Annotated in this window: 52 protein-coding genes, 1 tRNA gene and 1 riboswitch (2 of these 54 only partly in view); of the genes, 15 read left to right on the top strand and 38 right to left on the bottom strand. The window is 64.7% G+C overall.

From position 1 onward, the window contains the following. Positions 1–46: the start of a DUF2848 domain-containing protein gene (locus tag AC1DJW_RS12195; RefSeq protein ID WP_284753155.1), read on the bottom strand. The gene continues 641 nt to the left of window position 1, outside the view; only the first 46 of its 687 coding nucleotides appear in the window; it begins with the start codon at positions 44–46; the stop codon falls past the left edge of the window. 147 nt (positions 47–193) lie between these two features. On the opposite strand from AC1DJW_RS12195, the gene AC1DJW_RS12190 reads away from it, so the two are divergent. Beyond that, positions 194–1,585 carry an MFS transporter gene (locus AC1DJW_RS12190; RefSeq protein WP_390281260.1) on the top strand — a complete coding sequence of 464 codons (1,392 nt, stop codon included), beginning with the start codon at positions 194–196 and terminating at the stop codon, positions 1,583–1,585. Positions 1,586–1,643: 58 nt separating this feature from the next. Here AC1DJW_RS12190 and AC1DJW_RS12185 read toward each other — a convergent pair whose 3' ends face one another. Continuing rightward, on the bottom strand, positions 1,644–2,300 hold the full coding sequence (locus tag AC1DJW_RS12185; protein ID WP_284753157.1) for a GntR family transcriptional regulator: 657 nt from the start codon (positions 2,298–2,300) through the stop codon (positions 1,644–1,646). A gap of 32 nt (positions 2,301–2,332) precedes the next feature. Between AC1DJW_RS12185 and AC1DJW_RS12180 the strand changes: the two genes are divergently transcribed. After that, on the top strand, positions 2,333–3,127 hold the full coding sequence (locus tag AC1DJW_RS12180; RefSeq protein WP_476901519.1) for a carbon-nitrogen hydrolase family protein: 795 nt from the start codon (positions 2,333–2,335) through the stop codon (positions 3,125–3,127). Here the strand turns inward: AC1DJW_RS12180 and AC1DJW_RS12175 are convergent. The 3 genes from AC1DJW_RS12175 to AC1DJW_RS12165 form a co-directional block, all read right to left on the bottom strand. Further along, positions 3,124–3,666, bottom strand: a complete 543-nt coding sequence (locus tag AC1DJW_RS12175) for a DUF2087 domain-containing protein (RefSeq protein ID WP_476901518.1) — start codon at positions 3,664–3,666, stop codon at positions 3,124–3,126. The two genes, AC1DJW_RS12180 and AC1DJW_RS12175, sit on opposite strands and share 4 nt — an antisense overlap. Before the next feature lie 136 nt (positions 3,667–3,802). Further along, complete coding sequence (locus AC1DJW_RS12170; protein WP_476901517.1) at positions 3,803–6,256, bottom strand: glycoside hydrolase family 32 protein; 2,454 nt, start codon at positions 6,254–6,256, stop codon at positions 3,803–3,805. A 221-nt stretch (positions 6,257–6,477) separates the two neighbouring features. After that, the gene (locus AC1DJW_RS12165) at positions 6,478–7,605 is read right to left on the bottom strand and encodes an acyltransferase family protein (RefSeq protein WP_476901516.1); all 1,128 of its coding nucleotides are present in this window, start codon (positions 7,603–7,605) and stop codon (positions 6,478–6,480) included. 320 nt (positions 7,606–7,925) lie between these two features. Here AC1DJW_RS12165 and AC1DJW_RS12160 point away from each other — a divergent pair, with 320 nt between their 5' ends. Next, on the top strand, positions 7,926–8,249 hold the full coding sequence (locus AC1DJW_RS12160) for a hypothetical protein (protein WP_476901515.1): 324 nt from the start codon (positions 7,926–7,928) through the stop codon (positions 8,247–8,249). A 19-nt stretch (positions 8,250–8,268) separates the two neighbouring features. On the opposite strand, the gene AC1DJW_RS12155 is transcribed toward AC1DJW_RS12160, so the two are convergent. Next, positions 8,269–8,826 carry a dihydrofolate reductase family protein gene (locus AC1DJW_RS12155; protein ID WP_476901514.1) on the bottom strand — a complete coding sequence of 186 codons (558 nt, stop codon included), beginning with the start codon at positions 8,824–8,826 and terminating at the stop codon, positions 8,269–8,271. A gap of 273 nt (positions 8,827–9,099) precedes the next feature. Here AC1DJW_RS12155 and AC1DJW_RS12150 point away from each other — a divergent pair, with 273 nt between their 5' ends. After that, positions 9,100–9,939: a DUF998 domain-containing protein gene (locus AC1DJW_RS12150; protein WP_476901513.1), complete on the top strand. Its 840-nt coding sequence runs from the start codon at positions 9,100–9,102 to the stop codon at positions 9,937–9,939. Positions 9,940–10,029: 90 nt separating this feature from the next. On the opposite strand, the gene AC1DJW_RS12145 is transcribed toward AC1DJW_RS12150, so the two are convergent. Then, positions 10,030–10,119 (bottom strand) — tRNA-Ser (locus AC1DJW_RS12145). Between the two features lie 149 nt (positions 10,120–10,268). On the opposite strand from AC1DJW_RS12145, the gene AC1DJW_RS12140 reads away from it, so the two are divergent. The 3 genes from AC1DJW_RS12140 to AC1DJW_RS12130 are packed head-to-tail and all read left to right on the top strand — an operon-like array spanning position 10,269 to position 12,958. Then, the gene (locus tag AC1DJW_RS12140; protein ID WP_476901512.1) at positions 10,269–11,300 is read left to right on the top strand and encodes a dehydrogenase; all 1,032 of its coding nucleotides are present in this window, start codon (positions 10,269–10,271) and stop codon (positions 11,298–11,300) included. Between the two features lie 2 nt (positions 11,301–11,302). Continuing rightward, entirely contained in the window at positions 11,303–11,698 is a 396-nt protein-coding gene (locus tag AC1DJW_RS12135; RefSeq protein WP_476901511.1) for a 6-pyruvoyl trahydropterin synthase family protein, read from the top strand. Positions 11,699–11,746: 48 nt separating this feature from the next. Beyond that, entirely contained in the window at positions 11,747–12,958 is a 1,212-nt protein-coding gene (locus tag AC1DJW_RS12130) for a DNA glycosylase AlkZ-like family protein (RefSeq protein ID WP_476901510.1), read from the top strand. A 29-nt stretch (positions 12,959–12,987) separates the two neighbouring features. Here AC1DJW_RS12130 and AC1DJW_RS12125 read toward each other — a convergent pair whose 3' ends face one another. The 3 genes from AC1DJW_RS12125 to tadA all read right to left on the bottom strand — a co-directional run bounded on the left by AC1DJW_RS12125 (position 12,988) and on the right by tadA (position 14,253). Further along, positions 12,988–13,266: an acylphosphatase gene (locus AC1DJW_RS12125; RefSeq protein ID WP_284753509.1), complete on the bottom strand. Its 279-nt coding sequence runs from the start codon at positions 13,264–13,266 to the stop codon at positions 12,988–12,990. After that, a complete protein-coding gene (locus AC1DJW_RS12120; protein ID WP_476901509.1) occupies positions 13,263–13,649 on the bottom strand; it encodes a VOC family protein in 387 nt (128 codons plus the stop codon). The genes AC1DJW_RS12125 and AC1DJW_RS12120 overlap by 4 nt, the downstream gene beginning before the upstream one ends. A 94-nt stretch (positions 13,650–13,743) precedes the next feature. Beyond that, a complete protein-coding gene (tadA, locus tag AC1DJW_RS12115) occupies positions 13,744–14,253 on the bottom strand; it encodes a tRNA adenosine(34) deaminase TadA (RefSeq protein WP_236815026.1) in 510 nt (169 codons plus the stop codon). A gap of 23 nt (positions 14,254–14,276) precedes the next feature. Between tadA and upp the strand changes: the two genes are divergently transcribed. After that, on the top strand, positions 14,277–14,912 hold the full coding sequence (upp, locus tag AC1DJW_RS12110) for a uracil phosphoribosyltransferase (protein WP_236815028.1): 636 nt from the start codon (positions 14,277–14,279) through the stop codon (positions 14,910–14,912). Positions 14,913–14,928: 16 nt separating this feature from the next. Here the strand turns inward: upp and AC1DJW_RS12105 are convergent, their stop codons facing one another. Then, positions 14,929–15,636 (bottom strand): TetR/AcrR family transcriptional regulator, encoded by a 708-nt coding sequence (locus tag AC1DJW_RS12105; RefSeq protein WP_476901508.1) that lies wholly within the window; start codon positions 15,634–15,636, stop codon positions 14,929–14,931. A gap of 101 nt (positions 15,637–15,737) precedes the next feature. Between AC1DJW_RS12105 and AC1DJW_RS12100 the strand changes: the two genes are divergently transcribed. From AC1DJW_RS12100 to AC1DJW_RS12090, 3 genes are all read left to right on the top strand, one after another. After that, on the top strand, positions 15,738–17,216 hold the full coding sequence (locus AC1DJW_RS12100; protein WP_476901507.1) for an MFS transporter: 1,479 nt from the start codon (positions 15,738–15,740) through the stop codon (positions 17,214–17,216). A 61-nt stretch (positions 17,217–17,277) separates the two neighbouring features. Next, entirely contained in the window at positions 17,278–17,655 is a 378-nt protein-coding gene (locus tag AC1DJW_RS12095; protein WP_284753500.1) for a VOC family protein, read from the top strand. A 54-nt stretch (positions 17,656–17,709) separates the two neighbouring features. Then, positions 17,710–18,387, top strand: coding sequence for an HAD-IA family hydrolase (locus tag AC1DJW_RS12090; RefSeq protein WP_476901506.1), 678 nt, complete (start codon positions 17,710–17,712; stop codon positions 18,385–18,387). Here the strand turns inward: AC1DJW_RS12090 and AC1DJW_RS12085 are convergent. From AC1DJW_RS12085 to AC1DJW_RS12025, 13 genes are all read right to left on the bottom strand, one after another. Beyond that, the gene (locus AC1DJW_RS12085) at positions 18,322–19,389 is read right to left on the bottom strand and encodes a LacI family DNA-binding transcriptional regulator (RefSeq protein ID WP_476901505.1); all 1,068 of its coding nucleotides are present in this window, start codon (positions 19,387–19,389) and stop codon (positions 18,322–18,324) included. The two genes, AC1DJW_RS12090 and AC1DJW_RS12085, sit on opposite strands and share 66 nt — an antisense overlap. Next, positions 19,386–20,663, bottom strand: coding sequence for a neutral/alkaline non-lysosomal ceramidase N-terminal domain-containing protein (locus AC1DJW_RS12080; RefSeq protein ID WP_476901504.1), 1,278 nt, complete (start codon positions 20,661–20,663; stop codon positions 19,386–19,388). Before AC1DJW_RS12080 ends, AC1DJW_RS12085 begins: the two co-directional genes overlap by 4 nt. Further along, entirely contained in the window at positions 20,660–21,823 is a 1,164-nt protein-coding gene (locus tag AC1DJW_RS12075; RefSeq protein WP_476901503.1) for an N-acetylglucosamine-6-phosphate deacetylase, read from the bottom strand. Before AC1DJW_RS12075 ends, AC1DJW_RS12080 begins: the two co-directional genes overlap by 4 nt. Continuing rightward, the gene (locus AC1DJW_RS12070) at positions 21,820–22,584 is read right to left on the bottom strand and encodes a sugar isomerase domain-containing protein (RefSeq protein ID WP_390281218.1); all 765 of its coding nucleotides are present in this window, start codon (positions 22,582–22,584) and stop codon (positions 21,820–21,822) included. Before AC1DJW_RS12070 ends, AC1DJW_RS12075 begins: the two co-directional genes overlap by 4 nt. Further along, positions 22,581–23,330, bottom strand: coding sequence for a 6-phosphogluconolactonase (locus AC1DJW_RS12065; RefSeq protein WP_459341490.1), 750 nt, complete (start codon positions 23,328–23,330; stop codon positions 22,581–22,583). Before AC1DJW_RS12065 ends, AC1DJW_RS12070 begins: the two co-directional genes overlap by 4 nt. Beyond that, positions 23,327–24,592, bottom strand: coding sequence for an AGE family epimerase/isomerase (locus tag AC1DJW_RS12060; RefSeq protein ID WP_476901502.1), 1,266 nt, complete (start codon positions 24,590–24,592; stop codon positions 23,327–23,329). The genes AC1DJW_RS12065 and AC1DJW_RS12060 overlap by 4 nt, the downstream gene beginning before the upstream one ends. After that, positions 24,589–26,121, bottom strand: a complete 1,533-nt coding sequence (locus AC1DJW_RS12055; RefSeq protein WP_476901501.1) for a sodium:solute symporter family protein — start codon at positions 26,119–26,121, stop codon at positions 24,589–24,591. Before AC1DJW_RS12055 ends, AC1DJW_RS12060 begins: the two co-directional genes overlap by 4 nt. 242 nt (positions 26,122–26,363) lie before the next feature. Next, positions 26,364–28,433: an ArnT family glycosyltransferase gene (locus tag AC1DJW_RS12050; protein ID WP_476901500.1), complete on the bottom strand. Its 2,070-nt coding sequence runs from the start codon at positions 28,431–28,433 to the stop codon at positions 26,364–26,366. A gap of 6 nt (positions 28,434–28,439) precedes the next feature. Continuing rightward, positions 28,440–30,500, bottom strand: coding sequence for a glycosyltransferase family 39 protein (locus AC1DJW_RS12045; RefSeq protein WP_476901499.1), 2,061 nt, complete (start codon positions 30,498–30,500; stop codon positions 28,440–28,442). Next, complete coding sequence (locus tag AC1DJW_RS12040; RefSeq protein WP_476901498.1) at positions 30,497–31,903, bottom strand: bifunctional glycosyltransferase family 2/GtrA family protein; 1,407 nt, start codon at positions 31,901–31,903, stop codon at positions 30,497–30,499. Before AC1DJW_RS12040 ends, AC1DJW_RS12045 begins: the two co-directional genes overlap by 4 nt. A 163-nt stretch (positions 31,904–32,066) precedes the next feature. Then, a complete protein-coding gene (locus AC1DJW_RS12035) occupies positions 32,067–32,804 on the bottom strand; it encodes an aggregation-promoting factor C-terminal-like domain-containing protein (RefSeq protein ID WP_390281204.1) in 738 nt (245 codons plus the stop codon). 2 nt (positions 32,805–32,806) lie between these two features. Next, positions 32,807–32,980, bottom strand: a riboswitch (cyclic di-AMP (ydaO/yuaA leader). A 165-nt stretch (positions 32,981–33,145) separates the two neighbouring features. Continuing rightward, entirely contained in the window at positions 33,146–34,624 is a 1,479-nt protein-coding gene (locus AC1DJW_RS12030; RefSeq protein WP_284753478.1) for a sensor histidine kinase, read from the bottom strand. A 12-nt stretch (positions 34,625–34,636) separates the two neighbouring features. After that, a complete protein-coding gene (locus AC1DJW_RS12025; RefSeq protein ID WP_078106594.1) occupies positions 34,637–35,377 on the bottom strand; it encodes a response regulator transcription factor in 741 nt (246 codons plus the stop codon). A gap of 215 nt (positions 35,378–35,592) precedes the next feature. Between AC1DJW_RS12025 and AC1DJW_RS12020 the strand changes: the two genes are divergently transcribed. The 3 genes from AC1DJW_RS12020 (at position 35,593) to AC1DJW_RS12010 (ending at position 38,705) form a co-directional block, all read left to right on the top strand. After that, positions 35,593–36,375, top strand: coding sequence for a hypothetical protein (locus AC1DJW_RS12020; protein WP_476901497.1), 783 nt, complete (start codon positions 35,593–35,595; stop codon positions 36,373–36,375). Positions 36,376–37,093: 718 nt separating this feature from the next. Then, a complete protein-coding gene (locus AC1DJW_RS12015; protein ID WP_390281198.1) occupies positions 37,094–37,963 on the top strand; it encodes a winged helix-turn-helix domain-containing protein in 870 nt (289 codons plus the stop codon). Positions 37,964–38,174: 211 nt separating this feature from the next. Next, positions 38,175–38,705 carry a SixA phosphatase family protein gene (locus AC1DJW_RS12010; RefSeq protein ID WP_390281196.1) on the top strand — a complete coding sequence of 177 codons (531 nt, stop codon included), beginning with the start codon at positions 38,175–38,177 and terminating at the stop codon, positions 38,703–38,705. A gap of 82 nt (positions 38,706–38,787) precedes the next feature. Here AC1DJW_RS12010 and AC1DJW_RS12005 read toward each other — a convergent pair whose 3' ends face one another. Beyond that, entirely contained in the window at positions 38,788–39,747 is a 960-nt protein-coding gene (locus tag AC1DJW_RS12005) for a LysR family transcriptional regulator (RefSeq protein ID WP_476901496.1), read from the bottom strand. A gap of 72 nt (positions 39,748–39,819) precedes the next feature. Between AC1DJW_RS12005 and AC1DJW_RS12000 the strand changes: the two genes are divergently transcribed. Beyond that, complete coding sequence (locus AC1DJW_RS12000) at positions 39,820–40,761, top strand: EamA family transporter (RefSeq protein WP_284753469.1); 942 nt, start codon at positions 39,820–39,822, stop codon at positions 40,759–40,761. Here AC1DJW_RS12000 and AC1DJW_RS11995 read toward each other — a convergent pair. The 13 genes from AC1DJW_RS11995 to AC1DJW_RS11935 form a co-directional block, all read right to left on the bottom strand. After that, positions 40,734–41,339 carry a hypothetical protein gene (locus AC1DJW_RS11995; protein ID WP_476901495.1) on the bottom strand — a complete coding sequence of 202 codons (606 nt, stop codon included), beginning with the start codon at positions 41,337–41,339 and terminating at the stop codon, positions 40,734–40,736. The genes AC1DJW_RS12000 and AC1DJW_RS11995 overlap by 28 nt on opposite strands. A gap of 72 nt (positions 41,340–41,411) precedes the next feature. Beyond that, positions 41,412–42,035: a TetR/AcrR family transcriptional regulator gene (locus AC1DJW_RS11990; RefSeq protein WP_390281190.1), complete on the bottom strand. Its 624-nt coding sequence runs from the start codon at positions 42,033–42,035 to the stop codon at positions 41,412–41,414. Then, the gene (locus AC1DJW_RS11985; RefSeq protein WP_476901494.1) at positions 42,032–44,068 is read right to left on the bottom strand and encodes a YhgE/Pip family protein; all 2,037 of its coding nucleotides are present in this window, start codon (positions 44,066–44,068) and stop codon (positions 42,032–42,034) included. The genes AC1DJW_RS11990 and AC1DJW_RS11985 overlap by 4 nt, the downstream gene beginning before the upstream one ends. Then, positions 44,065–44,793: an ABC transporter ATP-binding protein gene (locus AC1DJW_RS11980; protein ID WP_390281186.1), complete on the bottom strand. Its 729-nt coding sequence runs from the start codon at positions 44,791–44,793 to the stop codon at positions 44,065–44,067. The genes AC1DJW_RS11985 and AC1DJW_RS11980 overlap by 4 nt, the downstream gene beginning before the upstream one ends. 101 nt (positions 44,794–44,894) lie before the next feature. After that, positions 44,895–45,677: an alpha/beta fold hydrolase gene (locus AC1DJW_RS11975; protein WP_459341503.1), complete on the bottom strand. Its 783-nt coding sequence runs from the start codon at positions 45,675–45,677 to the stop codon at positions 44,895–44,897. Between the two features lie 47 nt (positions 45,678–45,724). Continuing rightward, positions 45,725–47,185 (bottom strand): dihydrolipoyl dehydrogenase family protein, encoded by a 1,461-nt coding sequence (locus tag AC1DJW_RS11970; protein ID WP_476901493.1) that lies wholly within the window; start codon positions 47,183–47,185, stop codon positions 45,725–45,727. 61 nt (positions 47,186–47,246) lie between these two features. After that, entirely contained in the window at positions 47,247–47,933 is a 687-nt protein-coding gene (locus tag AC1DJW_RS11965) for an N-acetylmannosamine-6-phosphate 2-epimerase (RefSeq protein ID WP_476901492.1), read from the bottom strand. Positions 47,934–47,971: 38 nt separating this feature from the next. After that, positions 47,972–48,931 carry an ROK family protein gene (locus AC1DJW_RS11960; protein ID WP_476901491.1) on the bottom strand — a complete coding sequence of 320 codons (960 nt, stop codon included), beginning with the start codon at positions 48,929–48,931 and terminating at the stop codon, positions 47,972–47,974. Positions 48,932–49,549: 618 nt separating this feature from the next. After that, positions 49,550–50,467: a dihydrodipicolinate synthase family protein gene (locus tag AC1DJW_RS11955; RefSeq protein WP_476901490.1), complete on the bottom strand. Its 918-nt coding sequence runs from the start codon at positions 50,465–50,467 to the stop codon at positions 49,550–49,552. A 35-nt stretch (positions 50,468–50,502) separates the two neighbouring features. After that, a complete protein-coding gene (locus AC1DJW_RS11950) occupies positions 50,503–51,309 on the bottom strand; it encodes an ABC transporter ATP-binding protein (protein ID WP_284753455.1) in 807 nt (268 codons plus the stop codon). Further along, positions 51,306–53,444: a dipeptide/oligopeptide/nickel ABC transporter permease/ATP-binding protein gene (locus AC1DJW_RS11945; protein WP_476901489.1), complete on the bottom strand. Its 2,139-nt coding sequence runs from the start codon at positions 53,442–53,444 to the stop codon at positions 51,306–51,308. Before AC1DJW_RS11945 ends, AC1DJW_RS11950 begins: the two co-directional genes overlap by 4 nt. A 2-nt stretch (positions 53,445–53,446) precedes the next feature. Then, positions 53,447–54,403, bottom strand: a complete 957-nt coding sequence (locus AC1DJW_RS11940; RefSeq protein WP_390281171.1) for an ABC transporter permease — start codon at positions 54,401–54,403, stop codon at positions 53,447–53,449. A 100-nt stretch (positions 54,404–54,503) separates the two neighbouring features. After that, positions 54,504–56,021 carry the 3' portion of an ABC transporter substrate-binding protein gene (locus AC1DJW_RS11935; RefSeq protein WP_459341510.1) on the bottom strand. 123 nt of this gene lie beyond the right edge of the window, so the window shows 1,518 of its 1,641 coding nt (coding positions 124–1,641); its start codon lies beyond the right edge, outside the window; the stop codon is at positions 54,504–54,506.

The following is a 56,021-nucleotide window of genomic DNA, read 5'->3' as shown; positions in this document are numbered from 1 at the left end:
CATTCCGCTTGGTGCCATCGGGAAGTTCAAAGCTCAGAGTCGTCATTTTCTGTCCATCCTTTGCGTGTCCTGCTGGAGAAATTTTTCAAATCGGAAACCGGAAACAGTCGCCAATGTACATCCAGTATGCGTAATGTATACATTTAACGCCAGTGTGGCAGGCGTCACCGTAAACTTCTCGTGGAGGAAACCCATGGCCAACGTTCCAGTTCCGGCTTCCGGCGCAGCGCCGCGTCCCGGAAAGCCGATGCATCCCAAAGGCCTGTACAAGGCCTTTGCGGCAAGCCTCACCGGCACCGCGCTCGAGTGGTACGACTTTGCCGTCTACTCCGCCGCGGCCGCCGTCGTATTCCCCATCGTCTTTTTCCCGTCATCGGATCCCTTGACCGGGACCATCCTGGCGTTCTCCACCTACGCGGTGGGCTATGTCTCCCGTCCTGTGGGCGGCATCATTTTCGGCCGGCTCGGTGACCGCATCGGCCGCAAGAAGGTCCTCGTGACGACGCTGATGATCATCGGCGTCGCCACTGTGCTGATCGGGGTGCTGCCTGGCTACGGCAGCATCGGCATCTCGGCCCCGATCATCCTGGTGTTGCTGCGCTTCGCCCAAGGCGTGGGCGTCGGCGGCGAATGGGGCGGGGCAGTGCTGCTCTCCAGCGAATACGGCGATCCCCATCGGCGTGGCTTCTGGGCCTCCGCGGCCCAAGTCGGACCGCCGGCCGGCAACCTCATGGCCAACGGCATCTTGGCCGTCCTGACCGTTACGCTCAGCGAAGCGCAGTTCATCAGCTTCGGCTGGCGCATCGCCTTCCTGGTCTCGGCCGTGCTGGTGGGCTTCGGTCTCTGGATTCGGCTGAAGCTTGAAGATACCCCGATCTTCAAGGCCATTGAGGCCCATGGTGAACAGCCCAACGCCCCTGTCCGCGAAGTTTTCAGCAAGGAACTCCGGCCGCTCGTCGCTGCCACGCTGTGCCGGGTTGGCCCGGACGTGCTGTATGCCCTGTTTACCGTCTTCACCCTGAGCTACGGCATCCAGGTCCTCGGCTACGACCGCAGCCAGGTCCTCACCGCCGTGTTGATCGGCTCCGCGTTCCAGCTGTTCATGATCCCGCTGGCCGGTGCCGTATCCGATCGCTTCAACCGGCGCCTCGTCTACGGCATCGCGGCAGTGGTGGGAGCCGCCTGGACTTTCGTCTTCTTCGGAATCCTGGGCGGGCACAGCGAGCCGCTGCTGATCGCGGGAATTGTCCTGGGACTCATGGCGCACTCCTTCATGTACGGACCGCAGGCCGCCTTCATCGTGGAACAGTTCTCTCCGCGACTTCGGTCCACCGGGAGTTCGCTGGCTTACACCTTCGCCGGCGTGATCGGGGGCGCCATCGCACCCTTGATGTTCACGCTGCTGCTGTCCCAGTTCGGCACCTGGATTCCGGTTGCCATCTATGTGGCCGTGGCCGCCGTCGTCACCGCAGTGGGGTTGGCGCTCGGCCGGGACTCCAACACCGTGGAGGACGAGGACTATCGCCTGCTGCTGGAAGGATCTGCGGCGGCAAGCCGACAGTCCACCGTCGCGGAAACGCGCTGACTCTCACGTCATGCCTTCGAAAATCCTGACAAGCTGCGCTGGGCGGGCAGAAGATTCCTCAGGTGCGGAGCAGGATGTCCCGGGTCACCGCGAGGTGATGGTCGATGGCCTTCTGGGCCTTCGCCGCGTCGCCGGACATCAGGGCGTCGAGAATGTCCTGGTGCTCGGCGCACACCTGCTCGCGCCGGCCTCCGGTACGGAACAGCGCGGAGACGCCTACCAGAATCTGCCGGACGTGGAGCTTGCTGTACGTCCGGGAGATGAGCTCGTTGCCCGCCGCGTCGATGAGCTGCTGGTGGAACAGGGTGTCCAGGCGGATAAACTCGCGGGCCGCTTCCGGGCTCAGTTCCTCGGGAAGCTTCGCCTGCTGGTCAAGGGTTTCCTGCATCGTCCGGGCGGGAACCCGGCCTTGCTCGATGACCAGCTGGGCGGCGTGGCTTTCAAGGATCCCGCGCAGCTCCATCAATTCGGACATTTCCCGGCCGGTCACCGGAGGAACGTAAGCTCCGCGTTGGGGAATCAGTTCAACCAAGCCGTCCGAGACGAGCAGCAGGAGCGCCTCACGCACCGGCGTTCGCGATACGCCGATTTCCGCGGCCAGTTCCTGCTCGTTCAGGAACTTCCCCTGGACCTCGGGGTCGATCAGGATATTTTCACGCAGGTACGCGTACGCCTTCTCGCGGCCGGACGCCGCAGTCCCCGAACTTTTTCGCATACATCATGTATACAACAATCTGGAGTAAATTCATGCGTTTAGCCGTGGCACAAATCATCACGGGAGCCGATGTGGCCGCCAACCTGGAACTGATCCGAGAATACGCCACCCGCGCCAAAGCCGCCGGAGCCGAACTCGTGGTCTTTCCCGAAGCAGCGATGCGCGCCTTCGGCAATAGCCTGGCCGATATCGCCGAACCGCTGGACGGACCATGGGCCGAAGCGGTCCGCGGCCTTGCGCGGGAGCTGAACATCGCCGTCGTGGTGGGAATGTTCACTCCCGGCGCGGGCGGTCGGGTCCGGAACACCCTTTTGGTCACCGGCCCAGGGGTGGACACGTCCTACGACAAGATCCACCTCTTCGACGCCTTCGGCTTCGCGGAATCCGATTCGGTCGACGCCGGGACGTCCCCCGTAACCTTCGAACTCAACGGCACCGTGTTTGGCCTTTCCACCTGCTACGACGTGCGCTTTCCCGCCCTCTTCACAGCGAACGCCCGGGCAGGAGCGCAGGTCAACATTGTCTGCGCCTCGTGGGGCGCCGGAGAAGGCAAAGCCGGGCAGTGGGACTTGCTGGTGCGGGCCCGCGCAGTGGACAGCACCACCTTCGTGGTGGCGTGCGGCCAAGGCAACCCGGCCAGTGTCGGCCTGCCCACCACCGGCACCGCGCCCACGGGAATAGGGCGCAGTGCCGTGATCTCGCCACTGGGTGCCGTGATGGTGGCCCTCGGGGAAATGCCTGAACTCGCCGTCGTCGACATCGATCCGTCTGTTGTGGAAGAAGTCCGGGGCAAGCTTCCGGTCCTGGCGAATGCCCGGGATCTTTAGCGGCCGCCGTCGCCGTCTTCTTTGAGGGCCAGCCAGTAGGCCGAGCCGTCGGACGTTCGGCTCACGAAACCGGAGTCCACCAGGTACCGCCTGAGCATTGGCACGTCTCCAGTGAACCGGGCGATACGTTCGTTGAGCTCTCGTTCCGCCACCCGCTCACCGCTGTCCAGGACGCGTGTGGCCACCCAATCGAGAAGCTTGAGTCGGTCTGCTTCCCGCGCGGGATAGCGATCGATACGCCCGTCCGCGGTCAAGAAGCGCTCGACGCCGGAGGGGCTGGGCGCCGACGAGAGGCTCGCCAGCGCGTCCCGGAAGGCATGCTCGCGGATGCGGTAGCGGACACTGCCTTCGGTCTCGACCGTTTCGACCAGCCCCGCCTGGTTCAGGAGCGTGAGCGCCCGTTCGAGTTTTGCCGGCGAGAGCGAGCTGCCCGGGGTTCCGCCAACGCTGATCTCAGCGAAGACTTTCCGGGCTTGCGCGTTTGCCAGCGCCGCGAGGAGGCGCCGCGCATCCGGCGTCGTCGATGAGTCGCTCCCCATGGGCCCAGCATAGGCACAAATGGGCGCCCCGTCCTGACCTTCTTTCGTTTCGGAAAGCGCTTACGACACGGCGAGTCGTGTCATTTCAGGGCTTTCGCGCGGCAAAGAAGGTCAGGACGGACAGGCCACGTTCGACTCAGGCGGCCGGGATGTCTTCGAAGATGACTTGGTCCAGCAGGACATGGCCCCAGCTTCCCGTGCCGTTATCGACCACCTGAAGCTGTGCGCTCTGACCAATCAGATCGGAGACGTTCCACGACGTCCAGGCGAGGCGTTCGCTGTTCTGGCCCGTCGCGGTGCGGACCACTTGCCCGTTGACCACAAGATTCACCGTGGTCTGATTGTCCGGTTCACCGCCAACCGCGTTCGGCACGCTGCTGAACACGATCTGGTCCACCATGATGTGGCCCCAGGATCCGCTTGCGTGGTCGATGACCTGGATTTGGGCCTTCTGCCCCACGAGCGTGTGGACGTCCCAGTTCACGTTCGACATCGTCGATGAGTTCTGGCCCGTTGCCGTACGGACTACCTGCCCGTTGACGAGGAGGTTCACCGCAGCGGCACCCGACTGGCCCCAGGGGTGGTTTCCTCCCGCGATGAGGAAGTCGATGTAGTCCCGCGTGATCGTGAACGTCGGCGATGTGATCGCGCCCGTGGCCCCATCACCTCCTCCGACGTACGTGTCGAGGACCTTGGAGCCGAGCTGGTTGGGGAGGGATTCCGCCGTCGGGCCTTGGCCGGCGTAACTGCCTGACGCCGTCCAGCCGGCACCCCACGTCGCGCCCTCGAAGTCGGCAAAGACGTCCGACGGCCGTGGGTTGTTCCCGCCTCCCTCGAGGAAGTTGACGTACGAGTGGCCGATGGTGAACGACGGCGAGGTCAGCGTTCCGGTCGACGCGTCGCCGCCGTTGAAACTGTTGACGAGCTTGTTCCCGAGGTAGCCCGTGACGGGCTGTTGGTTGGGGAGAGCCCCGCTGGCGGGCCCGGAACCGAAGGCCGCTCCCGCCGTCGTCCATGAACCATAGGTGCTGCCCTCGAAGTCTGCGTACGGCGCCGCGGGGTTCGCCTGTTCGGTGATGTTGGCGAATTCCGTGATCGAGAGGTTGGCGAAGTTTGCGCTGCCGCCGATCGTGTAGAGGGAGATCCCGGTGTCCGACGACGTGAAGAAGTCCTGGTTCGAGAGTGCGATCCGGCCGTCGTCGGCGAAGACCTCCACGCTGCCGTGGTCCACGAGAATCCGGAGGTGCACGGAGGTCGTGCCCGAGGCGAGCGGCGCCTGGGACTGCTGGTACGTGCCGAAGGAATACGGCACTTGGTCCTGCGCGGAGCGATCGACGTAGAGGTTGCCCCCGTAGACGCCGATGTTCGTATGCCGGCTGCCGTCCTTGTTCTCACCGACGGAGATACCGACGTTGTTGAGGGTGGTCCAGCTGACGTCCGCATCGAGCTCGTAGGCGGAGCCGTGGTAGTCGAGGGTTGTCCGTCCGTTGACCGTGGCGTTGGCGGGCTTCACGGTTTTAGTGGCGTAGTTGGCAAGATTCGGGGTCGGCTGGGATAGGAGGCTGTAGACACCGCTGCCCTCGGACTTGAGGCTGAGCTGGCGCACCACGGACATCTGGCCGTTGTAGTTGTCCGTGGAGTCCGTCGGTACGGTGTGCGGCGCGTAGTGCCAGTTGTTCATCCAGCCGATCGCGTAACGGGAGGTATCGGGATTCGCGGCGTCCGGCCAGGTCACCGAGGCGTACCAGTCCGAGCCCCAGTCGAGCCACTGCGGGTCCGTCTGGTCCGCGACGAACGCCGAGCCGTTCCACGTTCCGGTCCAGTACGCGTAGGTGTCCGGCTTGCCGCTATAGTCGCCCTGCATGCTCCCGGCCATGATCCAATGCCAGCTGCCGTCGTTGGCCTTCATTTGGAAGATGTCCGGGCACTCAACACCGCCGATGTTCGGGGTGGTGTAGCTGAAGTCAGTTTGGTGCGTCCAGGTCTTGATGTCCGGCGAGGTGTAGAACGTGATTTTCTGCTGACGGCCGATCGCGGCTACCCAATTCGAGTGCGCTGCGTCCCAAACGATCTTCGGGTCGCGGAACCAATCCGAGGCGTCCGGGTTGGCGATGACCGGCGCGCCGTACTGCGTGAAGGTTGTCCCGCCGTCGGTCGAGTACCAGAGGTATTGCGACTGCTGGAACGGGTCACCGTCAGTGGGCTGCGTGGCGAGCGCGACGACGGCGCCCGCGCCGAAGCCCGCGGTGTTGTTGGTGTCGACCACTGAGGAGCCGGTCCAGACGGGGAAATTGCTTTGGAGGGGGAGGGCGTCGCCTTGGTCGTTGAACACCACAGTGTCCGACGACGTCGCGTGTCGCCACCCGCCGGGGCCGTTGTCCTGGTTGCTGTGAAGGTAATACAGGTTGTACTTGCCGTTGAGATAGATGGGCCGCTGAGGGTCGCTCAGCCATCCTGACGGCGGGGTCATGTGGTACACGGCCCGCATTGGCGGTGCGGTCGCACTGCCGACGGCTCCTGCGCCGGGGATGTCCCCGGTAACTATGGTGGTCGTGAAAAACATCGTGAGTGCGGCGAAGAGGGCGAGCATGCTCGCCCTCTTCGACAGCCTCCTTGCTGAGCGGGCCATAAAATCTCCGGGTCTCGGTGAGGACTACTCGATCGCCGATAGCTCTGCATCGAGCCTCTGCACACGGCGTTGTTGAGCAGGCGGGGGAGCTTGTGGTGGAGCTAAGGATTTCTGATTAAACGCTTAATCACGGAAAGAGTAACTGGTGATGAGTTTGTGATCAAGCGTTTAAGCGGATTATTTTAGTTGGCCACACGGGCGGTGAGGCGGCTCATGAGGGCGCGCCGGATCCGCTGGGCTGGTTGTTCGACCGCCACGCAGCTCAGGAAACCGAGGGGCCAGGACGCCATGAGAGCGAGCGCAGCAAACCCGAGCACGGGAAAATGTGATGGCACGTGGGCTGCGGCGAGGAGCTGTTGGATCGGCCATCCGTAGATGTAGATCCCGTAGGAGATGTCGTAGCGGGACCCGATGGCGGACGCGCTGCCGATTGAACCGATCGACAGGATGAGATACGCAAACGGCAGTGGGGCGAGGGCTGTACCGTAGCCCGTGGCGAGGGCGCCCCAGACGGCGAGTGCGGCGAGAATGCCTGGCGCCGCACCGACGCGGACTCTGTGCCTCTGGGTGGCAAGGAGGGATCCCGCCATGAAGATCGCGAGCAACGGGAGGACGAACTCGGTGCGGTTCGGCCCGAAGCCGCCTGCGAGGAGCTTTCCGAAGACCGCTCCCGTGGATGCGGCAAAAAGCAGGAATATTGCAGTGGCCGTGCCTCGCCTGCTCTCCGGAATCCTACGGAGCAGGAACACGATCACGGCGATGATGACGTAGCAGAACCCCTCCCAGGTGAGAGTCCATAGGGGGCCGTTCCAGTCAAAGCGGTCGTTGTTGCCCCAGAGGGACGTCCCGATGGCGGGTGTGTCCATAACGCCGATGCTGAGTGCCAGGGCCGCGCCGAGGAAGGTCAACGCTCCGCGCGGGTCGTAGGTCCCGTGCGTCAGGAGGGCGCCAAGCGGTGCGGCCACGAAGGCAACAGCAAGCGCGGCGACCACGAGGGCAGGATAGATGCGGGCGAGTCGGGCTGCGGCGTACTCCAGCACTGTGTCCGAGCGTTCTGCGCTGACGGTAATGAGATAGCCGGAGATGGCGAAGAAGCCCATGACGCCTGCGGTGCCAAGCTTGATCCCGTAAAGCGAGGGTTCCGGGCCGTAGCCGCCTAGCCACCAGGAGTGGGAGACGATCACGGCTGCTGCGAAGACCAAGCGCACGGCGTTCAGCGAGTTTCGTCCGGAGCCCAGTGCGCGACCCAGGGTGCGGGTGCCGAGTATGGCCAGGCCCGGACGGTCCACGGCTGTCGTTGGGGTCTTCATGGGCTGGTCATTTCTATTTCATGCCCAGGACTGTTCGGGTGATCTTCTTGAGTGTGACCTGGCTAACATTCTTGACTGAATCTACACGAGTAGATCTGAGGAGGTCAAGCAACTTTACCTTCGTCCCGGTTCTCGTGCGAAACAATGAGTAGATGGGGGAACTGTCAAGGCTTTCGCTTAGGGGACGCCCATCCCGGACCTTTGGGCTGGGCGTGGTTTGTGCAGTCCTGACTCTAGGTGCGGCGTCGGGATGTGCATCACCTCAAGGCCAACCGCCTTGCTTGCCTCCAAAATTTTCCGTAAATCCCGAGGTCGCAAAGGTGGGTGACGAGCTAACCATCAGCGCCCCCGACGCCCAGTGCAATCCGCGCTACGGTGCCAATGCTCTCGTCGAACTCAAAGTTACGGACGCTGCTGGTATCAAACTCGTCGACAAGACGGCGCCAATGAGTGACAAGGGCGGCTTCACTTTCACGTTTGTCCTCCCGAAAGGTGCCGCCCCAGGAGAGGCAAAGGTAGTCGCCATGCCTCACAACATCGACTGGTGTGATGACACGGGACACAACAACCGCGTGAGCGGCAACGCCACTTTGCAGCGCGCTTCCTGTGCTGTCCCAGAGAAATCGTTCAACGTAACACCCTAGTCGCGCGCGACAGCCACCCTCAATCAGCCCGTCGATAGTGCAAGGCGACCGCGCCGTTGCTGAGCGGCTGCGCCGCGATCAGGTCGAGGCGTCGGGTGCTAGGCAGTCCGCCCTGGTACAGGGTGGGACCGTGGCCGGCAATCCTGGGATGAACAAGGAACTTGTACTCGTCAATCAGATTCAGTTGGTCCAGCCCTGTCGCAAGTTTGCCGCTGCCGACGAGCACCCCGCCGGGAGTCGCATCCTTGAGATCCTGCACCGCCGTGCGCAGGGCGCCGACGACGTGGTGGCTGTTGGTCCACGGGAAGTCGCTTCGCGTCGACGACACAACGTACTTCGGCTTGGCCTCCAGCTTGAGCGCCCACTCGCGCATCGCAGGCGGCGCGTCCTCGTCGCCGCGGGCGACCGCTGGCCAGTAGCTCTCCATCATCTCGTAGGTGGTGCGGCCCCAGAGCATTGCGCCCCCCTCGTCCATGAGGCGGGTGAAGTAGGCGTGCGTCTCGTCGTCGGCGATGCCTTCCTGGTGGTCAACGCAACCATCCAGGGTGACGTTGATGCTGAACGTTTGGAGACCCATACGATGATTCTAGGCCGCCCACTTAACGACGCCTCAACTATCACCGCCTTGCCACGGAGGGTATTCGCTGGACTAGTTAACGGGTAGCACGGCGGGCTCTCCTCTACTCAATTCCGTGCAAGGATGCGCAGGTCTCCATTCGAGTAGCGGAACCTCTAGTATTTTGTCCAGTCGAGCGCCTTAATCCTTGCTATGAACAAGGTGAACAGCTGGATCGAGCTACTCGGCGGCTGGTGTTTGGGGCGGCGTCCAAGGACGTCGGATACTCGGCACATGATCGGATCATGGGCGGCAAAAGCGATGCTTAGCTTCATCGTATTTGAGTGGGTCGTTCAGCTTGGGTGGAAAGGCAATGGAACCTACAGCTACGCATCGAACTACGTCAGCGACCTCGGCGCGGTACATTGCGACGACATCGGCAACCCTGCCCGCTACGTGTGTTCTCCGTCCTTCGCTGCGATGGATCTGGCTCTTATCTTCATCGGCGTGAACGTCGTGGTAGCGGCCTGTCTCATCACTTCACCGGTGCTCTGGATTGCAGCACATGCCGGCGACCTTGATGACGCGTACAAGGCGTTACGCCGGGACAAAACTGACGGCAAGATTCGAATGCAGCCCACCGGTTTTGCCAAAGCAACGACAACCATCATTCGTTGGTCGCTCGCCGTTACCGGGCTGGCTATTTTCGCCATCGGCGTCTTCCCCGAAGACTATCCAAATGCAGGCCACACTATTGGCATCCACGACCCCGCCGTCGTCATTCTGTCGTTGGGCATCTTCGTAACGCTCGTCTCGATCGGCGTGCTCTGGTTCAGGCGGACCGACGCAAGCCTTTGGTTTTTCGGACTGGCCATCGTCGCTGGCGTATCGGGATTGTTGATGCTGCTCACCGGCGGTAAAACAGAATTCTCAGGCATTTTTGAGCGTGGCGTCATCTACGCGTTCATTGCTGGCCTGGCCATCCTTGGCTTCATGGTCAGCTCCGCGGCCCATCATGAGCGCGTTGGCCACCTTCAGCCGCGACCAGCCACAAGGCCGCTATGGGGGCCTCGCCAGGCCGGGCGGCTTGTCGCACCGTTCAGGCGGCGTCATGCGACCGTACTCGAGATTTAGCAGTCGACCATGCTGCGGGAACCCGCACCAAATTTGCACCACCACGCCCCGAGAATGCAGAAAACCCCTGGCTAACCAGGGGTTTTCATTTGGCGGTGACGGTGGGATTTGAACCCACGTTGGCTTTTACACCAAACAACATTTCGAGTGTTGCACCTTCGGCCGCTCGGACACGTCACCAACTGAAATAGGGTACCGGAGTGGAGGCCTGTTCCCCAAAACGGCCCCGCCTGGCCGGCCGCGGACGACGGCCCGGCCTTCCCAAGCACAGCCCTCCTAAGTGCCGTCCCTTCCGCAATCGCAGCCGCAGGGCTAGATTCGCAAGCACCATGACTCTCCCGCAGCAGCCGGCACCCCAGCGAGCACAAACGCACCGACAGACGGCCCTGGCCTACTGGACCGTGGGCCCCTGCCAAGGTGAGCTCCGGAGCGAAGACCTTCCGGCGCCGGCCCAGGGTGAGGTTCTGGTCCGTGCCTTGTACTCGGGAATCAGCAGGGGCACAGAGCTCGTGGTCCATGAAGCGCACGTGCCTCCGCGGATTGCGAAGAAGATGCGGGCACCCCATCAAACCGGGGATTTTCCCGCGCCGGTCAAGTTCGGTTATCTGTCGGTCGGCGTCGTTGAAGAGGGCCCCGAAGACTGGATCGGCCAGAGCGTCTTCTGCCTGCACCCGCATCAGGACCGCTACGTCGTCCCGCTCACCTCACTTACGCGAATCCCCGACGGCGTGCCGGCCCGCCGGGCTGTGCTCACCGGCATCGTGGAGATCGCCCTGAATGCCCTGTGGGAGGCCGGCCCCCGCCTCGGTGACAGGATCGCCGTCGTCGGCGCCGGACTCGTGGGCGGCATGACCGCAGCGCTCCTCCGCGGCTTTCCGCTGGAACGCCTGCAACTGGTGGAGACGGATCCGGGAAAGCGCGGGTTCGTGGAATCCCTGGGCGTGGAGTTCGTGCATCCGGACGACGCGCAGCAGGATTGCGACATCGTGTTCCACTGCTCGGCGACGGATGAAGGACTGGCCCGCAGCCTGCAGTTAGTGGGGGACGAGGGCGAGATCATCGAGATGTCCTGGTACGGGAACCGGGCTGTTTCCCTCCCGCTGGGGGAGGACTTCCACGCCCGGCGCCTCTCCATCCGTGCGAGCCAGGTGGGAGTGGTGGCACGTTCGCGCAGGCACCGCCGCACTTCAAGCGAGCGGCTGGAGCTGGCAGTGTCCCTCCTGCGGGACCCTGTCTTCGACGCTTTCCTGACGGGAGAGTCGCAGTTCGAGGAGCTCCCCGGCGTCTTCGACGGCCTGGAAAACGGGGAACTGGACGACCTTTGCCACATCATTGCCTACCCCAAAGACAGGAAGGCCTAACGATGTTCAGCCTCACCGTCCGCCGGCACTTCATGATCGCCCACAGCCTTCCGCGGGAGTCGTTCGGCCCGGCGCAGGGACTCCACGGGGCCACTTTCGTTGCCGAGGTGACGTTCCGCCGGGCCGAACTGAACGGCGACGCGATCGTCCTGGACATCGGCGCAGCCGGAACCATCTTGGACGACGTCCTTGCCGGCCTCAACTACAAGAACCTCGATGAGCACCCCGACTTCGCCGGGCAGCTCACGACGACGGAAGTGCTGGCCCGCTTCATCGCTGTAGCGGTTGCCGCTAAGGTTCGCGGGAGCGACGACGGCGGTGCGCTCGCCGGCGTCGACGTCCTTCTCCGGGAACATCCCGACGCCTGGGCGGGCTTCTCGTTGGATTTCGAGCGATAGCTCGCGCGGGACTGCCCCGGATGAGGGCAAACGGTGCAGAATGGGGCCATGACGTCCGCCGTGCTTTCCACCCAAACGCTCACCCCGGAACTCCTCCGCGCCTGGGCGTGGAATAGGCAGGGCCTGGACGGCTCGCTCGCGGGCAAGACGTCCGAGGAAGTCTTGGACCGCGCAGGCTGGGCCCGTTCCGTCGGCGGCGCCAACCCCTACCTGACGCTCTTTGCCCGGGCCGGGATCAGGCGCGAACAGGTGGATCGCGACGTCGCGGAGCTGAGAATCCACGAGCTTCCGACCGCCCGCGGATGCACGTACGTCCTCGGCCGGAACGACTTCGCCTGGGGCCTCCAAGTCGGCCGGGACGCCGCGGTGGCGCCGTTCAAGGTCCTGGCCCGGCTCGGCGTCGAACGCGGTGAGATTACCCTGCTCGAAGAGCAAGTGCTGCACACCCTCCTGGAATCCAGCGACCCCATGGACCCGAAACAGCTCAGGGACGAACTCGGCGAGTCCGTCCGCAGCCTCGGCGAAGAAGGCAAGAAGAAGGGTGCATCCACCACGCTCCCCACGGCCTTGGGCCTCCTCCAAGCCGACGGCCGCATCCGCAGGGTCCCCGTCAATGGCCGCCTCGACCAGCAGCGCTATGCCTACACGTCGTGGGCGCTGCCGCCCAGCACCATCGACGACGACGCCGCCCGCGCGCGCTTGATCGAACGGTACCTGCGCTGGACGGGTGGTGCGACGTTCAAGCAGAGCCAATGGCTTACCGGCTTCACAGTCGCGCAGAGCAAGGCGGGGCTGGCCGCCGTCGGCGCCGTCGAAGTGACGACGGCGGCAGGCGAGCCGCTCTGGATGCTGCCCGACGACGTCGAGCACCTTTCCGCGTTCAAGGCACCGCACGAGGAACAGATCCAGCTTCTGGCCGGGACGGATTCTTTGGTGCTGTTGCGCAGGAACTCGGCGGACATGCTGGCTGAAGGCGATCGGGGCCGGAAGATCCTGGACACCACGCTCGTGCTGCAGGCAGACCTCTCGGACCATCCGATCCTGGACCGGGGACGGATCATCGGGCTGTGGCAATACGATCCGGGCAAGGAACGGATCGCAGCCTGGACGTTCGACAAGCCCAGCGCGGCCGTCGCCCAGCGAATCAGTGAGGTGGAGAGCTGGATCCGCGAAGACCTCGGGGACTTCCGCTCGTTCAGCCTGGACTCGCCGGCATCGCGACAGAAACGCATCGACGCCCTGGACAGTGCCAATTCATAAGACGAACGCTGGTCTCAGGTTGGAGTGCTTCAGTCCACCCAGAATCCGGAGAACTCGCCGGTGGCTTGCGTGAAGGTGGCATCCACGTGTTTTACGCGGCCTGGAGCATCCCGGGATTGCAGCCATTCCAGCAGGGAGTCGACGGATTCGCGGTCACCCTCGGCTATCACCTGCACCGAGCCGTCCAACTGGTTGGCCGCCTCCCCGGTCAGTCCGAGCATTCGGGCTTGGTGCATTGTCGAGTAGCGGAAGCCGACGCCCTGGACGCGGCCGGTCACCATGGCCGTGACCCGCACCGGGGAACTCATGCGGCACCCGATCCATATGGCCGAGTAATTGCCTCGAGGAAATGCCCGTCCGGATCCGCGAAGTAGACGCCGCGTCCGCCGTCGTTGTGGTTGATCTGCTGGGGGCGGGACCGCGCAGGGTCCGCCCAGTAGGGGATTTCCTCGGCCTGGATCCGGGAGAAAATCCCGTCGAAATCTTCCTCGCTGACCAGGAAGGCGTAGTGCTGGGGAGAGATTGGCCGGTCGGCTGTCGCGAAATCGAGCGCTACTCCGTGTTCAAAGGACACGGTCATGAAGGACCACATGGGCTGCGGCTTCGGGAGTCCAAACACCTTGGCGAGGAACTCCGCCGAGTGCCGCTTGTCCGTTGCGTAGACGATGGTGTGGTTGAAAGAGACTGTCATGAGGTCCTCCTCAGATGTGCTGCCTGAGACCATCTGACGTCCAACCCCTCACAATTTCAAGGGGCCTCCGACGCGTGCGATCCGACGGCTGCTGCTATTTCCGGTGGGCTGCGAAGAAATCGCGGAGCAATGCCGAGCATTCCTCTTCGCGTACGCCGGCGTAGACCTCCACCCAGTGATTGAGCCTGCGTTCACGCAAGATATCGAACACGGATCCAGCAGCACCGGCTTTCTCGTCCCAGGCGCCGAAGACCACCCGCGGAATCCGGGCCAGCACGATGGCCCCTGCGCACATGGCACACGGCTCCAGCGTCACCACAAGGGTGCAGTCCTCGAGCCTCCAGCCGTCTCCGCCTTCGCCGAGCTCAAGGGCGTGGCGTTGGAGGGCGGCTGCCGCCTCACGGATGGCGACAATCTCGGCGTGCGCCGTTGGGTCGCCGTGCGCTTCCCGTTCGTTCCTCCCGGCACCCAGCACGCCGCCGTCGGGCCCTAAAACGACGGCACCGATCGGTACATCCTCCGTATCCAGCGCCCGCCGGGCCTCGTCCAGGGCCAGGCCCATCCAGGCCGCGTGCTCTGCGTGATAAGGCTCGTTGGTGCTCATGCCTCAATGATAGTTTTGGAGTCATGCGCACACTCGTCGTGGACCACCCGCTGGTCGCTCACAAGCTCACCGTTCTGCGGGATAAGAACACTCCTTCACCGGTCTTCCGGCAACTCACCGAAGAACTCGTCACCCTGCTGGCCTACGAGGCCACCCGCGAGGTCAGGACCGAAGCGGTAGAGATCGAAACCCCCGTCACCAAGGCGATCGGTACCGCCTTCACGAAGCCGACTCCGCTGGTGGTCCCCATCCTGCGCGCAGGCCTCGGCATGCTGGAGGGCATGACCAAGCTGGTCCCCACCGCCGAAGTGGGCTTCCTGGGCATGGCCCGCGATGAAGAGACCCTGGACATCATCACCTACGCCGAGCGCCTCCCCGAAGACCTCACCGGCCGCCAGATCTTCGTCCTGGACCCCATGCTCGCCACCGGCGGCACACTGCGCGAAGCCATCAAGTTCCTCTTCAAACGCGGCGCTTCGGACGTCACGTGCATCTGCCTGCTTGCAGCCCCGGAAGGCCTGGCCAAGCTGGAAGAAGAGCTTTCAGACGCCAACGTCAAGATCGTTCTCGCCTCGATCGACGAGAGGCTCAACGAGAAGGCCTACATCGTTCCGGGCCTGGGCGACGCCGGAGACCGCCTCTACGGCGTAGCCGGCTAGCGAGTCCGGCTAGCAGCTAACCCGCCCGGCGCTGGGCCTTGCTTGCCTTGAGCACCATGGGCAGCTTGGACCGCAGCGTGCATTCAAGCAACTCCTCGGCCGTCGGGTCCTGTTCGTAGACCTCCGGCAGGCGGATCCCGATCAGGGTGTTCATGAGCATGCCCTGCGCTAGGAAGTCGCGAGCGGTTTCGGGGGACAGGCCGGCTTCGTCCCGCACCAGGCGGTAAATATCCAGGAATCCTTCCCTGGCCCGCGCCCCGATGGCGGGCTCATGACCTGCCACGAAGGCCTGCATCAGCATCATGAGGATCCCGCGGTCCGCCACGAGATCCGCGTAGGCGATGGCCATGAGCTGCTTGAGCTGTTCCGGCCGGCCGCTCCCGGCGGCCGGATCAAGGTGCTGCAGTTCTTCGGCGAATCCTCCGGCGTCGTACGCGGAGATGACGTCGCGGAACGCGCGCATCAACTTGCCGTGGGCACGGTCCAGGGCCTCCAGGAACAGGGTTTCCTTGGTGCCGAACATCCGCACCACGTATGGCTGGCTGATCCCTGCGGCCTTGGCCACTTGGTCCGTGGTGGACCCGGCGTATCCGCGCTCGGCAAAGACACCGGTGGCAGCTTCCAGGATCAGTTCGCGCCGCTGCGCCGCTGGTATGCGTCCGGCAGTTGCCTGGCCGCTTGAGCCTGTTTCCGGGGCGCCTGTGCCCGCTGTTTTCTTCGCCACACTTGACATGTTATCAGTCGATAACTAACTTTTGGCTTTAAGTAATCATTCGATTACAACAATCCGAAAAGTGGCACCCTTCAGCGCCCCGTGGAGTCATCATGAAACGCACCATTCCCGTTTGGCTGGCCATTGTGGCGGCCTCCCTTCCCGTCTTCATGGCCACGCTGGACAACCTTGTGGTCACCAACGCACTGCCCGTGATGCACAAGGCCCTCGGCGCGAGCGTTGAGGAACTGCAGTGGATCGTCAACGCCTACTCCCTGAGCTTCGCGGCATTCATGTTGCTGGCCGTCGGCCTGGGGGACCGCTTCGGCCGCCGACACGTGTTCATCGCCGGCCTTGCCGTCTTCACCCTGTCTTCCGCCGCAGCCGCCCTTAGCACGGACCCGGCGCAGCTCATCGCCGCGCGCGCAGTCCAAGGCGTGGGCTCCGCGGCGCTCATGCCGCTATCGCTCACCCTGCTGGTGGGCTCGGTCAGCGACAAGCTGCGCCCGCTCGCCATCGGCATCTGGGGCGGAGTCTCCGGCTTGGGTGTCGCACTGGGGCCGCTGATCGGCGGCGCAGTCGTGGAAGGCTGGAGCTGGGAAGCGATCTTCTGGCTCAACGTGCCCATTGGCATCCTGTCGATTCCGCTGGCGCTCTTCGCGCTTCCGAACAGCTTCGGCGCCCGCGTCCGCGCCGACGTCGTAGGCCTTCTTCTCTCCGGACTTGGCCTCTTGGCGCTCGTTTTCGGCATTGTCCGAGGGAACGACGCCGGCTGGTCCAGTGCCGAAGTCCTCGGCGCCTTGATCGGTGGCGGGGTCCTGCTGCTTGCCTTCGTCCTGTGGGAATCCCGCGTTGCCGCGCCGCTCCTTCCACTCCGGCTCTTCCGCGACCGTAGCTTCACTGTGGCTAACCTGATCGGCCTGACCTTCAGCTTCGGGATCTTCGGCTCCGTCTTCATCCTCATCCAGTTCCTGCAGGTGGTGCAGGGCCACGGACCCCTCGCAGCCGGCGTGATGACCATGCCCTGGACCTTGGCCCCCATGTTCGTGGCCCCACTCGCCGGTCTGCTGGCACCGCGGCTTGGCACCAGGACCCTGATGATCGCGGGCCTCCTGCTGCTGACAGCGGGCATGTTCTGGCTGGCCGGAGTCCTTTCCGCGACCGCCCCGTACGAGACTCTGGTGCCCGGATTTGTGGCGGCTGGAATCGGTATGGGCCTGGTTTTCGCCCCGATGTCGACGTCGGTGCTCGCCAACATGCGCGCCGAGGACCACGCGAAGGCGAGCGGCACCAACTCCACTCTCCGGGAGATCGGTGTAGCACTTGGCGTGGCCGTGCTGACGGCAGTCTTCACGGGAGCCGGCGGCAAACTCACTCCCACGGGCTACGTGGAAGCGGCCATTCCCGCCGTCTACGTTGGTGCGGCCGTGCTGGTCCTTGCCACGCTGGTGGCGTGGCTCCTTCCGTCCCGAGCCCGAGCCCGCGCGCAAGCTGAAACAGAAGCCGGCGTGGGCACCTGGGGAGGCGCCGCCGTCGAACTCGTCAACGCGGGGTCACTTACGGCCCAATTCGAGCAGCAACATGGGCTGTAAGTGACCCCGCGTTGTGCTCGGCCCCTACCGGTTTTCCGGCTCCGCCGATAGCCTTTGGCCCATGGACTGGAAACTTGAACTTGTGTTTGTCCCTGTGTCCGATGTGGACCGCGCCAAGGATTTCTACGTCAACAAAGTGGGCTTCAACGCCGACTACGACGAGCGGCCCATGGACGGCATCCGCTTCGTCCAATTGACTCCGCCTGGCTCGGCATGCTCCATCTGCATCGGCGAAGGCCTGAACGACGCCCCTCCAGGCACCGCCCCCAGCCTGCAGATGGTGGTGGGCAATATTCAGGAAGCGCACGATCAGCTCAAGGCCAACGGCGTGGAAGTCAGCGACATCGACATCCAGGATTGGGGCCACTTTGTGTACTTCGCCGATCCGGACGGCAACAAATGGGCCGTCCAGTACATCCCGCACAGGCCCAACGGCTAGGACTCACACCGTAAGAGTTGGGCCGCGGAACGGATACGCAGGCAGGATGGATGCATGAACCTGCCTGCTGAAGCCGTGAAAACCCTGACCGTCCGGGCTGTCCTCTTCGATATGGACGGCACCTTGGTGGACTCCACCGCGATCGTCGAGGAAGTCTGGAGCGAATTCGCGGGCCGGTATGGACTGGACATCGGCGAGATCCTGCGGACTTCACACGGGGTCCAAGCCAAGGACACGGTGCGCCGTTTCGCCCCGGCTGGAGCCGACATCGACGCGCTTGCGGAGGAACTCGGCGAGATGGAACGGACCCGGACGGACGGGATCGTGGCGTTGCCCGGAGCCTCGGAACTGTTGCGGTCCTTGCCTGCCGACGCCGTCGCCATGGTCACCTCGGCCGATCGGATCCTCGCCGGAGTGCGCATGAAGGCGGCCGGACTCGAGATGCCGGGGACCACTGTCACTTCCGAGGCTGTAACGCGCGGCAAACCGGACCCGGAAGGCTACCTTAAGGCCGCCGCCCTGCTGGGTGCGGAGCCGGCCGACGTCGTCGTCTTCGAAGATGCCCCCGCGGGCATCGCTTCCGCCCGTGCGGCGGGCATGCGGACCGTGGTGGTGGGCGACGCCGGAGGCGAGGCGGCAGATGGGCTGTGGCAGATCGCGGACTACTCAGCTGTCACTGCCACGGCGAGCCTGGACGCTTCCGGTCGCCGGGTAATCGAGCTCCGGTTCTAGCGTCAGCGGGCTTGATGTAGGCCGGACGGGTCCTGTTGTTCCCCGGAGGACGAGGGTTCCCTCGAAGATGATCCTCGCTCCGGTCAGGCTGGTTGAGCCTGGGTTCTCGGAGAGGGCGGCGACGGCGCGCCGGGCTGCTGCACCGACATTGACCGCAATCGTCGAAAGGGCAGGAAACGTTGTGGTCGCGAGGGTGTCGTCGCATCCGATGACACTCACGTCCTTCGGTACGTCCACGCCCGCGGCGGCGAATCCGCCCATCAGGCCGTGCGCAATGACGTCGTCAAAAGCGATGACAGCCGTGACTCCGGACGCTGCCACTGAATCGCCGAGCGCCTTCGCGGCTTCGTAGGTGCCCGGATCCGCACTGAAGTGCGTGACCTCGAGGGCGTGGGCCTTCGTGAAGTTGTCCACCGCCGAGTGACGCTGCTTGTTTGCCCATGATTGTGGTGGCCCGCCGACGTAGGCTATGCGACGGTGGCCGAGCTCGGCCAAGTGCGTCAGCGCGGAGCGGATGGCTGCAGTGGTGTCCAGCAGCACCCGGTAGGTTTCAGGAACATCGCGGTTGATGAACGCCACGCGTTGGGAATCGGCGATTTGCCGGATGCGGGACGAAGCGAGCCGGGAAGATACGACGATCAACCCTTCGACCTGGGGAGCCATCCGTGAGATGAGACGGTCTTCCCGGTTGGGGTCTTCATCCGTGTCCGCCAAGAACACGGATAGCCCGAGGTCGCTGGCGTAGTTTTGGGCCGCTCGGACCAGCGGAGGGAAGAACGGGTTGGCGATGTCCGGCACGATGAGTCCGATAGCGCCGGCGCGTCCTGTCGAGAGGGCGCGCGCGTGATGGTTCGGCACGTAGCCGGCGGCTTCGGCAGCCTTTTGAACCAATGCCACCGTCTCCGGTTTGAGGAGGTTTGGCCGGGTAAAGGCCCTGGACACGGTTGAGGGGGCGATGCCGAGTTCGGCCGCCAACTGCGTAATGGTCGGCCGGCCTGTCATTGGAGCTCACCCACGAGTTCCAATGCGGCCTGGACCAGGGCTTCGGCACTCCCAGGCGCGAAGGGGGCCGGCATGCCGTAGTAGCGGTGCGCGTCCTCCACTTCGTATCCTCCGAAGTCATATTCGTCCGCGCTCGGGAAGTATCCCGGGCACCCGTTGGTGTAACCCGTAACGAATACGGGCCCGTCCACCTCGGAGGCGATGGCTTCCGTTGCGGCCAGGAATGGTTCTCCGGGTAATCCTACGAGGGTCAGGCCCTGCCAGTTGAAGACGCTCACTGGTGCGTCCCAGGACATTTTCTCGTCGGGACTGCGGTCCACGGCCCATTGCTTCCACGCGTTGAGGAGGGATCGCCGGCCCGGATCTGCCGAAACCGCTTCCGCCTCCCACTGCCGGCTCAACTCCGAGGGGGAAACCGCGTCGCGCGCATTCATTGCGACGCCGACGGTCCTCCGGGCCGCCGAGGTCTCCCGGGAATCGAAGACCGGGAGGAGCCGGGTCCCCAACGCGGATGCCGCCACATGTTCTCCGATCTTTCGCGCCTGCTCCATCGTCCTGCCGGCGGAGCCGGAAAGCGAGTACGACGCGTCGGCACGATGGCCCGAGTTGATGTCACCGGCGGTCCCGGGCAGGAAAAGGGCCACTGAGCCTGGGGAACGTTCCTCCAGGACGCTCCTGGTGAACGCCGGATAGTCGCCGCTGATGAGCCGGTTTTCCGGACCCAGGACCACCGGGTGGCACGGATAGAGCAGGATCCAGGCAAGCACTTGTCCGCGCGCATCGCTGAATGTAGCGACTTGGACGGGCGGGTCCACGGCACGTTCGGGATGGCGTCGGTTCCTGGCAATGTCCACTCCGCGCGATTCGCCGTATTGCAAGGTGGCAGGCTGCTGGGAGGCCAACGCGGTCTCGGCGGCCTCGTGGCAAGCCACGACGATCTCCTCCAGGAGACCCGGGTCATGGCCTCCGAGCCGGCCCGGCATGACGCACGGACCTGCGTGGGTATGTGTCGCGGTGATCGCGACACGCTCCGGCATGAAGGGCAAGCCGCGTGCGACGCGGGTGCACGTGTCTTCGTGGAGGCCGCACACATCCACGGTGATCCAGCACGTGTCATCGACAGCCAACGCCCGGACGCTCAGGGGGTCGTGGACGCCGGTGCTCGGTTCCGTCCTCGCTGCGAATCCGGCCATTGGCGTACCTGCGGGCGGTGAGATCTCGACGACGGCGGCGCCCACCCGCATGGTGGCCTGCTCGGCTTCGCTGGTATTCATTCCGGTCTGCCCGATACTTTCCGGCCGTGCTGGACAACCTCGGTAATGGTCCCCGCTTCGGGTCCTTCCCCGGTGATCAGGACAAAATCTGCCGGGGAACCGACTCGAAGGTGGCCGAGCCCCGGCCGGGTGCCGGGGATCACCCGAGCGGGAGTGGATGTCACCATTTTGAGGGCTTCCGGTAGATCCAGGCCGACGTCGTGGATCACGTTGCGGAAACCGTCCGGCAGGGTAGCGGCGGCCCCTGCGAGCAGATCCGTGCCCACATGGGAGAGCCTTCCGTCAGGGGCAAGATCCACCAGGCCGCCCACGGAAGTACTGTGGCGGCCAGGCTCGCTACCGGCCAGTGCAGTGCTGTCCGAGACAAGATAAGCGCGTTCGGGGGTCTTTGCCCTGATCATCACTTTCAGCGTATCGCTGGGCAAGTGGTGGCCGTCCGCTATGAGTCCCGCCGTGAGGCGATCGTCCGCCAGTTGAGTCCACAGGGCATTAGGGTGTCTGGGCAGCATGGTCGCTATGCCGTTGCCCAGATGGGTCGCCAGGCGGGCTCCCGCGGTGACGGCAGCCGTGACTTGTCCAGGACTCGCGTGCGTGTGTCCGATGGCCACTTCGACGCCGAGTTCGCGGATTTGCGCGATCTGGGCAGGCGCATCGGGCGTGTGCGGGGAGACGGTGACGATACCGACCATTCCGCTTGCGCGAAGCCAGCGCCGGACCTCCTGGACGTCCAAGGGGCGAACGAATCCTGCATCGTGGACGCCCCGGGGACCATCCTGGTCCGAGATGAAGGGGCCCTCGATGTGGACGCAGGGGATAGCTGCCCTGGTGCTTGGATCAATTTCGCAGGCCCGGTTGATCTGCTCGAGCGCGCCGGTGATGGCCTCCTCCGACGCTGTCACAATGGTCGGCACCCACGTCGTGACGCCCAGCTTCGCCAGCTCGGCGCTCATGTTGATGATGGTTTGCGGGCTGACGTCAGCGGCGTTGACGTCGAATCCGCCGTAACCGTTGACCTGGCCATCGATAAATCCCGGTGCGATGACGGGCAGCCCTTGGTCAGGGTCGATCTCCCGCACAGACAGGATGGTCGTGTCGTAGGCGATTTCCAGATTGATCCCTCGGTGGGGGTCTTTGCCCACAATCGTTTTGGGCTGTGTCACAGCTTGTGTACCCGTCCTTTGAAACGTGAAATGAATTGCTGGTTGGCTTCGTCCCCGCCGGGAGCATTTCCCGATCGCCACAATGGCGGCTCAACGCCGATTTCGTTCAGCTTGCTGATGGCGGACATCATGAGCAAGTTCAGGGTGAAGGCGTTGGCGAACGTGGACACGGCGGCCGTTTTTTCCTTTGCCCCGGGGACCTCCATGACGGCGTCTCCGACCGGAACCTTCGTGTCGATGTGGTGGTCGACGACGTCGTGCAGGTTCAGCTTCTGTGGATGCCGTGCGGGGTGGTCACCGGCTGTTTCCTCTGCGTGCTCCCGCGAGGAAACGCCGATGGTCTTGACGGACAGTTCGCGTGCCGTCAGGGCCGCGTCGATAAGCGCGCTATTGATGCCGTAGGCGTTGACCAGGATGAGGACGTCCCCTGGTCCGAGGCCGGCGTCCTCGATGACGATCCGGCCGTAACCCGGAGTCCGCTCCATGGCCATTGAGCGGAGGGCGCCGCTGGAGAGCAGGGTGCCTTCGTCCAAAATGGCTGAAACGTGCATAAGCCCGCCTGCCCGGAAGAACACTTCCTGGCTTGCCAGGTTCGAATGACCGCCGGGGCCGTAGATGTGGACCAGTTCGTCCTTGGCTACCTGGGCGGCGAGAATGTCCGCGGCGACGCTGATGTTTTCGGCTTCTTCCAGGCGGATCCGCCCGAGGAGTTCGGTGATTTTTCCGAGGTAGTCCTGCGACAGCTGCTCATTTGAGTTCATCGCGGATCGGATTCGGCGTCGAGGTAGATGGTGACGTTGGGGTGGGTGCGCAACGCCGTACCGGGGTGGTCTCCGCTGATCGGCTGGTTCAGCGTGTTGTGGACGGCCGTCCTTTTGGCATGGCCGGGAACGGAAGCGATGATTTCGGAGGCGTGCAGCAAGCGCGGGATGGAGACGGTGATGGCGCGCCGCGGAACGTCGTCGAAGCTTGCGAAATGCCCTTCATCCACCTGTTGCTGGCGGCTTACCTGGTCCAGGTTGATGACGCGGGCGGGCAGCGGGTCGGCGAGGTCGGCCGGGGGATCGTTGAAGGCAAGATGGCCGTTGACGCCCAAGCCGAGCAGGACGAGGTCAAACGGATCTTGGCCCATCAGCGTGCCATAGCGCTGCGCTTCCTCTTCGGCGGGGTTCCCCGGATCGATGCGGTGAAAGGTGGTCGGCGGAAGGTGGCTGAAGAACGTGCGTTGCAGCCAGTTTCCGAATCCTTGGGGTGCGTCGGCCTCGAGCGCGAGGTAGTCGTCCATGTGGAAACACGTTATGCGGCTCCAGTCGATGCCGGGCTCCTGGACGAGCGCCTGAAGCGTTGCCTCCTGGCTGGGAGCTGCTGCGAGCATCAGCCGGACTTCCCGCTGGTTCCGGAGCGCCTTGCGCAGCGTTTCCGCTGCATGCGCGCCTGCGTGTTTCCCCAGCGCGGCCCGGTCCGGGTGTGTGGAAACGGCGGGGCTGTAAATGGTCAGTGCTGTCACGTGTGTGTCCTTCGGGTTTCTAGTTCAGTGGTCAGGAGGAGAGATCGGGCTATATGGAAGGGGTCTTTGACTGGCAGCGCCACCACCTTGTCGAGCGGCTTCCCTTCGCGGTCGCGTATTTGCAGCCACTCCTGGCCGGAAGGGTCCGGAAAGGTATTGAGGGTGTAGGACCAGATCCGCTCATGCCAGTCCAGGAGGTCCCGACGCCCGAAACTCTCGGCGAGCAGCCTGGTTGCGTAGAGTGCCTCCACCTGGACCCACCACAGTTTGGTGTCCCATGTTTGGGTCACCAAAGTTTCGTAGGGGTCGTTGCCGAAGAGCCTGCCCCGCGGTTCATCTCCAGTGCTGTCGACGTATCGGAAGACGCCGCCGTGCTGGTCATCCCAGCCGGCTTCCAGGGCCCGGACGGCAAGGTCCGGAAGCCAGTCCGGAATCCGGGGCGCAAGTTCAGGCATGATGTCGACGGCCTCCATGACCATCCAGAGCATCTCGAGCAGGTGGCCGGGGGTGCGGTGGCGGGCCAGGAGCGTGTCCAGGTCACCGCTGCTGTCCGGCCGGTATTCCCACCAGGTGTCGGCCTTCCACATGCCTTCGGAGTTTCCGTCTCCGAGGAGCTGGGAAAGTGCTGCGCCGGCTGTTTCCGCGCTTTCGGCCGAGCCGCTGGCCAGGTGCAACTGGGCGCCCACATTCAGCAGCAGCATCAGCCCGGCGGCATCCTTGAATCCTGCCCGGACGGGGTATGGCTCGGACGGAGCGCTCCGGGCCTCGATCCTTTCTTCGGAATGTGCCAGAAGCGCATGGGCTGATTGCAGCCACTCTTCACGTTCCCGGTGTGCGGCTTGGGGAAGCCGGGCTGCACCCGCCAGGCCCAGGGCCGCAAAGAGGTCAGCCAGTACACTGACTGCGATCTCCCCGTGCGGCCCGGACGGCAGCGCCTGCCCCTCAGCCGATGTGCGGTATGCCGTCACGCTGCCGTCCAGGATGGCGTGTGCCTGGATGAACCTGGCGGTTTCAATCGACAGGGTTGCCCACAGCTGGGGATCTTCCCCGATGATTGCGGCCTCGCTGTCCAGCGCAATCCTTGAGCAGAGCCAAGCCCAGCGGCCTTGGGACCACGTATATTTTTCGTTCGAAAGTAATCGCCCCGAGTTGGAAAAGCACGTGAAAACCCCGCCGTCTTTCCTGTCGACTCCGTTCTCAAGCCACCAAGGGAGGATGCCCTTGAGGAGCTGATCCCGTATTTCGGAACCGGTTGCGCTCATGCCACGGTGCTTTCAACTGGAAGCGTTGTAGCCGGCTCAAGGTCACGGTCAAGGGACTCGACAAGGGCGTCCGAAGCTTCGTTGTGCCAAGGGCGCAGCCAGCCGAAGACGCAATAGACGATTGCGGACGCAAGCACGGGGGCGGCCACGTTGATCGTCTGTGCACTGGCCGTGCCGAGGCTCGCGATCGGAGCGGCCAAAACGTACTTTGCGAGTGCGAAAACGATCAAACCGGTGGCCCAGGAGAACAATGCCGCAGAGGGCCCGCAGCGCCGGAATGGTCGCAACATCCCGAGCAGCATGGGAACGGCGATCGGCCCTACCAAGGCTCCGAACCAGAGGATTATCAGGCCCAGGACGCCGCCGAATGAATCCGCGCTCAGGGCAATGACCATGGACAATCCGATGAACAGGAACGTGGAAATCCGGCCACCCAGTAGTTCCGCTCGCGAAGTCAGCGGCTGCCGGGAACCGCGCAACGCAGGGATGATGTCCCGGATGACGACGGCGGAAATCGCGTTGGCGTCCGAAGAGGTCATGGCCATGGTGTGTGAGAACATTCCGGCGACGACCAAGCCGACGAGGCCGGCCGGCAACAGCTGCTGGGTCAGAAGCGCATAAGCCTGATCCGGGTGCGTCAGATTGGGCAGGATCAGCGGCGCGGCCCACATGGGGAAGAAAAGCACCAGTGGCCACACGAGATATAGTCCGCCCGAAAGCAGGACCGATTTGCGGGCCGCTGAGCCGGATGGGGCCGCAATGAAGCGTTGAGCCAGATTCCAGGTTCCGCCGTTGTAGGAAATCGTGCTGATCAGGCAATAGGCGAGGAAGAATCCGATGGTATAGTCCCCGGCGAATGGCTGCGAGTGGGAGGCCGGCAGCCGGGACCAGATTCCCGCGATCGAGGAAACGCCCCCAAGCTTGGCCACCGCGAAGATGAGCATCGCAACGCCCGCTACTGACTGGATGATGAACTGGCCCATATCCGTCAAGGCATCCGCCCACAAGCCGCCAATGGTCGAATAGATGAGCGTGACCCCGCCGACGATCAGGATGCCAACTGCAATCGGAACCCCGGCGAACACGTTCAGGAGGATCGCGCTGGCCGCCCACTTGGCCGCAACATCGAAGACTTTCAATGCGGCACCGGACCAAGCCAGTACTTGCTGCGCGGGTAGGTTGTAACGGGTAGCCAGGTATTCGAGCGGGGAGATGATTCCCAAACGCTGCCTCAGTCGCGGCCAGCGCGGGGCGAAGAAGACAGCGCCAACAAGGCAGGCAATGGTGATCGTAAGGGCCCACCACACGTACAGTGCGAAACCGGTGGTGTAGGCGATGGCGGCGTAGGCCACGAAGACAGCAGCCGAATAGCCGGACATGTGGTGGGAAATCCCCGCCAGCCACCACGGCATCTTCCCACCGGCTGTGAAGAAGTCCGCGGCGTTTTTCACTCGGCTCTTGGCCCACCAGCCGATCCCTATCATGACCACGAAGTAGGCCCCTAAAACGAGCCAGTCGGCGAAATACATACATGCTCCTTGATGCGACGAAAGCTTGGAAATGGGATCTGCAGTGGCGTCCACTTTTCTCTGCAAACGTTTGCAAAACAAGAGTCTTTTTGAAACTTTTCCTCGGGCCTCCTCAGCCGCCGCGCCAAGGACTTCTATGTCAACAAAGCCGAGCAGGGAGACGGCAACAGACGGGCTGTGGCAGATTGCGGATTACTCCGCGATCATTGCCACAGCCCGTCCGGGTGCTTCGGTCAGCCCACTCAGCCGGCCAGTGCGTACACCGTGGTCCCGCCGATGGTCTGTGACTGGAAGTTCGCAGCCACCCATTGCTCGATCTGCGCAGGAGCGTCCGATCCGCTGTTCGCCTGCATGGTCCCCCCGGCGATGAAGTAATGGATCTTGCCTTGTGCCACGAGCTGCTGGAACTGTTCGAGCGTCGGGGACGGGTCCGTGCCGTTGAAGCCACCCACAGCCATCACGGGCAGTTCGGTGGCCAGTTGGTAGCCGGCGGCGTTGTTGGAGCCTACGACGGCGGCCGCCCACGTGTAGTTCGAGGCGCCGGATTTCAGCGCGGCAACCATTTCCGACGACGGCGTGGTGGCGCCAAGCAGGCCGCCCATGCCGCCGCCTTGCCGGTTCCCGCCGAAGCCGCCGCCCTGGGCGCCCGGCTGTTGGAGGGCTTGCGGGGGAGTGTTCTGGGCCCCTTGCCCGAAGCCGCCCCGGCCTCCAAAGCCGCCGAAGCCACCAAATGTAGTCGTTGGACCGGCACTGGGGATTGCGCCGCTGTGCGTCACGGAGGCGGTTGAGATGGAGTACGCCAAGGGGCCGGCGAGGGAGGCCGCTAGGGCGAGCACCGCCGTCGTGCGCTGAAGGATGCGGGACGGGAAACGTCCCGAGAGTAGCACCCCGGCCGCGGCTGCCAGTGCCCCCAACAGCACCGCCCAGCGCAGCAACGGACCATAGGAGGTGGTGCTGCCCAGGAGGTCGAAGGCCGTGAATCCTGCTGCGGCCACTGCCATGGCGAGCATGACCGCGGCGACGAGCTGTGCGCGATGCTGCCACAAAAGCACGCCGCCCAGACCGGCGAGCCCGGCTATGCCCGGGGCCAGCGCTACCGCGTAGTAGGGGTGGATGATGCCAGCCATGAAGCTGAACACGAGCCCGGTGACAAGCACCCACGAACCCCACACGATCACCGAAGCCCGGACGGAATCCGTGCGCGGGGCGCGGCGGCCCAGCCACAGGAGTCCCGCTCCGAGGATGAGCACGGAGGGGAGCAACCACGCGATCTGGCCGCCGAACTCGCTGTTGAACATCCGGAACAGCCCGGGAACTCCCCAGCCGTTGCCGCCCCCGACGCTGCCGGTCTCCCGGCCGCTGAGCCTACCCAGGCCGTTGTAACCGAGCGTCAGTTCAAGGATGGAGTTGTTCTGGGAGCCGCCGATGTAGGGCCGCATGTTGGCCGGAATGAGTTCGACGACGGCGAGCCACCAGCCGGCCGAGACCACCATGGCCGCCCCCGCCGCAAGCAGCCGAAGCAGGCGACGCCCCACTCCACCTTGCGCGGCAACCACGTACGCCACGATAAATCCAGGAACCACCAGCAGGACCTGGAGTTGCTTGGTCAGGAAGCCGAAACCCAGGAACACCCCGGCAAACAGGAGCCAGCGCAGTTTGTTGTCCTGGATGGACCGCAGCGTGGCGTAACCGGCGGCCGTCATGAGCTGCACCAGCAGGGCGTCCGGGTTGTTGAACCGGAAAATGAGGGTGGCTACTGGGGTGATGGCCATGACGACGGCGGCCAACAGCCCGGCCCGGTGGGCGAGCCGTGGATCGCCGCTGGCGGGGACCGCGGCTCGCCGGACTGCCAGATACAGCAGCCATGCCGTGGCGACGCCCATGAGCGCCTCGGGGACCAGGATGCTCCAGGAGTTCAGCCCGAAGATCCGTACCGAGAGGTCCATGATCCAGAGCGACGCCGGCGGCTTGTCCACCGTGATGGAGTTGGCGGCGTCGGAGGATCCGAAGAACCACGCGGTCCAACTCTGCGAACCGGCCTGGGCCGCCGCGGAATAGAACGCATTGGCCCAGCCGGAAGCGCCGAGATTCCAGAGATACAGGACCGCGGTTGCGAGGAGCACAATGCCGAGCTCCACGCGATCCCGCAGGGCCTGCGGACCACGGTTGCTGCGGGGCCGTCGGGTCAGGCCGGCCCGGGCGCGGCCGCCCCCTCTCCGGGGAGCGGCCGCTCCCGGCGGCTCTACCGAACGCGACGGCGGAGCCGACTGACCGGCCTTGGAACCGGTGTCTGTGGAATAGGAAGTGGTCATCGGGATCTACTTTGTCAGCTTGTAGACGGTGGAGTTGCCCACCGTCTGGGCTTGGAAGTTGGCCTGTACCCAGGAGGCTACCTCGGAATTGCTACCTTGGCCTCCGAACCCGCCGCCGCCACCCATGCCTCCACCTGCGATGTAGTAACCGATCTGTCCCTTGGCCACCATGTCCTGGAACTGTGCCAGCGTCGGGTAGGGATCGCCGCCGTTCCAGCCCCCGAGTGCGATCACGTTCGTGTTCGTGGCGAGCTCAAGGCTTGCGGCTTGGGTGGCACCGGAGACGATCGCCGACCACTTCGTGGTGGTGGAAGTCAGCAGCGCGGTCAGTCCGGCGTCGGCCGTTCCCTCGGAACCGGGCCCTACCGCCTGACCCGCGCCACCGGCTGCGCCGAAACCTCCGGCGCGGCTTCCGAAGCCGCCCATGGGGGAGCCGGTGGGACCCGACGTCGGGATGGAACCGGAGTGCGCGGTAGCCGCCGTCGCGAGCGTCCATGCCGCGGTTCCGAGGCCGCCGGCCAGAAGCGAGACAACTACGACGGCCGCGGCCGCTGCATTCCGGAAGCGGCCGGCAAAGCGAAGTGAGTCAAGGCGAAGCAGGATTGCCGCGGCCGCCACCACCCCCAGGACGACGATCACGATGCGCAACCATGGAAGCCATGAGGCATCGCGGCCCAGGAGAACCGCGGACCACGCTGAACTACCGAGGATTACCACGGCCAGGACGATCCTGGCTGGCCAATATCCGCGGCCACGCCACAGCTCAACACTGCCAATGCCCACCAGGGCAGCGATTGCGGGTGCGAGCGCTACCGCGTAGTAGGGGTGGACGATGCCGCTCATGAAGCTGAAGACGCCCGCCGTGACCAGAAGCCAACCACCCCACAGGACGAGCGCGGCACGGGTGCGGGACACTCGCGCTTCCCGGCGGGTGAACCACAGGCCAGCCGCCAGAAGAATCAGCGCAGCGGGGAGAAGCCAGGAGACTTCAGCACCGAAGCTCGTGCCAAACATGCGGGTGATCCCGGCAGCTCCACCGAAACCGGTGTTGCCACCGCCGCCGCCAAAGGCGCCGAGGCCACCGAGATTGCCCCCTGCAGGGGCGCCCGCTCCGCCTCCGCCGGGCGTCCCTTCGCCCGAGCCGGTGATGCGGGACAGCCCGTTGTAGCCAAAGGTCAGCTCCAGGAAGCTGTTGGTTTGCGAACCTGCCATGTAAGGCCGTGACGAGGCCGGGGTCAGCTGGAAAAGAACGATATAGCTGCCCGCCACTACTGCGATACCGGCCAATGCGCCGAGCAGGTGCAGCAACCTCCGCCGCAACGGAGTGGGTGCGGCCCAGAGGTACGCGAGTCCCAGGCCCGGAACAATCAAGAATCCCTGCAGCATTTTGCTCAGGAACGCGAGGCCAACGACGGCGCCGGCTGCGGCGAGCCATTTCCAGCCCGCGCGTTCGATGGCACGGGTAGTGAAGTACGCCGCCAGGACCAGGCACAGGGTCAGCATGGCGTCGGGATTGTTGAAGCGGAACATGAGCGCCGCCACCGGCGTCAGAGCCAATGCGCCACCGGCCAACAAGCCAGCGCCTGGTCCCGAGACCCGCTTGACCGTCAAATAGAGGAAACCGACGGCGGCCACGCCCATCAGTGCCTCGGGAACCAGCATGCTCAGGGGAGAGAAGCCGAAGATCCGGCCCACCAAAGCGGGGATCCACAAAGACGCCGGGGGCTTGTCCACGGTGATGGCGTTGCCGGCGTCGAGCGAACCGAACAGAAACGCCGTCCAGTCCTTGGTGCCGGCCTGGATGGCCGCGGCGTAGAAGGAGTTTCCGTAGCCGGTAGCCGCGAGGTTCCAAAGATACAGGAAGGCTGTGGCTACGAGGAGCCCGGCGGCGGACGGCCGTACCCAACGGGGCTGTCGGCCAAAGGCGTATCGCGTCCAACGGGGCGCGGCACCGGGGGCTGACGGGCCGGCCGAGTGACGCGGTGCGTCGGCAATCCCGACGCCGGATCCGGCGTCAGCATTTCCGGCGGCCGGTCCTGTGCTTGCGGGAGTAATCGTGGAGGTCATGATGCTGCCGTTTCTGTGCGCGATTTGGCTTGTTTGGTGGGTGCAGTCGCCTGGGCGGCAGGCTGCCGGAAGACCCAAAGCCGGAACAAGAGGAAACGGACTGCGGTAGCGGCGAGGTTAGCGGCGACCACGGTGAGGAGTTCACCCCAGCGGTCCGGCGTCGTCGTACTGTGCACCAAGGCGAGCGCCCCGGAGGTGAGCGCGAGGCCGATCCCGAAGACGATCAAACCCTCGAAGTGGTGCCGAACGGGATTGCCGCCCTGGATGCCGAAAGTGAAGCGCCGGTTGGCACCGGTGTTGGCGATGGCCGTGATGAGCAGCGCCAGGAAGTTGTCCAGTTGCGGGTCCATGAAGCCGCGGCAGAACAGGAAGATGAGCACATAGGCGAGGGTGGACGCAGCGCCGATCGCGGCGAACCGGACCAGTTGCCCGAAAAGGCTGCTGCGCGGGCTTTGCTCGGCAGTACGCGACGACGCCGGAAGCGGCCCGCGTGCAAGTGCTGCCCGCAGTTCCGGGATGGGGATGCGGCCCGAGACGAGATCCCGGGTGAGCCGGACCATGCCTCGGATGTCGGCCAGGGCGGTGCGAACCACGTCGACGCTCGAATCGGGATCGTCGATCCAGTCGACAGGAACCTCGTGGACCCGGAGGCCGCAGCGTTCGGCGAGGACCAGGAGTTCAGTGTCGAAGAACCATGAGTTGTCCAAGGTATGGGGGAGGATCTGCTGTGCGACATCTGCCCGGATCGCTTTGAAGCCGCACTGGGCATCGCTGAAACGGGCACCCATGAACGAGTGCAGCATCAAGTTGTAGCTACGCGAAATGAACTCGCGCTTGGGGCCGCGGACAACCCGCGAGTTGCGGGTCAGCCGTGTGCCGATGGCGAGGTCCGAATGGCCGGAGATCAGTGGCGCCAAAAGGGGCGCCAGCGCGGCGAGGTCGGTGGAGAGATCCACGTCCATGTAAGCGAGGACCGGCGACGGCGATGCCAGCCACACCTTGCGCAGGGCGTTACCGCGTCCCTTCTCCTCAAGATGGACAACCGCGAGCTCAGGCAGTTCCCTTGCCACGCGCTCCGCGATTTTCAAGGTGCCGTCCGTGCTCGCGTTGTCCGCCACGGTGATGCGGAAGCCGTGCGGGAAGGATTCGCGCAAGTGGCCGTGAAGCCTGCGCAGGCACTCCTCGAGGTCGCGTTCCTCATTGAAGACGGGGATGGTGACGTCGAGGACAGGGATGGCGGTGTGGGTGTCCACGGGGGCGCGACGCACGGTGCTCGGTTGAATTGGGGTGTTGGGTTGAACGGGGGTGTTGGGGTGGAAAGGCGCGTTGCCTTGGATGGGAAGGCCCGGCGGCACCACCGCGGGGTCCTTCAGGGTTCCGGAGGTGGATTCGATGAGCGTCATGTATCCAGAGTGCGGCTGCCTAATATGAGGGCTTTAGGCGGAACCTGTGACGTGGCTGTGGATGTCTGAGCGCCGTGCGGGAATCATGTGCCCGGCCAGAATACGTCGAGGCCCGCCCCGGAAGGGACGGACCTCGACATACTTTTGCTCGTGGCTCGTGGGCTTAGTACCAGTTGTGGGCCAAGTGGAAGGACCACGCCGCCGACGGCGATCCGTAGCGTTCCTTGATGTAGTTCAGGCCCCAGCGGATCTGAGTCTGGTAATTGGTCTGCCAGTCGGCGCCTTCTGATGCCATCTTGTTGCCCGGCAGCGATTGCCCAATGCCGTAGGCGCCACTGGAGGCGTTGGTGGCAGTGGTGCGCCAATCCGATTCCTTGTTCCACAAGGTGATCAGGGCTGACATTTCGCCCTGGCCCCAACCGTAGGAGGGAAGGATGCTCGCGGCGTAGGCCTGGGCGCCAGCCGGATCATCGACGGCGACGGGTGCGGCCGGAGCTGCTGGCGCCGGGGGTGCCGCGGGGGCGGCCGGTGCGGCAGCCTGGGGCGCGACGGCGGCCGGAGCAGGGGCGGGTGCCTGGCTCGGCGTCGGCGTGGCGCTCGGCTTGGGGCTCGCGCTTGCGCTCGCCGACGGCGTGGCGCTGGCTGATGGCATGGCTGAGTGATCCGCCGTGCGCGATTCGGAGGTCCGGCTCATGTCCTGGGCATTGATGGCCTGTCCGGCGGCCTGGGTGGCGGCGCCTGCACCGAGGAACACGGCGACGACGCCGGCAACAACGGCCATGCGCTGGCCGGTGCCGAGGTTCGAGGCGACTCGCCTCAAGGTGGAACGTGACTTGTTTCTCCGGGCAGGTTCGCCGCGGTGGCGCGCAACAGGGCGCGACTGATTCCTGGAATCAGACATGGTGATTGCCTCTCGACGCCTGCGGAGTTAGCTGTCGGATTCGGATGAGGTCATCCGGCCGTGGCCACAGCGAATTGTGGCGGTACGGCTTCACCCCTAGGGCTGGCTCAACATGAGCGCTTGCCCGGAGACCTGGGTCCCCCGTCTCTGCCTGGACTGTTGGGCACCGGGGAGTGGCAGAGCTCGGCGCCTACCCGGCGGTGGCCGGAATGATCCAGCGCACCCATTCGACGGTACAGGAGGATCCAGCTTAAGTCACATTTAGGTAACGGAGATCACGACGCCGGTGCGTCGACTTGCGCTCGACGCGCACCGGCGTCGCGCTTTTCTGGTTGGTCTCTTCAGGCGGTGGCGGTCCTGAGCGCCGGGAGCCGCACCGCGAACTCCGTCCGGCCCGGGCGGGACGCCACTTCCACCGTGCCGCCATGCGCCTGGACAATGGATTCCACAATCGAAAGGCCGAGCCCGGACGTGCCCTCGGAACCGGAGCGGGCGGCGTCGGCACGGGCAAAGCGCGAGAAGATCCTGCCCTGGAATTCAGGCGGGATGCCCGGGCCGTTGTCGGTCACGGTCACCACGGCACTGCCATCGGCGGAGCGCATGACGCCCGTGACCACGGTGGTTCCCGCCTCGGTGTGCTTGCGGGCATTGGAGAGCAGATTCGCCAGAACCTGGTGGAGTTGGGTGGTGTCGCCGCGGACCGTGAGGGGCTCATCCGGGAGCTTGAGCTGCCAGATGTGCTCGGGGGCCATGACTTTCTCGTCGCTGACGGTTTCGATCACCAACTGCGTAAGGTCCACATCGGTGAACTCCGGCGCCTTCCCTTCGTCAAGCCGGGCCAAGAGAAGGAGGTCCTCTACGAGGGTGGTCATGCGTTCTGACTGGCTCTGCACCCGGCCCAGTGACTTGCGGCCGTCCTCCGTGAACGTCTCGGTCATGCGCAAGAGTTCGGTGTAGCCGCGGATGGCGGTCAGCGGAGTGCGTAGTTCGTGCGACGCGTCGGCCACGAACTGGCGCACCTTTGTCTCACTTTGCTGGCGCGCTTCGAGGGCGCTGGAGACGTTGTCCAGCATCAGGTTCAATGCATGGCCGACGCTTCCCACTTCGGTGCTCGGGTGGGCCGCCGACGCAGGAACGCGCACCGCGAGGGCCACCTCGCCGGCGTCGAGCGGAAGTTTCGATACCTTGGTGGCGACGTCGGAGAGTTGCTCCAAGGGGCGCATGGTGCGGCGGATCAGCACCGTTCCGGCCAGCCCGATCAGGACCAGTCCGCCCAAGGACACCAGCACCATGGTCCACACGAGCGAGGCTTCGGTGTCCTCTTTCGAGGCGAGCGGCAGCCCCGTGATAACCACATCGCCGTAGGGTGTTTCGGCAGCCACCAGCCGGTAGCCGCCACTGGACAGGGTGCGATCAACAGGGCGGCCGTCGGAGGGGAGGGCCAACAGGATTCGCGCGTCGCTGGGGGACAACGGCGCACGGGTGGCATCGGAGGACAAGAATCCGGCATCACTGCTCACCTGGCCGCCAAGAATGCGTGCATTCAGCGTGCCGATGCTCTGGCCCCGGGGATCCAAGGGGTCCGGACGGCCGCCCGGGTTGCCCTGCGGTGGGCGGCCATGGGAGGCCTGCATCAATTGCTGGTCCAGCTGCTTCGTGAGGAACACGTCCATGGAGGCATAGCTGACCACCCCGACGGCACCGCAGATGGCCACAAGGAGTGCCATCGAGAGCAAGATCAAGCGCGTGCGCAAGTGCCAGGTTGAAGGATTGAACCAGCTGTGGTCAGTCTGGCGGGGGATACCCGAGAGTGCGGACATTCGGCGCCCCGGCTATTCGGCAGGCTTGATGACGTAGCCGGCTCCGCGCACCGTGTGGATCATGGGCGGGTGGTTGGCCTCGATCTTCTTGCGCAGGTATGAGATGTAAAGCTCCACGATGTTGGCTTGGCCGCCGAAATCGTAGTCCCACACACGGTCCAGGATCTGGGCCTTGCTCACCACGCGCTTGGGATTTTCCATGAGGTAGCGCAAGAGTTCGAACTGGGTTGCCGTGAGCGGGATGTCCTCGCCGCCGCGGGTAACTTCGCGGGTGTCCACGTTCAGGGTCAAGTCACCCACCACCAGCTCGGCCGTGTCCATCGCGGCCACTCCCGAGCGCTGGACCAGGCGGTGCAGGCGCAACAGGACTTCCTCCATGCTGAAGGGCTTGGTGACATAATCGTCGCCGCCGGCTGCCAACCCGACAATCCGGTCCTGCACGTCATCCTTCGCGGTGAGGAAGAGCGCGGGCACCTCAGGCGCAAAGGCGCGGATCCTGCCCAGCAGCTCAACGCCGTCGAACCCTGGAAGCATCACATCCAGTACCAGGACGTCCGGGCGGAAGTCCTTGGCGAGCTTTACCGCGGCGGGACCGTCGCCGGCCACAGCTACCGACCAGCCCGCCATGCGTAGGCCCATGCTCATGAGCTCGGCGAGGCTGGGTTCGTCGTCCACCACGAGGGCACGGATGGGGGAACCGTCCGGGTGGCTGAGCTGCGGAAGGTTATTGGTCATGGAGTGCGAGGATGCCATGGGACAACTCTCCAATCTGCCGGTTTGCCAGTGCTTTGCCGATGCTGTGAGCACCCTGTGAGTCCCAGCCTAGCCACCTGTCCGGAGGTTGTAGCGGTTCTGCAGGTCACAGGGAAGCCTGCAGTTCGACACAGCCAACGCACAGCAACGCGGCTGACGCTGTTTGGGACAGGAACATCTACGACCAAACAGTCCCGACTTCGATGGAGAACATCATGGAACAGCAAAACAACCCCTCCGTACCTGGTTCCGAGCCGGAGAATGGGCACCCGCAGCCGGTGATCCGGCCCCTTGATGATTCCGGGCAGCCTGGTGCCGGGCAACCTGGCGCTGGGTGGGGTGCGCCGCAGCCGCCGTCAGCCGGGCAACCTGGCGCTGGGTGGGGTGCGCCGCAGCAGTACAACGCAGGACAGCCCCGACCTTCGTTTTTCAAGAATTGGAGCCTGAAGAAGGGGCTCATTGTTGGCGGCGTCGCGGTGGTTGTCGCTGCAGCGGCAGGAGCCGGTGCATATGCCGCCGGAAACGGGACGGCGGCGGCTGATACCACCAACGCGCAGGGACCGGGTGCCGGGCAGAACGGCCAGGGCGGATTCGGTGGCCCCGGCGGCACGAACGCAGGTCCGGGCGGGCTCGGCGTCGGCATGGGTGGCCTGAACGCCGCGGTCCACTCGGAATATGTGGTCCTCCAGAACGGCAGCTACGTCACCATGGCGGGCCAGCTGGGTACGGTCACCGACATCTCGGCGAGCTCCATGACTGTCAAGAGCGACGACGGATTCACCCGCACTTACACGCTGGGAACGGACGTCGTGGTAGAGGAAGGCATGCGGCAACGCGGAAGTGGAACCACTGGCACCACCCTGACCCTCGCCGATGTGAAATCCGGATCCAGCGTGAGGGTCACAGCGCTCAAGGAATCCGATAAGTACACGGCCCAGTCCATCCAGATCGTCACTGCCACCACATCAAGTACCCAAGGAACCGGCACCACCAACTAGTCCCCGCCGCCACCCTCGCCTCGCAAGTCCCCACCGGCTCCCAGCCTTCGCAAGCTCAGGCAGGGACCCTCGCCGGCGTGGCCCCACGGCCAGGGAACCCTCGCGGCGTGGGCCCACGCAGTTGATTTCGGTGCGGGCCTTCAGAACGACATCCAATGCGAGCGCGGGGTGAGGAGGGCGATTGCAAAGCCCCTAGCAGACGATTTGCCAAAAAATTTTCACGAGACGCGGATCCAGGATTGGACAAGGGTTGTTTCATATCTCGAGATTCAAAGGCAAGCGCGTGACGTGACTTAAGATTCAGAAAAGGACAACTTCATCAAATTTTATTCGAATATTTCACTGAGAATAGCCATTGTGACGAACGAGAATGGGTCACATTTGGACATGTCTGAATTGTGATGTGCGGCACAATAGTCCGATTCGTCTCAAAATGTGGACGGTTCGGCCCTTTGTTACTTGCAAGTTCCCTTTGTTACGTTGCACACTTCAAATGTGAACAAGAACTCAACAGCATCTGCAGCCGCAGCGATCGAGCCCAGCGTACCCGCTGGTTTTTCGATGAGCTGTTGTCGAATGCATGCCTAACTTAAGACCCCAACAAGTTTCAGGCATTCGCCCCCTGCCCAGCGTCGGGCGCCCCTCCCCATCTCATTGCGGGGACCAGACCAGCATTCGAAGCCGCGATGACGGCTATTCACTTTGAGGTAAGCAATCCATGTCAGTTGCATCCGGATACGTCCACATCTCCGTCCGTAACGCCAATAAGGCCGCGTCGAACGCCGGCCTGCGTCCCGGCTTCGGCAACCGCCCGGCCTACGCCCAGCCCGCACCGCAGGGTGCCAGCCAGGCGCCCGGTTACGTCCCCCAGGGCTACAACCCCAACTCCTACGGCCAGCTCCGCGCTGTTCCCGTCAACGAGGCCTCGCCGATGACTGCACCCACGCCTGTCCTGGCTCCAGCGGACCGCTCCATCCGTCCCGTTGCAAATGACAATGTGGCCCGCGGATTCGTGCTCTACATGGGCATCGACGAAGACACGGCTGCGGCCGCCGGAACGTCCATTGCCAAGCTTGCCCAGGAAATCCGGGCCTACGCGCAGTCCCTCGTTTCCGGCGCCGAGAGCTATGCCGCCGTCGCGGTAGCCCCGGCCAGCGCCCCCGGTTCCGCGCTCGACGTCGTCCGCTCGACTTTCGGTGACCCCACCGTTGGCAACCGCCAGCGCTCCGAGGCTCTCCGCCCGCAGCCTGCACAGGAAGCCCGCCCGTCGGGTGTCTTGATCGACCTCGCCCGCCGTGAGGTGCACCTCGACGGCGAATCCCTGAACCTCACGTTCAAGGAATTCGAGCTCCTCAACTACCTTGTCGAGAACGGCACCCGGACCGTGGGCCGCGACGAACTCCTCGAGGGCCTGTGGCGCAACGCCGAAGAGGTCCCCAACGAGCGCACCATCGACGTCCACATCCGGCGCCTCCGCTCCAAGCTCGGCCGCCTCGCGAACACGGTCCGCACCGTACGAGGCCAGGGCTACCGTTTCTACGAGCACCCCGAGGTCATCGTCTGGGCCGCTCCGGAATACTCGATCTAGTCTCCACGCGCTCAAAGCGCCCGCTCCGTTCTTTGGGGGCGGGCGCTTTCGCTTCCGCGGGACGATCCCTCGGCGCCTGCGCTCGTCCCTCACGCAACAACGGCGCTTTCGGGATGTCCCGCTCACGCGACAGCGCCCGCGCGAACCAGGCGGCCGCATTCCTGAGCTCAGGACCAGTGAGCATGTGCCTCCGCGGCGATAGGGTGGGGGGATGAGCGAGCATCACATCAAGCGGCTGGTGATCATGCGGCATGCGAAGTCGGACTGGCCCCTCGGGGTGCCGGATCATGAGCGACCCCTTGCCGAGCGTGGCCACCGGGAAGCCCCCCTGGCCGGGAAGTGGCTCCTCAAACACCACGTGATTCCGGACTTTATCCTGTGTTCGTCCGCGCTCCGGACCCGGCAGACCTGCACTTGGGTGTGCAGCGAATTGGGGGACAAGGCCCCGACGCCGAAACTTGAGGACGGTCTGTATGCCGCCTCTGCGCAGCGCATGTTGACAGTCATCAACCATGTACCGGAAACCGTCACGACTCTCATGATCTTCTCGCACATGCCCGGCGTGCAGGACCTCGCGATGCACTTGGCTTCCCGTGATTCGGACCATGACGCCTACATGGATGCCGCAACGCGGTATCCCACGAGTGCCATGACGGTGATGGAACTCGAAAAGCCGTGGGCCGAACTAGATGGGCAGGATGCTCGGCTGACGCACTTCGCAGTTCCGCGCCCGAAGAAGTAGCTCCCTCGCGCGAACCGGCAAATAATGCCCCTTTTTGCGCCGCCAGAGGGCATCTGCTGCCGGTTCGCGCGGATGGTCCGAACTAGTCCACCTCGAGGCCTGCGGCCACATCCTGCAGCAAGCGCACCACGTGGCGGATACTGGGGCTTGCCGTCATGGTCTTCCGGTACACGATTCCCACCTGGCGTTGCTGCATCGGATTGACCACGGGCACCGCTACCACTCCAGCGGGGAGCTCGGGCCGGCCGAGCCGCGGCACCAGCGCCACCGCCACACCCTGCTGGACCATGGCGATATGCGTGGAAAAGTCGGGGTCGTAGATGCGGATGTCCGGCACCCGCCCCAGGCCTGCGAGGATCGCCAGCAACGCCTCATTGCAGATGGCACCGGCCGGCGTGCTGATCCAGCTTTCGTCCACCAGGTCGGAAGGCTCGACGGCGGTCCGGCCAGCCAGCGGGTGGGCTGAGTTCAGCAGGACGTCGGCGGTGTCCAGGCAGAGGTCTTCGTGGACCATGTTCTCCGGAATGACGAGGGGCACCGAGTGCCAATTGTGCACGACGCCGAGATCGGCCTCCCCGGTGGCGACCCTCTGGACGGCCTCGCGTGGGTCCTCCGCCACCACGCGGACCTCAAGCCCGGGGCCGCCGAGCCCGGAGCCCGCCGCTGCATAAGAGCCGCCGATGCCGGTCCGAGCGGGAGCCAGTTTCCCCAGCATCGGCCCTACCAGTCCGCGGCAGGCCGTGGAAAACGCCACGAGACGCAGCACTCCGCTCGGCTTCTCCGGGTCGGCGAGCAGGGTGGCCTGCAGTTCTTCCAACTCGCCCAGGATGCGCCGTCCGTACTCGGCCAACGCCATGCCCCGGTCCGTCAGCAGAACGCCGCGGCCGTGGCGTTCCAGGACCGTCACGCCACTCTGCTTCTCGAGCTTCTTGATCTGCTGGGAAACCGCCGAAGGGCTGAAGCCCATGGCCTCCGAGGCAGCCACCACCGAGCCTTGCTGTTCCACTGCTACGAGGGCCCGTAGCGCCGCAATTTCAATCATGAAGCAAACGTACATGATCTGATGCAGAATTCAACGCTGGTGCTTCATCCTCTTGGCTGTCAGAGTTGAATCGTGAATATCCGCCACTCAGCACTCGCCGTCCTTGTCGCCGTCCTTTGGGGCCTGAATTTCGTCGCGATCGACTTTGGATTGCACCCCGGCAACGGGAGCGGGGGCGCGGCCGACGTGCCGCCTCTACTGTTCGTGGCCATCCGCTTTGTGCTGGTGGTGTTCCCCTGCATCTTCTTCGTCCGCAAACCTGACGTCAGCTGGAAGGCGATCATCGGCGTCGGGCTCTTCATGAGCGCCGGGCAATTTGGCCTTCTCTACCTGGGCATGGCGCTGGGCATGCCGGCCGGGCTCGCCTCCCTGGTGCTGCAGGCGCAAGTACTCCTGACGGTGCTGTTGGCGGCGCGCTTCCTCGGCGAGCGGCCCAGCAAGCGCCAACTGACGGGGGTGGTGTTGGGTGTCGCCGGACTTGCCCTCGTGGCAGTGGGCCGAAGCTTGGTGGCACCCGTGGTGCCGCTCATGATCGTGCTCGCCGCCGCGTTGTCCTGGGCCGCGGGTAACATCATCGCCCGCAAGGCCAAGGCGGCCTCGGGACTGGGTCTGGTGGTCTGGTCCGGGGCTGTGGTGCCCTTGCCGCTTGCGGCGCTGTCGCTCATCGTGGACGGCCCGGCCGCCGTCGTCGGGACCCTCACCAACCTGCAACCGGCGACCATCCTGAGCGCCCTGTACACCGCCGTATTCGCCTCCCTGGTGGGTTATGGCATCTGGAACCGGCTGCTCAGCCTCTACCCGAGCTCGGCCGTGGTGCCGTTCACGTTGTTGGTCCCGGTGGTGGGAATGACCGCGGCGTGGCTGCTCATCTCAGAGGTCCCGACGACGGCGGAACTGGCCGGCGGCCTCCTCCTGCTGGGCGGCGTGGCGACAGCCGTGCTGCAGCGGCGCGCGAAGCCCGGGAATGTGGCGGCGCCCGAAGTGCGTCAGCGCTTGGGGGCCGGCTTGCGCTGAGCCGGCGATCGCGGAATAGGCGATCCCGTCGTCGGGCGCTTGGCGGGGGCGGCGGGGGAGCGCGGTGCAGGGCGCTTTACAGCCCCCGACGCCGGACGTGCCGCCGGCCGCTGGGCGGACCTGGTGGGTGCCGGGGAAGGCCGCGAAGCAGGCCGTGGCGCCGGCCGCCGGGCAGCCGGACGGGCCGCAGCCTTCGCACGACGGGATGGCCAGACCGCCCCCACGAACAGGACCAGCAGGGAGCTGCAGCCGGAAAGTGCGGCGAGGTAGAAGTAGATGTCCGAATCCTTGGTGCTCACCGCGCTGCCCAGGGCGTTCTCGTCCTGGTTGAAGGCGAGTCCCCACATGCGAAGGAACGCAATTCCGAACGCGATGAAAAGGGTCGTCGAGATGGCTCCGAGAACAAGCATGAAGTACCTGCGGCGGGTGAAAACCTCGGCGACGCACGCCAGATAGCCGATCGCCAAGACCCCGAGGAAGATGTACATCACGGTTTCGTCAAGGGTGATGGCGAGGAGCACCAGCAAACCAGCGGACACCACGGCAGAGACGATCGCAAGCTTTCCGCTGTTCCCCATGTGATGCATGGGATTAATCATCCCTGACCGGCAGGCAGCGCCACGCCCCAAGACGCACCAGTTGCCATACCGTTACCGCAGCACGTAGCCGCGCATGATGGTCATGATGGCCGCTATGCTCTGCTCGCGCGTGCGCTCGGGGTTGTACGTCTGCCGGTCAAGGCCCACCACGAAGATCGCTCCGAACATCGCCGCCTCGAGGCTGCCCCGGGCAATGCCCGTATCCACGGTGTAGGTGCTGGCGACCTTTTCGATGGCCGCTCCGATCACGGCCAACAACTCGCTGCGGAGTTCGACGAAGAGCTTGCCCCATTCGCTGGGCGTCCGCCAGTTCTCACTGATCCAGAGCCGCGCGAAGGATGGGTAGTCGTCCATGAAGTCCATGGCCTGGCCGAGCATGGCCTCCATGGCCTCGAGCGGATCGGCGTGCAGGCCTTCAATGGTCTGGAGCCGGCCGAGCATGATGTCGACGCCGTGGCGCAGCAACTGGGCGATCAGATCGGACTTGCTGCCGAAGTTGTAATAGACAGTTCCCTTGGACACCCCGGCTGCGGCCGCGATCTCGTCCACCGTCACGCCTGCTGCGCCGCGCTCGCCGATCAGTTCCATGGAAGCGTCGAAGAGGCGCTGCTTGGTCGCGTTGGTGCGGGCAGGGCGGAGCTTCTTCTCCGGAATCTCAGGGTCCTGCATGCTCATACCGCGATCTCCGGCTTCAGGGACTTGAGGGTCCTGAACTTGTGTTTACGGACAGCCAGCGTGGAAAGCGCGGCTCCCAGCACAGTGTAGCCAAGCAGGCCCAGGACAATCGGCCAGATCATGGACAAGTCACCGCCATAGATCAAGTGCCGCATGCCGGTCACTACGTAGCCCATCGGCATGATCTCGTGCACAACATGCAGCGGCATGGGGGTGGTTTGCCAGGGGAACGTTCCGCCGGAAGACACCAACTGCAGGACCAAGAGGATCAGCACGACGAACTTTCCAGGAGTTCCCAGCAAAGCCACGATGCCCTGGATGAGGGCCGTGAACGCCATGACCGCAGCCAGCATGAACAACCACATCCACACGGGGTGCGCCGCGTTGAGTCCCAGCCCCAGGTCCACCACAAGGGTGAGGATGCTCGCCTGCAGCACGGACACCACGAAGAACGGGAGCCAGCCGCCGACCGCGATTTTCCACGACGGAGCGTTCGAGGCCAATGCCCGCTGGGTGATCGGACGCATCGCCTGGACCAGCATGAACACACCGATCCAGAGGGACAGCGTCAGGAAGAACGGGGCCAGGCCCGCGCCATAGGAACCTGCCTTGGCCTGCGAGACATTGTTGACCGCAACAGGGTCTGCGATCACCTTGGACACCTCGCTCTTTTGGGCGTCGTTCGGGTTCGGGACCTTTCCGGCGCCCTTCGCCAACTCGCTCGCCAAGGTACGGGATCCGTCCGCGGCCGTGGCGGCCCCGCTGGCAAGCTGCGCCGCGCCGTCGTCGAGCTTCGCGGCACCGTCCGCGAGGGCCGCCGTGCCGTTGACGGCGGACTGTTCACCGGCGGCGAGCGTGGCAGCGCCGGAGCTGAGCTGGTCCGCGCCTGCCGAGGCCTGGCCGATGGCGCCCGTCAGCGCCGGGGTGGCGCCCGCAAGCTTGGCTGCGCCCGCACTGACTGCGGCCGACCCGTCTGAAAGCTGTTGGATCTGCGAGGCATCCGCCGAGATCTTGGCCTTCGCGTCAGTAACTGGGCCGGACGCGGCGGCGGTGTCGAAGTCGGCCAAGATCTTGTTGGCCTGGTCCTGGGTGATGACACCACTAGCCACGAGTTTCTGGGTGCTGCCTACTACGCGGTCCCGCGCCCCGGCGTCGAACGCTGAAAGCTGCCCGACGACGTCCTGGACTTTCGCGTTCAGCTGCGCGTTCCCGGCGGCTACTTGGGCGGCGCCGTCGGCGAGCTTCTGGGAGTCGGCCGGGAGGGATGCGGTCTTGTTCTTTAGCTCCGTGAGGCCCGCGCTGAGCTGCCCGGCACCGTCGTTCAGCTGATTCGCGCCGTCGCGCAGCTTGTTTTGGCCCGCCAGGAGTTCGGACGCACCGCTGCTGAGCTTGCTGGTGCCGTCATGGAGGGTTGCCGCGCCATCGCTGAGCTTCCCGACGCCGTCGGCAAGTTGGGAGGCGCCGTCGGACGCCTTGACGATCGAAGCGTGGATGGTGCCGAAGCCTGTGAGGAGTTGGTTGGCGGTTTCCTCGCCTACTTCCTTGGCCACAGTGGAGTGCACCGCAGTGGTGAGTTTGTCCACGATGGTGCTGAGGAGGTAGTTGTTCGCATCGTTGGTGGTGACGTTGAGCATCGCTTGGTTGGCGGCGTCGAAGCTGCCCGGCGAGACCAAATTGGCCGAGAAGTCCTTCGGGATCTTCAGGGCGAAGGCGTACTTGCCGGATTCCACACCGGCGTCGGCTTCGGCCGTGGTGGTCACCCGCTGCCAGTTGAAGACGTGGCCCTCCACGAGGCTGTCGGCAACCTTCTGGCCTGCCTGCAGTTCCGGGCCGCTTGCCGGCTTGGCTCCCGTGTCCTCGACGACCAGCGCGGCGTCGATCTGGTTGAGGTTGCCGTATGGATCCCAGTTCGCGTAAAGGTACACGGCTCCGTAGAGCAGGGGCACCATGGTCAGGGCGAGGATGGTCAGCTTAGGCAGGAGCCCGCCGGTCATGCGCTTGAGTTCGGAGCGGGCCAGCCGCAGAACAGTCACTTTGCGGTCCTTTGCAGGGTTTCGGGTACTTCTTCGGGATCTTCTTGCGCGGCTTCTGCGGCTTCAGCGGGTTCGGCGGGTGCTTCTGCGGGTGCCGTATGCGTGACCGAGTTGCCGATCACCGCAGCCGGCCCGTCCCAGTTGTCCGGGAGCGCAGAAACGACCGCGACGACGGCGAGCGGCCGCCCGGCGTCGTACGCCAACTGCTCAAGCCGGGGGAGCCAATCCCCAGTGTTCGCGCTGTGCCGGTCCGGGGAATCGAGCACCAGGAGGTCGATGGCGGGGTCCGCGAGGGCCAGGGCTGTCAGCAGCTCGAGGCGGCGATCCGCGGGGAGCTGCTCAATCCACAGCCCGGCGATGTCCTCGAATCGGTTGACCTTGAGCCACGGCTTGCTGAGGAGGGCGCCACGGTAGCGGCGGGGGATGAGGGCGAGGTCTTCGGTGACGAGGTCGCGGACGCTCAAATGCTGCTCCGGCTCGTTGACGCCGGGAGCGTCAATGAGGGCGCTCGCGGCCCGGACTTTCTTGATTTTCGCCGAGTTGTCCCAGCTCAGGAGGCCTTTGCTGGTCTTCATCCGGCCGCTCAGCGCAAGTGCCAATGCCGTGCGCTGGTCCTGACCGTCGCCGCTGACCAGGAGGAGCTCGCCGCGTCCGGCTTCGAGGGACGTGGGAGGCAGGAGATCGTCCCGGCGGCCGTCGATCTGGAGTTGCTGTGCAGACAGCACAATTGGACCTTTCGCAGAACTGGTTATCTGCTCCAATCGTAACTGAACTGACCAGTCAGTTCAAATAGCCTCGGCGGTTCCCGGGCGGGGTCCTCAGGTGGCTACCCCTCGGCAGGCTTCGCGCGGCGTACGGGCATAAACGTGCGGGGCGGCTCTTCCGCAGCGAGGAAATTGGCTATCAAGCCCGTGACGACCTCCGGCTGTTCCAGGGGAAGCCCGTGGGAGGCTCCCGGGATGACGGCCAGCTGGCCTTGGGGCAGGGCCTCGTACAGCGAGAGGGTATGGGGCAACGTGACCACGTCGTCGTCACCGACCATCACGAGAACCGGCTGTGTGATGTGCGCGATGTCGGTGGTGGTGAGTTCCGGCTCCGACGTGAACATTGCCACACTTTTGCCAAAGACGACCTCTAGGTGTTCCGGCCCGTCGGGCGATCGCTCGATGTAGGCCTTGCCCAGCTCCTGAGCGATCGGCGAATCCTGGTCCATGTCGAAGGGCACGGTGCCGTTGTAGTGGTAATTGGTGCCGATGACAACCAGCTTGCTGACAAGCTCGGGTCGCCGGAGCGCGACAAGGAGGCCAACGATCCCACCATCACTCCACCCGACGAGATGGGCAGGGCCACCTATGACGTCCTCGAGCACCCGTACCGTCTCGGTGGCCATGTCGGCGTAGTGGAACTCGGCATCTGTGTCCGCGGTATACCCATGGCCTCGACGATCGAAGGCGACCACCCGGAACCGCTCCGATAGGCCCGGTCCGATGCTCCTGAGCAGATCGTCGCTGTTGCTCAGGCCGCCGTGCAGCAGCAGGAGGGGTTCGCCGGGACCGCCCCGGTCTTCGACCCACGTTGGGTGTCCGGCAATGTCCACGAGCTCGGCCATGCGGCCATTGTCCTCCCGGCCCGTCGGCGCCACAACGGCTACCAGGCTTACAGCCCGTACTTTTCCAACAGTCGCAGCCACACCTCGCTGATAGTGGGGTACGACGGCACCGCATGCCACAGCCGGTCCAACGGCACTTCGCCCACAATCGCGATGCTGGCGCCATGCAAAAGCTCGGCCACTCCAGGCCCGGCGAACGTCGCGCCCACCACCACTTTCCGGTCCTCGTCCACAACCAGTTGCGCCCAGCCTTGGTAATTTTCCGAATGCAGCTGGGAGCCGGACACATTGATGGGGAGTTCCACCGAGTTTGCGTTAATGCCCTTTTGCAGCGCCTGCTTGAGGCTCGGGCCTACGGATGCCACTTCCGGATCCGTGAAGACCACGCTGGGGATCGCGTATTCGTCGGCTGTCTTTGCGAGGGCGCTCCATGGCTTCGGGGTGCCGTGGAGGGTTCCCCTGGCGCGCGCAACGATGGCGTCGCCAGTTGCCCGGGCCTCGTACTTGCCCTGATGGGTGAGGAAGACCGATCCCGCGGCATCGCCGGCCGCGTAGAGCCAGAGCCCGCTCGTCCCGTCGCTGGCGGCGCCCTCAACCAAGCCGCTAGAGTCCGTGGTGAGGCGCAAAGCCTTGCCCTCTTCGGCGTCGAGCCCCACGTTCTCGAGTCCCAAATTATCAAGGGCCGGCCGCCGGCCAGTCGCCACCAGCAACTCGTCAGAGTTCAAGACTGTTCCGTCGCCAAGGGTGACGCGGAAGGCGCGGTCCGGGTTGTGTTCGACGAGCGTAGTGTCTGTCCCGAGACGGAGATCGACGCCGTCCGCCCGAAGCCCTGCGGCAACCAAGTCGGCAGCTTCCGCAGGGAACGCGCTCAGCAATCGGCCCCGCGCAACGATAGTGACCGACGAACCCAAGCGGGCGAACGCCTGGGCAAGTTCGACGCTGGCAACCCCGCCGCCCAGCACCACGAAACGTGCCGGGATGTATCGGGCAGAGGTGGCGCCGCGGGTTGTCCAGTAGGGGACGTCCCGCAAGCCGTCGACTTTCGGGATGACGGGCGTGGATCCGGTGGCAACGACCACGGCGTGATGGGCTTTGAGCGAGTAGCTGTTGCCGTCCTTGCCATCCACTTGGACTTCGCGGGGGCCCGTGATGCGCGCGCGGCCCCGGATGAGCTCGATCCCCGTATCCACGAGCCACTGCACGGCGCCGTCGTCCTGCCATTTGTTGGTGAAGTAATCGCGGTATTTCAGGACCGGTGCGGGATCCAGGACCTTCGTGACGGAGTCCGATGCTCCGGGCACTGACTGGGCGGTGTGCAGCGCGGTTCCAGGCCGAAGGAGCGCTTTGGACGGTATGCAGGCCCAGTAGGAGCATTCCCCTCCGACGAGCTCAGCCTCCACAATGGCCGCGGTAAGGCCGCCCCGGACCACTCGGTCTGCAACGTTCTCACCCACGGCCCCGGCGCCGATCACGATGACATCGAATTCCCGGATATTCTCCTCAGCCATGGGAGAAGCCTACGCCCGGACGCTCGCCGGGATCAGGGACGTGGCGACGGATTCTGCTGGATCAGGCCTCCAATGCGCCCTTGAACCAGCCGGTGATGCTCGCCGGATGCGTGATGGCGGTACCGACGACGACGGCGAACGCGCCGGCGTCGAGGGCCTGACGTGCCTGCGCGGGGGTATGGATGCGGCCCTCGGCGATGAGCGGCTTGCCCAGTCCGGCGCCGGCTATCTCCGCCAGAAGCTCAAGATCGGGGCCATCGGTCTTGGAACGCTCCCCCGTGTACCCAGCCAGGGTGGTGCCGATCAGGTCAGCGCCGGCTTCGACGGCGGCCACCGCATCAGCGAAAGAACCGCAGTCAGCCATGACCAGGGCATGCGATTCGGCGTGGATTCCGTCAATGGTTTGCTTGAGGGTCAAGCCGTCGGGACGCGTGCGCCGCGTGCCGTCGATAGCCACGACGTGGGCGCCTGCATTCGCGACGGCGAGGGCGTGCCGGAGCGTGGGGGTGATGAACACGCCGTCGTGCCCGTCCTTCCAGAGCCCGATCACCGGAACCTCCAGAGCCGCACGGGTGAATTGGACGTCAGCGATGCCCTGGACCCGGACTGCCGCGGCACCACCGATAACCGCCGACGCCGCCACCTGGCCGGTGGTCCGGGGATCGCGCATGGGCTCGCCCGGGTAGGCCTGGCAGGACACGATCAACTGCGAGCGGAGGGCTTCGAGGCCATCGGGGGTCAGGATCATGGGGTGTCTCCTTGCGAGGGGGTTCGGGTGTTCGGGTGTCAGTTCAGGACGAGTTTGGCCGCGCCCACAATGGCCGCGGTATTGCCTAGCGCCGCGCGAAGCACGGGAATGTCAGCAAGCGGGGCCATGAGCTCCTTGCGCAGGGCGCGTTCCATGGGTTTCCACCAGAAATCTCCCGCATCCGCGAGACCCCCGGAAACCACCACCGTCTCCGGGTCGAGGATGTTGACGAGCCCGCCGATCGCCTGCCCGGCAGCACCCGCGCCCGCGCCGATGGCCTTGATGGCGGCAGCACTGTCAGCCGAGTCGGCACGATCGCCGTCGTGAGCCAAAGCAAACACGGCACGCGTATCAGGGACCGCCGGGGAGCCGCCGAAACGGAGGAAGGATTCATGGATGGCCGGGCCCGAAGCGATCGCCTCGACGTGGCCCGAGCCGCCGCAAACGCACGGGAGGGCCCTGCCCTCGTGATAGGCATACGGCGAAGCAAAGTGTCCCACGTGCCCACCCACATAGTGGTGCCCCAAAACAGGAGAGCCATCCAGCACGAAACTGCCGCCCACACCCGTCCCGAAAGCCACCATGAGCGAACTCGAAGACCCCGCAGCCGCCCCACGCCACGCCTCACCCAGAGCATGCGCATGCACGTCGTTGACCGCGCTGACTGACCCCCTAGGCAAGCCAAGGAGTTGCGCCAACCCCGCGGTCAACCTGGTCCCAGCCCACCCCAGGATCGCATCAGTCGCCGAAACCACCTCACCGTTCACGGCATCAATGACCCCGGCCGAACCCACGCCAACACGCCCGACGTCGATTCCCTCACCCGCCGCCCGCCTTATGAGCCGCCCCACGAGCGCCGCGGTCGCCCTCAAAATAGCGTCGCGCCCACCCCGACTCAGCGTAGGAATCTGCTCCGAAAACAACACCTCCCCATCGGCCCCCACAACCCCCGCGGCAGTCTTCGTCCCCCCAAGATCGACCCCGACCACGTACATCATGTTTGTCCTCCGGATCGTTCGGTTGCTGTTGCTGCGGTTGCTGTGTGGTCAGGTTAGCCGTCGTCGCGGCGGCGCCCAGGCTGCGGTTCGTTGATGATGAGGTTAGCTCTGGCTGGGACAGCGCGGACCCATCATTTCGCCGGCGCTTAGACATCTCCCGACGTCGTCTTCCGGTCGCTGGGCGACCTTCAGACGACTCTGGTCGGCGATGCGCGCCTACACGAAACAATGCGCCCGCGCTTTGCGCTGTCGACTCGCCGATCGGGACCTGCCGCCTGTTGTCCCGCCTGCTGCCGCCTGAGGCGGCACAGTGCGGATCCCGACCCTGCCACAAAGGTTCCGCAATCGCCCGAGTGCCGGAGGGACGGTTTTGTGTAGTCCCGCATCGCCGACCAGAGCATTGCGGAAGTCGCTCAGCGACGGTAATGCGGCGTCGGGAGGAAGAGAAGCCCCAGGGGCCCGAGCCGAGCTTGCGAGGCTTGGGGAGGGGCTGAACGCTAAGGGACGGCAAAACTGGTCCTGCGGCACGACCCGACCACGGCAACCCTCCAAACGTGACGGTCGCCAAACCGTCCAACTGGCGGCAACCCGCTCAGGTGAGAAGAACGGCGCCGCCCCTTAGACCAGGCCGTTGCGCTCGAGGATCGTGCGGATTGCGGAGGTTTCTTCGGCGTTCAGGGAGAGCATCGGGGCGCTCATCGTGTTGGATTCGATGATGCCCATGATCTGGAGGGCGGTCTTGAAAGCGCCTAGTCCTGCTGCGCCGCCGGAGACGCGGCCGTTGGGGGTGTAGACGATGTCGAAGAGGTCGGCCAGGCGGTCTTGTTCGGCGGCCGCGGCGGTCCAGTCTCCGTCTTGGGTGGCGTCGAACAGGCGGCGGTAACCGGCGGGGTCGACGTTGCCGAGGCCGGGGACCACGCCTTGGGCGCCTGCGAGGAGGGCGCCGTCGACGACGATTTCGTGGCCTGTGAAGATGTCGAAGTTGGGGATGTCCTTGGCTGCGAGGATGAGTTGGCGGAAGGAGACGTCGTCGCCGGAGGAGTCCTTGACGCCTGCGATCACGCCGTCGCGGCCGAGGCGGACCAAGAGGTCGGTGGGCAGCTTGAAGTGGGTGCGGACGGGGACGTCGTAGGCGAAGATCGGCTTGTCCACGGCAGCGTGGATGCTGCGGAAGTGGGTTTCGGTCTCCTGGGCGTTGCCGATGGCGTAGTACATGGAGGTGACCACGATTGCGTCGGCGCCGAGGTCCACAACTTTGCGCGCTTCTTCGATGACGCGGTTGGTCGTTTGTTCGTTGGCGCCCACGATCAGGGGCACGGCACCGGCGTTTGCGTCGGCGATCGTGGAGACGACGAGTTCGCGCTCTTCGTTGGTCATGTAGGGGACCTCGCCGGAGGAGCCCAACACGAAGAGGCCGGACACACCGCCGTCGAGCAGGTGCTTGGTGACATTCTTCAGGGACGCGGTGTCAACGCGGCCGTCCGCGTGGCGGGGGGTGATGACCGGGGGAATGACGCCCTGGAACTGAGTAGACACAGAAATCTCCGTTGCTTGGATCTGGATGGGAAAACTTAGGTGTGGAGCAGGCTGGGCGCGGCGCCGAGCAGCTTCTTGGTGTAGTCGTTGCTCGGGTTGTCGAAGATCTGGGCGGCCGGGCCTTCCTCGACGATCTGTCCGAAGTACATGACGCAGATGCGGTCGGAGACGTAGCGGACGGTCTGGATGTCGTGCGAAATGAACACCATGCCGAGGTTCAGCTGGGTTTTCAGGTCGGACAGCAGGTTCAGGACTTGGGCGCGGACGGAAACGTCGAGGGCCGACGTCGGCTCGTCCGCCACGATGATGTCCGGGTCCAAGGCGAGTGCGCGGGCGATCGCCACGCGCTGGCGCTGGCCGCCGGAGACTTGCGACGGCGTGACCTCGGCCGCCGATTGCGGCAAGCCCACGAGGGCCAGCAGTTCCTTGACCTTGTCCGAGCGGGACGCGGCGTTGCCGATGCCGTGCACCTGCAGGGGATCGGTGAGGATGTCCTGGATGGTCATGCGCGGATTGAGTGCCGTGGCGGGGTCCTGGAAGACCACGGAGACGGCGCGTCCGAATTCCTTGCGCATCCGGGCGTTGCGCTTGATGGCCGGCTTGCCGTGGAAGAGCACCTGGCCCGACGTCGGGGCCTGGAGTCCCACGAGCACTGAAGCGAGCGTGGACTTGCCGCAGCCGGACTCACCGACGATACCGACCGTTTCGCCGCGGCTGATGCTGAAGTCCACGCCGTTGACTGCCTTGACGATGTTGGGCCGGAAGAGGCCGCCCGTGCGGGCCCGGTGGTGGACCTTGACGTCTTTCAGTTCGATGACCGGCTTGCCGGTTGAAACACTCATTTTGCGTCCTCCTTCAGGTGGCTGGCCCAGTAGTGGTCCCGGTCCGTTCCGCCGCCCGCGTGTTCAACAACGGCGAGGACCAATTGCTGGTTCGGGTCGGCGTCGGGCCTCAACGAGCGTGCCGCAAAGCGGTCGCCAGCGGCGAAATCGCGCGGCGAGGGGACGGTGCCGGGGATCTGGTGGAGGCGGACGGCGTCGGCCTCGATCGAAAGGACTGCGCCCAACAGACCGCGCGTGTATTCGTGCCGCGGGTTCTGCAGGAGCTCCGAAGCTTGTGCGGATTCCACCACCTGGCCTGCATACATGACCGTGATCCGGTGCGCCAGGGAGGCAACCAGGGCGAGGTCGTGGCTGACGAAGACCATGGCGAAGCCGAGCTGTTCGCGCAGTTCGTTGAGCAGCTCCACTACTTGCTTCTGGACGGTGACGTCCAGGGCGGTGGTGGGTTCGTCTGCCACCACGATTTTCGGCGAGCGGGAGAGTGCCATGGCGATCAGCACGCGTTGGCGCTGGCCGCCGGAGAGCTCGTGCGGATAGCTGGCGAGCGTGCGCACGGGATCGAGCTTGACCATTTCCAGCAATTCGGCAGGGGTCTTGCGGCCGCCTCGCCTGGTCAGCTGGGTCATCTGCTCCTTGATCTTCATGGACGGGTTGAGCGAGCTCAGCGCGTCCTGGTACACCATGGCGATCTGTTCGCCGCGCAGGCCCTGGTAGGCCTTGGCGTTGCTGTGCTTCGAGCCGGAATCCAGGAGTTCCTTGCCATCGAAGACGATGGAACCGGTGATCTCGGCGGTCTTTGGCAGGAGGCCCATGATCGCGAGGGACGTGATGGACTTGCCGCAACCGGATTCGCCCACCAGTCCCATGGTTTCCCCTTCGCGGACGGTGAAGGAGACGTTGTCCACGATCGCGGTTTCGCCGAAGCGGCCGGGGAAGCGGATGGACAGGTTCTTGACCTCCAGCACGGTCCGGGCGTCGGTTGGGACCTGGGGAAGCCGATCGGTGCGCTTGGCCTCAATCGACGCGAGGAGCTCAAGCTCCGTATCGAGCAGTGCGTGCGGGTTCTCTGCTGCGAGCCGCGGATCGTTCAGGACGGACGCCGCGTAGTCCTCTTCGGAGAGCGGATCGCCGTTGGCGGCGCGAACGCCGTCGAGCTCGTGCTGTTCCACCACGGAAGACTGGGCTACCGACGTCGCGATCTCGGTGTCGACGGCGGCGCCCGCCACCGCGGCGCCCGCAAAGGCAGCGGCAGCACCGTCGTCGTCCTTCACGACCGGTGCCTTCCGCTGCTTCGGATTCACCATGGCATCCGTGAGGCCCTCGGCGAGGATGTTCAGTGCAAGCACGGTGAGCAGGATGGTGAGGCCGGCGAAGGTGGTTGCCCACCAGCCGCCGGAGAGGACCAGGTTGCGGCCGTAGGAGATCACGTTGCCCCATGACGGCGCGGGATCCTGGACGCCGGCGCCGAGGAAGGACAGCGATGCTTCGAGGATGATGGCGTCGGCCACCATGACCGTGGCGAAAACCAGCACCGGGGCCGCGGTGTTGCGGACAATGTGCTTGAGCAGGATGTAGGCGCGGCCGGCGCCCATCACGCGTTCGGCGCGGACGTAGTCTTCACCGTATTGGGACAGCACATTGGCGCGGACCACGCGGGCGAGCTGCGGGGTGTAGATGATGGCGATCGCAACGATGATGGTGGGCACCGAGTTGCCGAACGCCGCCAGGAGCACTGCCGCGAGGGCGATGCCCGGGAACGCCATGAGGATGTCCATGAGGCGCATGATGATCTCGTTGACGGCCTTGCTGGACGTAGCGGCGAGCGAGCCAAGCACGGCGCCGACGACGATCGCAAGGGCCACTGCGCCGAGGCCGATCATGAGCGAGGACTGTGAGCCGTAAAGGAGCCGTGAGAAGACGTCGCGGCCCAGGCGGTCGGTGCCGAAGAAGTGGTCGCCGTCCGGAGCTTGCGCAGGAATGAACGTTTCCAGGGGATCGTGGGGCGCGATGACCGGAGCGAAGATGGCTGCCAAGGCGATGACCACGAGGAACAACAGGGCAAAACGCGATCCCCAGGGGAGGGACTTGAAGCGGACGCCCGGGGCGCTGAGCCGTTCAGCAAGTTTGCTGCGCATGGCTATACCGTCCTGATTCGGGGGTTGATGAGCAGGTACAGGAGGTCCACCACGATGTTCACCAGAACGAAGGTGACCGAGATGGTGAGGACCACGCCCTGGACCAGGTTGACGTCCAGGTTGGTGATGCCGTTGAGGATCAGCTGGCCCATGCCCGGAAGGGCGAAGATCATTTCAATCACGACGGCGCCGCCCAGGAGGTAGCCGATCCTGAGTCCCAGCACGGTCACCGGAGTCACGAGCGCGTTGCGCAGGACGTTCCGGGAAACCACCTCGCGGTAGGGGACTCCGTTGCCGATGGCTGTCCGGACGTAGTCGCGGTCCAATTCCTCCACCATCGAGGTGCGGACCACGCGGATCAGGGAAGCGGAGACCGGAATGCCGAGCGCGAGGGCCGGAAGCGCCATCGAGTTGAGCCAACCGCCGAAGCCGGACTCCGGCGTCGCGATTCCACCCGAGGGAAACAGCGGGTTGTCCCCAAGCGCGAACCACTGGATGAGCAGGATGCCAAGCCAGAAGGACGGGGTGGCGATGGCCGCGATGGAGAAGATCCGGACCAACTGGTCCTGCCATTTGTCGCGGTAAAGGGCGCCGATGATGCCGAAAACCAAGGACAGGATGACGGCGATGATCACGCCGAGGAACGTCAGCTGGAGGGTCAGCGGGAAGGCCGCGGCGATCATGCTTGCCACCGACTTGGACGGCGGGGTGGTCACGCCAAGATCTAGCTGCAGGAGCCTGCCCAGGAAGCGGAAGTATTGGACGAAAAGGGGATCGTTCAGGCCGTTGTCCTGGCGGTACTGCTGTTTGGCCGCCTCGCTGGCGCCTTCGCCGAGGGCAGTGCTGGCCTGGTCGCCTGGTGCTGCTTGAAGGACGAGGAAGACCAGCAGCGTGATGCCCAGGATCATCAGGGGCAATGCTGCGAGCCTGCGTCCAAGCAGACGCAATATCATGACCAATTTGTTCTCCGGTTGCTTTGGTGCGGGGGCCCAACTGACTCGCAGTAAGTGTCGTTTTGAGCCGTCTAAACGACAACAAATGCGAGCCAGTTGGGTGTGGCTAGGAGGTGCGGCCGACGCCGATGAAGGACAGTCCCGTGGTGGGCAGCGGCTTGAAGCCTGAGAGCTTCTTTTCGTCCCATGCACTGGGGAGCTGGCGGTGGAAGAGCGGGTACAGCGGGACTTCGTCCGAGACGAGGTCCACGATCTGGCCGGTGATCTTCTTCGCGTCTGCGGCTGCGGCCTGCGAGCCCTTGTCCATCAGGCCCTGGAGGGTGGCGCTTTCCGGAGTGGTCCAGTAGGCGCGCTTGGCCATCCAGGTGGCGCCGGAGTAGAACCAGCTCAAGAGCAGGTCCGCGTCGTTGCCGAAGACGGAGGGGTCGCCCGGGGCCGCAACCACGGAGAAGTCGGCCTTGCCAACCCTGTCTGAGTACAGGGCGCCGGACTGCAGGTTCTTTGCGGTGACCTTGACGCCCGGGATCTTGTTCCAGGATTCAAGCATCAGCGGGGCAACGTCCTTGACCCAGGCAGTATCGGTGGTGAGCAGCTCGAATTCGAGGTTGCTCACGCCGGCCTGCTTGAGGAGGTCCGCGGCCTTCTGGGGATCGTAGCCGTAGACGTTCTTGGCCTTGACGTAGTCCGGGTGGCCCTCTTGGAAGTACGACGACGCAGCCTTGGCATTGCCGAACAAGGCCTTCTTGATGATGGCGTCCTTGTCCAGTCCATAATGGAGTGCCTGGCGGACCAGCTTGTTGTCGAACGGGGCTTTGGCGCAGTTGAACATCAGGAACAGCATGCCGAAGGACTGCACGGATTCAACGCGGGTCTTGGACTTGAGCCCGTCCATGTCCAGGTAGGGGACGTCTTCGATCGCCTGGACGCGGCCCGACTGGACTGCGGTGACACGGGCTGCCGCGTCCGAGAGCAACAGCCAGGTCATGCCCTTGGCGAGTGCCGGCTTGGGGCCGTTGTAGTCGGCGAATGCTTCGAAGACGATCTTGTCGTCCTTCACTGCCGAGATCAGCTTGTAGGGGCCGGAACCTACGGGCTTGGCATCGAATCCCTTCTGATCGGCTGAGGCCAGAGCCTTCGGAACCACCTTCACCACGGAGATTCGGGGTCCGAAGCCGGGGAAAGGGTATTTCAGTGAGAACTCGACCGTCTTGGCATCGAGGGCCTTGACGTCCTTGATGAAGGGAATGAACTGGGAGAACAAGGACTTGTTGGCCGGGTCCATCACGCGGGTGAAGGAGTAGACAACATCGTCGGTGGTGACAGGGGCGCCGTTGTGGAACTTGGCGCCGTCGCGGATTGTCACCTGATAGGTGGTGTCGTTGACCTTCTTGGGGTCGCTGCCGGCCAGCGCGTTGTAAGGCTCGCGGGTGGCGGGGTGGAGTTCCACGAGGCCTTCGAAGATGTGCAGGTTGGCCGCCTGCGGCGTGGCTCCGGAGGACGTCATCGGGTCGAAACCCGTGGACAGGGCATAGGAGATGCCTGCTTCGATGGTGAGATCCTTGTTGACGGCCGCAGTGTTGTTTGCTGCGCCCGTTGTGGTGGAGGCAGGACCACCACATGCCGA

Source organism: Arthrobacter sp. 05L417 (assembly GCF_056397865.1).
This window is presented reverse-complemented; position numbering and strand designations above follow the sequence as displayed.

Excerpts from the sequence above, each read along its gene's own strand:
- AC1DJW_RS12190 (WP_390281260.1), top strand. The coding sequence starts at position 194 with ATGGCCAACGTTCCAGTTCCGGCTTCCGGCGCAGCGCCGCGTCCCGGA.
- AC1DJW_RS12185 (WP_284753157.1), bottom strand. The coding sequence starts at position 2,300 with ATGCGAAAAAGTTCGGGGACTGCGGCGTCCGGCCGCGAGAAGGCGTAC.
- AC1DJW_RS12180 (WP_476901519.1), top strand. The coding sequence starts at position 2,333 with ATGCGTTTAGCCGTGGCACAAATCATCACGGGAGCCGATGTGGCCGCC.
- AC1DJW_RS12175 (WP_476901518.1), bottom strand. The coding sequence starts at position 3,666 with ATGGGGAGCGACTCATCGACGACGCCGGATGCGCGGCGCCTCCTCGCG.
- AC1DJW_RS12170 (WP_476901517.1), bottom strand. The coding sequence starts at position 6,256 with ATGCTCGCCCTCTTCGCCGCACTCACGATGTTTTTCACGACCACCATA.
- AC1DJW_RS12165 (WP_476901516.1), bottom strand. The coding sequence starts at position 7,605 with ATGAAGACCCCAACGACAGCCGTGGACCGTCCGGGCCTGGCCATACTC.
- AC1DJW_RS12155 (WP_476901514.1), bottom strand. The coding sequence starts at position 8,826 with ATGGGTCTCCAAACGTTCAGCATCAACGTCACCCTGGATGGTTGCGTT.
- AC1DJW_RS12150 (WP_476901513.1), top strand. The coding sequence starts at position 9,100 with ATGATCGGATCATGGGCGGCAAAAGCGATGCTTAGCTTCATCGTATTT.
- AC1DJW_RS12140 (WP_476901512.1), top strand. The coding sequence starts at position 10,269 with ATGACTCTCCCGCAGCAGCCGGCACCCCAGCGAGCACAAACGCACCGA.
- AC1DJW_RS12135 (WP_476901511.1), top strand. The coding sequence starts at position 11,303 with ATGTTCAGCCTCACCGTCCGCCGGCACTTCATGATCGCCCACAGCCTT.
- AC1DJW_RS12130 (WP_476901510.1), top strand. The coding sequence starts at position 11,747 with ATGACGTCCGCCGTGCTTTCCACCCAAACGCTCACCCCGGAACTCCTC.
- AC1DJW_RS12125 (WP_284753509.1), bottom strand. The coding sequence starts at position 13,266 with ATGAGTTCCCCGGTGCGGGTCACGGCCATGGTGACCGGCCGCGTCCAG.
- AC1DJW_RS12120 (WP_476901509.1), bottom strand. The coding sequence starts at position 13,649 with ATGACAGTCTCTTTCAACCACACCATCGTCTACGCAACGGACAAGCGG.
- tadA (WP_236815026.1), bottom strand. The coding sequence starts at position 14,253 with ATGAGCACCAACGAGCCTTATCACGCAGAGCACGCGGCCTGGATGGGC.
- upp (WP_236815028.1), top strand. The coding sequence starts at position 14,277 with ATGCGCACACTCGTCGTGGACCACCCGCTGGTCGCTCACAAGCTCACC.
- AC1DJW_RS12100 (WP_476901507.1), top strand. The coding sequence starts at position 15,738 with ATGAAACGCACCATTCCCGTTTGGCTGGCCATTGTGGCGGCCTCCCTT.
- AC1DJW_RS12095 (WP_284753500.1), top strand. The coding sequence starts at position 17,278 with ATGGACTGGAAACTTGAACTTGTGTTTGTCCCTGTGTCCGATGTGGAC.
- AC1DJW_RS12090 (WP_476901506.1), top strand. The coding sequence starts at position 17,710 with ATGAACCTGCCTGCTGAAGCCGTGAAAACCCTGACCGTCCGGGCTGTC.
- AC1DJW_RS12085 (WP_476901505.1), bottom strand. The coding sequence starts at position 19,389 with ATGACAGGCCGGCCGACCATTACGCAGTTGGCGGCCGAACTCGGCATC.
- AC1DJW_RS12080 (WP_476901504.1), bottom strand. The coding sequence starts at position 20,663 with ATGAATACCAGCGAAGCCGAGCAGGCCACCATGCGGGTGGGCGCCGCC.
- AC1DJW_RS12070 (WP_390281218.1), bottom strand. The coding sequence starts at position 22,584 with ATGAACTCAAATGAGCAGCTGTCGCAGGACTACCTCGGAAAAATCACC.
- AC1DJW_RS12060 (WP_476901502.1), bottom strand. The coding sequence starts at position 24,592 with ATGAGCGCAACCGGTTCCGAAATACGGGATCAGCTCCTCAAGGGCATC.
- AC1DJW_RS12055 (WP_476901501.1), bottom strand. The coding sequence starts at position 26,121 with ATGTATTTCGCCGACTGGCTCGTTTTAGGGGCCTACTTCGTGGTCATG.
- AC1DJW_RS12050 (WP_476901500.1), bottom strand. The coding sequence starts at position 28,433 with ATGACCACTTCCTATTCCACAGACACCGGTTCCAAGGCCGGTCAGTCG.
- AC1DJW_RS12045 (WP_476901499.1), bottom strand. The coding sequence starts at position 30,500 with ATGACCTCCACGATTACTCCCGCAAGCACAGGACCGGCCGCCGGAAAT.
- AC1DJW_RS12040 (WP_476901498.1), bottom strand. The coding sequence starts at position 31,903 with ATGACGCTCATCGAATCCACCTCCGGAACCCTGAAGGACCCCGCGGTG.
- AC1DJW_RS12035 (WP_390281204.1), bottom strand. The coding sequence starts at position 32,804 with ATGTCTGATTCCAGGAATCAGTCGCGCCCTGTTGCGCGCCACCGCGGC.
- AC1DJW_RS12030 (WP_284753478.1), bottom strand. The coding sequence starts at position 34,624 with ATGTCCGCACTCTCGGGTATCCCCCGCCAGACTGACCACAGCTGGTTC.
- AC1DJW_RS12025 (WP_078106594.1), bottom strand. The coding sequence starts at position 35,377 with ATGGCATCCTCGCACTCCATGACCAATAACCTTCCGCAGCTCAGCCAC.
- AC1DJW_RS12020 (WP_476901497.1), top strand. The coding sequence starts at position 35,593 with ATGGAACAGCAAAACAACCCCTCCGTACCTGGTTCCGAGCCGGAGAAT.
- AC1DJW_RS12015 (WP_390281198.1), top strand. The coding sequence starts at position 37,094 with ATGTCAGTTGCATCCGGATACGTCCACATCTCCGTCCGTAACGCCAAT.
- AC1DJW_RS12010 (WP_390281196.1), top strand. The coding sequence starts at position 38,175 with ATGAGCGAGCATCACATCAAGCGGCTGGTGATCATGCGGCATGCGAAG.
- AC1DJW_RS12005 (WP_476901496.1), bottom strand. The coding sequence starts at position 39,747 with ATGATTGAAATTGCGGCGCTACGGGCCCTCGTAGCAGTGGAACAGCAA.
- AC1DJW_RS11995 (WP_476901495.1), bottom strand. The coding sequence starts at position 41,339 with ATGGGGAACAGCGGAAAGCTTGCGATCGTCTCTGCCGTGGTGTCCGCT.
- AC1DJW_RS11990 (WP_390281190.1), bottom strand. The coding sequence starts at position 42,035 with ATGAGCATGCAGGACCCTGAGATTCCGGAGAAGAAGCTCCGCCCTGCC.
- AC1DJW_RS11975 (WP_459341503.1), bottom strand. The coding sequence starts at position 45,677 with ATGGCCGAGCTCGTGGACATTGCCGGACACCCAACGTGGGTCGAAGAC.
- AC1DJW_RS11970 (WP_476901493.1), bottom strand. The coding sequence starts at position 47,185 with ATGGCTGAGGAGAATATCCGGGAATTCGATGTCATCGTGATCGGCGCC.
- AC1DJW_RS11965 (WP_476901492.1), bottom strand. The coding sequence starts at position 47,933 with ATGATCCTGACCCCCGATGGCCTCGAAGCCCTCCGCTCGCAGTTGATC.
- AC1DJW_RS11960 (WP_476901491.1), bottom strand. The coding sequence starts at position 48,931 with ATGATGTACGTGGTCGGGGTCGATCTTGGGGGGACGAAGACTGCCGCG.
- AC1DJW_RS11950 (WP_284753455.1), bottom strand. The coding sequence starts at position 51,309 with ATGAGTGTTTCAACCGGCAAGCCGGTCATCGAACTGAAAGACGTCAAG.
- AC1DJW_RS11945 (WP_476901489.1), bottom strand. The coding sequence starts at position 53,444 with ATGCGCAGCAAACTTGCTGAACGGCTCAGCGCCCCGGGCGTCCGCTTC.